The sequence below is a fragment of the Paraburkholderia sprentiae WSM5005 genome (assembly GCF_001865575.2).
Taxonomy (GTDB): domain Bacteria; phylum Pseudomonadota; class Gammaproteobacteria; order Burkholderiales; family Burkholderiaceae; genus Paraburkholderia; species Paraburkholderia sprentiae.
Window position 1 is genome coordinate 1 of record NZ_CP017565.2, and the last position, 56776, is coordinate 56776.

A 56776-nucleotide genomic window follows, 5' to 3' on the forward strand; every position below is an offset into this window, starting at 1 on the left:
ATGACGACAGCAGGGCAGGTAGCCACATCGCGGCAGCTGGCCTTAGCTTTGTTCGACGATGCAACCGGGCAGGACCTTCCGGTCGACACGGCGCGGTCCGACATTGGCTTCGCACGAAAGAACGTTCTCATCCGCATTATCGATTTGGGTGTTGCAGCGCGACGTCTGATCGATGCGGCGTATTTCGTCGTCGCTCAGGACGAACAGGTTCGTGATCTCTATGACGTTGAACTGGACTACTTCAAATGGCTCATGCGTTACTCGAGTCGCAACAACGCGCACCTCGAGCAGGTGATCACCGAAGCTCAACGGGCCTTGATCCAGGCGACCACCGCGCCGGACGCCGACGGGGAAAAGCCGTTTGGCTCAGTGCAACTGATTGGACGCATCTCCTACTCAGGCGGCCGTTTCCAGTTTCGAGTACCCCCCGATCTGATTGGCATCATACGCGGCCCAGGAAAGTCGCATTGGCTGAGCCTGCGCATCACTTCTCTCTTCACGCTCAGCTACGCGCGTGTCATGTACGACCACCTTCTTCCCTACGCGGATGACGGAGAAACAGATTGGCTTACTCTCGATGAATTGCGTTTGTGGCAAGGTGCAATGGGTGCCAAGGCAAACGAGTTCAAATATTTCAAACGAGACTGGTTAGTACCTGCCATTGAACAGATCAACGAGGTTTCTGACCTGAGACTCTCGTATGAGACGCGCAATGAGCAGGGGTCTCGGAAAATCGGCCGCCTGAAGTTTCGCATTGAGCGCAAAGAGATGGCCGAGCGCATCCTTCATACCCACGAGCAGGCGCAAGCGATTTATCAAACGTTGAAGCAGGAGTTCGGGTTGTCCAGCGCCCAACTAAACCAGATTGCCGCGTCGCGCGACACATACAATGATGAACGATTGGAACAGGCGATCGAGCGGACGCGTTTCAGCCTGAAATTGGGCAAGGTGTCGAAGAGCCCAGCCGGATTTTTTATGAAGGCATTGAAGGAACAGTGGATCGTCTCCGACGCCGAGCGCCAGATGGTCGAGATTCAGAAAGACCTCGCCCTGACAGAGCAACGGGAATCGGAAGCGAAAGAGCAGATCCAGAGTAGGATGGCCCTGCAGATAGCCGCCCAGAACGTGCACGCTCAGGACCGCATGGTCGACGAAATCCGGCGCGGCTGGGGAGCATACGAAGCCGCTACATCCAAGCAGCGGGAGGACTGGCGACGGACCTACAAAGGGACACCGGCTGGCAAGCTCACGCTACGCCGGCTGGGCATTGATCCTATGATCGACTTGGCCGAGGCAACGATCCAGAAGTACCCCGACTTGAAAGACGGATTCGCGGGCTATGTATTCAATAGGTCGAGGCCGGGCAAGTCTCGTTAGGTCGAGTTCGATGCTGGCTTGCCGGAGGTTGCGCAGCGAACATCGTGAATTCCAGCAGGCGTCTTTCCTGTGCAGAAACTTGCCGAAAGTTGGGGCACATGGCTTTTTCTAGGAGCATCGCATTGCGGCCGTCAAGTAACCATAGATCGGAAAGCGCCACTCAAAGGTGACGCGTTCCGATCTGGTTACGAAAACGCTGAGACTTAACAGGCGCGCGGTTCTCAACCGGCGGCTCTCAAATCAGATCAGTTGCAAGACTCCCTCCAAAACAGCGTTGATTGCTTTCTCCAGACGAGGAAGATCCGCGGACATGCGGCTCAACTGTGCGGAGTATAGCCTGATATAACCTTCCTCCTTATGGCGTGCGAGCCTCACGACTTGTTCGCGGATCGGCGCCACGAACCCGGTAGCCAGGGCCGCTAGGATCTCGTGCACCTTGAGGTCGGAACGGGCGCCAAAACTCACTGCGCGAGCGATCAAAAGCATGCGTCCAATCCGGTTTTCAATCTTCGCGAGAGCCTCCACGGTTTCAAACGAAATGCGCTGCACGTCACCAAACGTATAGATGACTTCGTCCGGTACCTTTGCTGCGCGCAGCAACCGGCTGACGTGTGGTTTCGAAATGCCCAAGGCTGAGGCCATTTCAGATTGCGATTCCCACATTTGCCGATTCAGAAACGAGCCGCAAAGCCGCCCCAGCATGATCATCGATGCCTTCCGCTGACGCAGGCTGCTGTATTGAGCGAGAGCCTCTTGCTGACGTAGCGTAAGTGAATCTGTTTTCATAAATGGCTGTTTGCAAAATGAGTTCATGCTAACCCGGTTGCTCAGATGTCAAGGAAGCTCAAGAATTGCCAGAGTCGCGTGCGTCTCGAAGAACTTGGCATGTCGTGTGATGTCGCCGAAACTTCCGTCAGCCGGCTGACGCAAAAAGCTCAACATTTTGTTTTTAAATCAACGACGTGATTAAGCGCTTCCATGTAAACCATGTAACAGTCTGGATCCTATTCGCATACACTCGCAGTCGTTGCCCCGAAAGCTGCCCCAAAATCGTCATCATTTCGGGTTAAGCCCGTTAGCCGGCTGACGCGATGCATCGCCGAAGTTCTCAGCCCCGAAAGCGCCCAAAAATCGCATCTCTTTTGCATGATCCGGTTCCCGCGCGGGCTGATTCAATGGAGTCGGCCCAAATGGATCGACCGTCATGCCTCTTTTCCGCAGCAAGAAACAGATCGCGCTGTCCACCGCCCCCGGCGGTTACTCCGAAGACGACCCCGAGAAGATCATCTTCGACAACGGCGCACGTCTGCGTGTCGAAGCAAATCACTGGAAGACGTTCTGCTTCATCCTGGCGTTCATCGCGGGCGGGGCCATCTACACGCGCAATCCTGCGCCGTCGGAGGTCAAGTCCTATGGTGTGTCGGCCGATGTGAACGGCCATGCTGTCGTTACGCAACTGACGGCGTACAAGCCGGACGATCAGGCTATCCGCACCTCACTTCGTGAAACTGTGGAGCGCTGGTTCACGATCGAGCCGGTGCTTACCGATGACATCCAGACTTCTCGCATGGCCCGCAACATCAATGGCGTAAAGGCCATGATGGTCGGCAATGCCCGCAACCAGTTCGGCGACTGGATCAAGAGCGATGCGCCGTTCCAGTCGATCACGCTCAACCCGAAGCTCGTGCGGGAAGTACGCGTGACTAACGTTGCGATGCTCGAAGACTCCACCGCGGTGGTGGAATTCACGACAAGCACGACGCAATCACCGACCGATAAGCCGGTGGTGCAGAAGTACGCGCTGACGTTCCGCTACCAGATCAATCCGCCCACATCAGAAGACGCGCTCGGTGCGAATCCGTTCGGCCTCTTCTATCCGTTGTTCTCCATCCAGAAGACCCAATGATGATCCACTCACGCACGCTTGCCTCGTGGGTCGCGGCTTTTGCCTGCGTCACGGTGGTCTGCACGCCCGTGCTTGCTGCCAGGAAGAGCAGCGCGGTGTCGTCCACATCCTTCGATATCGCCAATGCGATGAGCGATCCGATGAGCCCGGTGAATCCCTATAACGCCGGTACCGATCCGATCACCATGCCCGGTGACGCGCGCATGGCGGTGTTCCCGTATAGCCGCGACCAGATCTACCGCATCATGACGGCGCCGCTCAAGACGACAACGATCGAGCTGGCGCGCGGTGAGGTGCTGGCGACCGAGCCCGCGCTTGGCGATTCCGTCCAGTGGATCGTGGATACCGACGGATCGAATCACGTCTTTATCAAGCCCGTCAAGCCGGGCCTCGTCAACACGCTGCACCTGACGACGAACCAGCGTGAATACGACATGACGCTGGTCTCATCGCCGATGGGCGGGCTTTTCTACCAGACCGTGCGGTTCAACTATCCCGGTTCGCTGATGGCCAAGGTTCGCGCGCGCGAGGATGGGAACGCAGGCGCGGCTGACGCGGGGCAGGGAGGGCCGAATGCGAACGATTCGGGCCCGCTCGGGGTATCGCCCGACAAGCTGAATTTCGACTACACCGTGTCGGGTTCGGCGCCGTTCCGGCCGGAGACCGTATTCGATGACGGCAAATCAGTCTGGCTGCGCCTGCCGTTGGACGCGCCTTTCGCGGTGCCGATCGTCAAGGATCACGGCGATATCGTCAGCCCCAACTTCATCCGTCGTGGGCCGTACATCGTCGTGCAGGAAATGGCCAATGAGATTGTCCTGCGCGCTGCCAACGACCAGGTCACGATCAAACGTGGCCGGCCCGGCATCTTCGGTTTCTGAGAGCGCTCGACATGACAGGGCAAAACGGACAGCCGACGGGCGCGCAGGCGCAGATTGTGAAAGGGAAGTCGCCCCGCAACGCGCTGATCAGCGCGGGTGTCGTTGCGGCCGTCGTGATTGCGGCGCTGGGCTTCTACTACCAGATCAAGGAAAGCGCGCAGGCTGACGACGAGGCCAAACTGGCGAAGAAGGCCAAACAGGCGGAAGTGGTCGACAGGTCGAACAGCACCCAGGACGTCGACAAGATCATTCAGGACCAGCAATCGGCCGCACGCAGGATTGCTGCGTCCGAGGCACGAGCTGCCGCGTTGCCTCGCGCTGCATCGGCGTCGGGGGCATCACCCATCCTCGCGCCCGGTCTGACCGCGGATAACTTCGCCGCCGACGAGCACACGCGCGAAATCAAGGCCCAGTCGGATAACGATGCGATCTACGCGTCGGCGATCTTCCGTCCCGGCGTCAAGGTGAAGGATTCTGGACCTGTGCAGGCGATGCTTCCGGCGGGCATCCTCACGCCGCAGCAGGTTGCGACGCAACAGGCATCGGCCCAACAGGCGGCCGCAGGTTCAGCCGGTGCACAGGTCGCCGCGGCGTTGGCGGCGGTGGGCGTCGGCCCGCAGGCGGGGCGGGGCGCGGTGTCAACGACGCAGGATCGCGATGCGGCGTTCATGAAGACGGCAGCCGCGCAATCAGGCAACGGAGAGGACTTTTCCCGCGGCGGTTTTGTGGGTCAGGCGCACGGCTGCGTGCTTTCTCCTCCGCACCATATTCCCGTGCTCACCATCGAAGGGCTGAATTCCGACCGTCCCGGCACCGCAGCGCTGATGGTCGAAAAGAACGTCTACGACAGCATTCGTGGCGACTGCCTGATGATCCCGAAAGGCACGATGATCACCGCGCCCTACAGTTCGGATATCCAGCCGGGCCAGCAGAGCATCCTTGTCGCGGCAACCGAGATGCGTCTGCCCAATGGCAAGCATGTGCCGCTCTACGGCGGGCAGGGCGCGGATGCCGATGGCGCGGCAGGCTTCTCGGGGGACGTCAACAATCACTTCCTGAAGATCTTCGGCACGTCGTTTCTCGTTGCGATCCTTCTGCGCAAGTACGACGGCGGCGAAACGTCCACGACCACGGGGCCGCTTGGTGTGACGCAGGTGGGTAGCACGGCCGGACAGGTCGCAGCGCAAACCTCGCAGTCCGTGCTTGACCGTTATAAGAACATCCCGCCCACGATCACGACGGGCCCGGGCGAGCGCCGCTTCATGATCAAGGTCAATCGCGACATCTGCATGGAGCCATACCGCGGTGACTAGGCGAATTGTCCTGATCCTCTCGCTGGCGGCCCTGTCGTTGGGAAGTCACGCGGCGACCATCGAGAACGTCATCAGCCCGACGAGCGTCGTGCTGACGCAGGCGGGCGCGCGTTCTGTCGCACGCTTCGATGGCAAACCCGTTTTCTACTGCGGGCTGGACGCGTTCGAATCGTGGGCTGCACCGCTCGTTGGTCAGACGGTCGGCAGCAATCCCGATACGGGGATCACGGTGTCTGTTGATGCGCGCGAGGTTTCGCTCGAGCGCCTGCTGGTGAGCAAGGGCTGGCTGCAACCAGTCGTGCTTGATGACGATGCACAGGCTGCGATCGTGGAAGGTCGTGGCGGCTGGGCGTGTGCAAGTGCGACAGCGCCGTTCGAGCTGATGCACACGAGCGTGGATCCGAAGGTGCTCGCAGGCATCGCGCTGAATGAATCGGGCTTCAATGGCCGCGCATGGCCATGGACTCTGAACGTCGCAGGGCAGGGCTATTTCTTCAGGTCGCGCGAGGACGCATACCGCGTCATCCAGTCACTGATTGCGCACGGGCGGTGCGACTTCGACGTAGGCCTTCTCCAGATCAATTGGTGCTACCACGCGCGGCGCTTTGCTTCGCCGTGGGAAGCCCTGGCACCTGCGACCAGCATCCGCGTTGCTGAGGACATTCTCAACGAGAACTACAGCAAAACGCGGTCGGTCGCGAAGGCGATCGCTTACTACCACAGCGCCAATCCGGTTCCGGGCAACGCGTATCTCGCGCGTTTTGCGCGGCACCTTAACCAGATCCAGGCCGGCCTATGAAGTTCCACGTTTCCCGAATCGCTCTCGCCTGTATCGCGCTGCTCGTTGCGATCACGGCGCATGCCGCGAACACTGACCCATTCGATTTCGATTACGAAATTGCGGGCGGTATCGCCGAGCGTCCTGCGCTCATCTTCAACGACGGATCGAAGACCTATATCCAGCCTCGCGCCGGGCAGGTCATTTCCGCAGTCGGTGGCCATACGGAAGGCCCCTATGTCGTTGTCGATGGCACGCCCGAAACGATCACGTACTCGGTGGCCGGCCGCACTGCGAGTGCTCGCTGGACGAAGGCGAACGCGTTCATCGGCGGCGGGGCGAGTGGCGCGCTCGCCGCGTTGCGCGACGATCAGCCCGCTGGTTTTGATGGCTTCACCAATCGCCTTGTCCTCATCGGCACGCATGGTGCGCTCGAGCCGGTCCGCGCGCTCAAGGCGAGCATGCCCGTGGCCAGCTTCGTCAAGGCTTTGGCCCCGCAGGGCTGGACGGGGTCTGCACAGAAGGACGTAGACATCACGGATGCAAGCGCGTTTGCCACGCGTGCGGGCGAGAACTGGATGCAGGCGCTCGATCGCCTGATGACGCAAAGCGGACTGTACGCGGACGTCGATTTCACGTCGCGCCACATCCGCCTGCATCGCGACGCGCCGAAGTCCGGCGCGCTCAACTACGCGGCAGGTGAAAAGTCGCAGCCTGACACCATCGCACAAACCGTGGTCGCTAACGGGGACGCAGCGAAGCCAGACGCACCGACGGCGAGCGCATCGCTGCTGGCCGAAAATTTTGGTGCGCAGGCGATCCGCGATGGCGACGACACACACACCCAGATCCGCTTTGCATCGAAGCCTGCCCACGAGCTGACGTTCAAGACACCTGACGGGCGTTCGCTGCATCCGAAATGGAACGGCGACACGAACGTCATGACTGTCGAGCGTGCGCAGCGCATCGTCGTCTCCGATGGTTCGAAGTCGGTCGAGGTCGGCCGATCGGCAGGGACAGTCTACGACTTCGATCAGGCGAACGCCGCCCATCTGCTCGCGGTGTTCGACAACGACGGTCACACCTATTTCAAGTTCGCGGATTCGGTTATCCAGATCCATGTGGCGGACGTCAGACACCTCGGGTCGGGTGAGCAGAAGGGCCGCTACTACATGTTCAACGGCACGTCCGAACAGTTCATCGTCACCGCGGACGGCAATACCGTGAACGTCATGCGCCGTCACGACGTGAAGTACTTCGAGCGTCTCGCGCCGGGCGCTCCTGTCGCGCCGACGACCACTGCAACAGCGGTGGCGAAATCGTGATGAAGGGCGCGCTTCATCTGTTCGCTGTGTTCGCGTCACTCGGATGCGCGGCCGTCGCACAGGCCGACTGCCTCGACGACGCGGCTGCCTACCGCCACATCAGTGCGCAACTGGTTCGGGCGATCGCGCAGCACGAATCAGGCATGCGCTCGAGCGCGGTGAACGTGAACAGCAACGGGACCGAAGACATCGGCCTCATGCAGATCAACTCGTCATGGCTGCCGAGACTCGCCCAGTACGGAATCCGGCGTGAGCACCTCTTCAATGCCTGTGTGAACGCCTACGTCGGAACGTGGATTCTTGCTTCGAACATCAGACAGTTCGGGCCGACCTGGAGGGCCGTGGGTGCATACAACGCGGTTTCGACGCAGAAGCAACTGATCTACGCCAACGCAATCTATCGCCGCCTGCAGCGGCAGGGGCAATAACCAATGAATGTGACCATTGAACGCAATGAACGGGTGCGCGTGATCGCGCGTGTGCTGGCCGCACTGTCGCTGGTGGGTGTATCGGGCTGGAGCCAGGCCGCAATCGACCCCGACCAGTCGCACGTCGCTCCTCCCGCCGGTGACGGATGGCAGATCCTGTCGGCCGCCCCGTCGTCCCGCGCGACGGCAGCGAACGCGGCGCCGGCGGTCACTCCGGCCGCATCGGGCGCGGTGGCAGGACCGACCGCGTCTGGTGTTGCATCGGTGGTTCTGCCTGGCACGCCGACGACGCCAGGTGGCGTGCTAACGCTTTCCATCGCGCCGCAGGACCTCAATCTGCGCAATGCACTCGATCGCTGGTTGCAGACACAGGGATGGCAGCTCGCGTGGAAGGTCGATGACGATCTGCCGCTCGAATTCAACGCGACCTTCTCCGGTGACTTCACGTCGGTACTCACGCAGGTCATGAAAGCGACCAATCACATGCGCGTGCCCACGCGCATCTGCCGTCACACCAACAACGTCATCCGCGTGATCGCGCGCGCGGCCAACTGCCAGGACTAACACCATGCGTCACGCTTCCATTCTCACAACTGGCCTTGCCGCTGCGTGCTCGCTGATGATCGCGGGTTGCGCGGTCTACCAGAGCGACGTCAACTCGGCTTACGACGGTGTTCATCGCACCGCGAGCGATGCGATGGCCAACCTGCCTGGCTCGATGGCGCTCGTTGAAGACGTGCCGACGGCCTTCCTCGGCGACCGGCTCGTCCCGGTCGCGTACGAAGCCAAGCTGCCCGCCACGTTCCGCGAGAAGAAGGTGACGATGCCCGCGAACATCGGTATCAAACAGATCTCGACGCTCATCTCGGGCGCAACCGGTTATGCGGTCCATCTGAGCCCTGACGTGTTCGTGCCGCGTAGTTCCCTGGTGCCGCGCGAGGCAGCGGGTTCGTCGGGTGGCAAAGGCGCAACTGTAGGGTCGAACGGTTCCAGCAGCGCGAACTTCGAAGAGCCGGTCTACGGCCAGGTCTTCACGGGCTATGCAGGCGAGTATCTGACCCGCATGGCCGAAGACCTTGGTCTCGACTGGTCGTTCGATGGAACGACCATCAACATCACGCGATTTGTCACGCGCATGTACCAGATCGCCGCGATCCCGGGCAAGGTATCGATCAAGTCGACCATGTCGAAGGGCATGGACACCTCGACGGGCAACCAGGCGAACGGCACCGGCGGATCGGGCGGCAATACGGGTTCGTTCGCGGCACAGACCTCAACGGGCCGGGAAGGCGACTTCGACCAGATCCAGTCGATCAGGGATGCGCTCGAGAAGCTTCGCTCGCCGATGGGCCGCGTGACCGTGAACCCACAGAGCCGTCTCGTCGTAGTGTATGACACGCGTGAGGCGGCAGACCGGATGGGCAAGCTGCTCGCGCAGGAAAACGCGGTCTCGACGCGTCAGGTGATGCTGCGTGTGCGCACGCTGCAGATCGCGCTGAAGAAGGGCACTCAGGCGGGTGCGAACGCAGATGTCGTGTTCAACTATATCCAGGGCGGCCTCGCCAAGTATGCGGTCAGCTTCACGTCGCCCACGTCGCTCTCCTCGGGAGGGGCTACGGTCGGCCTGTCGGTGCTGCAACCGAATGCGCCGTTCTCCGGTACCAACGCCGTCATCAATGCTCTGAACCAGTATGGCCGCACCGTGCAGGACAGCACGCAGACGAAGATGACGCTCAACGGCCTGCCGGTTTCCATCGCCTCGTTCCAGAGCGACGACTATCTGCGATCGACCACGCCCTCCGCAGGGAGCCTGACGGCCACGTCAGGCGGTGTGCCCGGTCTCACGCCGGGAACAGTGACGACGGGCGACTTCGTCAATATCCTGCCGGCGGTCAACGACCACAACCAGATCATCCTCTCGTACTGGGCCGACAGTTCGAAGCTCAATGGTCCGTTCACGTCGGCGTCGGTTGGCTCTGGCCAGACGCTGCAACAGATCCAGCTGGCGCACACGACCGGCAGCAAGGAGGACCAGACAATCGCGCTGTCTGACGGCCAGACGGTGGTGCTCTACGGCCAGATGACGGACTTCGCGGACAGCACGACGAATGGCGGTATCGCCGGTATCACGGGTCTCTGGGACAAGTCGAAGACCTTCCAGGTGATCATGCTGACGGCTACGGTCGTCCCGTCGATGTGAGCGCAGGCATGCTGCACACTACCGATCCGCTGCCGCGAGAAAAGAACGCGCGCCTGGTCTTCGGACTGGACTGGCGTGCGTATCCGGCCAGACAGATGCGCGCCGAGCGCCGCCGTTATGCCGACGACTTCGGTGCGACGCACTACGTTGAATACCGGAGCGGCAAGGACGTCATCGGCGGCTTTTGCACACCAGACGCTGGCGAGATCAAGGGCGCCAGGCTCTACTCGGGCGCGGCGCGCATTGCGCAGCATGAACGTGTGAAGGGCAGGGCTGCCGCACTGGTCCTGCTGCAGGACGACCAGCGCGTACATGTCGTCTTCGTGGTGCGCGGTGTCGTGCGCAGCGACGAAGTCCTGACCACCCCGAAGGCGCACGAAAGGCGTCTGGCGATCGAGCAGGAATGCCTGCGCCTTAACCTGACGCTGACGACGCTCGGTTCCGGCCAGGCTGTCGGAGACGTGGACGAGAGCTTCGGCGCTGCGGCACTGCTTGACGATCGCAAGACTGGCCGCGTCGCGAAGGTGCCCGTCAACCTGCCGACACTCGTGCCGGTGCTGGTGATATTCACGGCCGTCGTATTCGGTGGCATCCAGTTGCTCGACCTGCTGAATCCACCCGCACCGCCTGCGTCGAAAGAGCCGTCGCTCGAAGACAGATATGCAGCGCTTGTGCGTCAGACCTTCGCCGCAAAGATGCCGCGCGCCAGTCAACTGGCGCCAGCGCTTCTTTCCACCCTTGGAAATAGCGAATCCGTCGTGGCGGGCTGGGTCTTCGAGAAGGCGGTATGCGCAACGCAGGGCTATTGCGCGCTGACCCTTCGCCGGTATGGCGGCAGTTTTGAGGACCTCCGCCAGGCAGCGGCTGAGACCATGCGTCCGCTGCACTTTGACGCGGATGGCCTGCATGCCGGAGCGCGGGGTCCGCAGGTTCCAGACGTCGCGTTCGTGACAGCCGATGACCAGAAAGCGTGGCCTACCGAGCAGGGACTGATCGACGCCCTGCAGACGCCACCGCAGAAGCTTTCGACCAAACCGTTCGAGCTGATCAGCTACGGCTACACGGTCCAAATCGAACCGGCCATACCCTTACTCGCGATCCCGCCGGGGACCACCGGCTCGCGGCCTGCGCAGATGATTCGCGTGGGTACCTGGGAGATCAACGGCTTTCGCTGGCAATCGCCGTTGCTCGCGAAGCTGCCATCCAACATGACGCTCGACTCCATGACCGTGGAGCTGAAGCTGAACGACCAGGGCGCAACCGGGAAGGCGAACAGCGGCGCAGGCGACCAGGGCGGAATCCATTTCACAGCGAAGGGCAAATACTATGTTCTCGACTAAACGGCTGACAGCGATTGCCAGTGCATTGACGCTGGTGACCGGCGCTGCGCAGGCGCAACAGACAAAGCCGGCTGCGCCGCACATGGAGACGGCCAGCGTGCGCAGACCTTCAGCCAGTCTCGACATGGGCACGCCCGTGTCAGCAGGCGCTGCACCGGCAAGCGGAGCGGCGACAGGCGGTTCGCTTGCCAGGTCGACTCCAGTGGACTCGCAGGCGGCGGCCTCTCAACAGGTCTCGCAACCGGTAGCGCAGACGTTACCGGCCGGAACTACGCCGCACCTGTCGATCGACGAGATCGACCAGATCACCCGCTCGAAAATCGCACGCCAGCTTGCGGGCGATGGCGGGCCTCAGGGTCCTGCAGTCTCGCTGACCGCGCCCGCCCCGGCAACCGTGCCCGCACCCGCGCCGGTCATCAGGGCGATACCGCCGGCTCCCCGCAAGGAACCGGTGCGCTTCGTTGGCGCTTTCAGCGATATGAGCGGGCAGTCGGTGCTGTATGAGTACCGCAGCGCCTCCTATCCCGCGCACGTCGGCGCGAAGCTGCTCAATGGCTGGACCGTGAAGCGTGTTGATGGATTCGTCGTCACCGTCGCGGATGGCAGGCGCACATGGACGGAAACCATCAGCGGTGGCACGGCCAATACGTCGGACAGCACGCAGCAAACCGGCAGTCCAACGCGAACGCTGGGTGATCTCGGTGGGCCGCTGCCTTCTTCCTTTCCTCTGGGTCAATAACGATGAGCCTGTTCAACGGTATTGAAAACGGTAAGCCGTCTTCGCGCGGCATTCTTGGACGGTTCCGTGCGTTGCGCGCCGGGTTCACTGACGACTCACCGGCGTCGATGCCTATCGCCGGCGCCGAAGGCAAGGAGAACACGGATCGCGAGCCGCGCTTCGTGCGCAAGGGCAAGCCGGTCAAGGCAGAGCCTGTGGACACCAGGCCCGGCCAGACGATGACGCTGGGCATGAGGCTGAGGATGGCCGACGTCACCGACGTCGACGCCAATGAAAGCGACACGCATGCGGCGGCCGGCGCTGATCCGGCGCAGCCGGAAGCCAACGGGCACCCGGCGCGAGTTGAGCCGGCGATTCATCACACGGCTGAAGTGCAAGGGACCGCAGAGAGCGCCGCTGAAACGGCCCCGGACGGTGGTGCTGAATCAGCGATGAAGGCCCACTTCACAACGATGGAATACCCAACGGCTGAATCTGGGCTAAAAGCGCGCGATGTCGCACCGGAGCCAGTGCCGCCGACAGCGGCCGCTGACGAGACACATGACGTGCACGAGCTCCATGCGCAGGCAGACGTGGTCCCGCAGCAGTCGGAGTTCCTGCCGTCAGGCCTGCCGCAACTGGTTGCCGCCGATGCACTGGGTTTCAAACGCATTCTGAGTGAGCGCGGCCAGGATGCGGCGCTGCGCATCACGGATTCCGCACGACGTGAGTTCGTGGCCGTCGAAGTGCACGCCGGGATGGCAATCGTCGTTACGACGCGGACATTTCATGAGTCCGCGCTTTACCCGACCTACGTGAAGGATCTCGAGCGCGCCGACATCAAGGTACATGAGGAGATGATCGCGACGGACGCGGTGATTGCGGCGATCTACGCACGCGAGCGCAACCGCTCGGCGGCGATCATCCCGGAGAGTTCGCGCGCCATCGGCACGTTCCGTGACGTGACCGAAGCCGCTCACGCCTACGGCGCGGGCGATATCCACTACGAGTACCGCGATTTCAACGACGATGTTGAAGTCCGGTTCCGTGTGAACGGCGACCTCTACACGTACCGCAAGCTGCCCAAGGCGCTGGTGCGTCGCGCGCTGTCGGCCTCCTATCAGGATCTCGTCGCGCGCAACACGAATTCGGGCGAGACGTTCCAGCCCACTGCGTCGCAGTCGGCGATGATCCCGCTCGTCGTGCAGTCAGACATTGTCAACATCCGCTGGCAGAGCTCACCGCTGGTTGGCGGCTTCGACGTCGGGCTGCGCCTGCTCGACGGCAACTTCCGGAATCTCAAGGTGCTGATGCCGGAACAGATGGGATTGCAGACGTCCCAGTTACGCATCATCCAGGCGCTGGGCAACGTCAGCGGCGGGGTCACGGTCTTCACGGGCGAAACAGGGTCGGCAAAATCCACGCTGCTGCGCGCGATGTCGTTCACATTCGCGTCGCGCGACCTGCGCAAGCAGTTCGCGGTCAACGAGCCGTCCGAGTATCCGCAGCCGTGGCTCTCGGATATCTCGATTCCGCGCCGTCCCGACGAGACGGACGAAGAAGCCAACCGCAAGTGCGCCGAGGTCATCCGTACGTTGATGCGTATGGACCCGGATGATGTGACGGTGGGCGAAATCCGCGATCGCGTCGTCGCCGGCCTCGTTGCCGAACTGGCGCTCACTGGACACCCGGTACGCACGACGTTACATGCAGACAGCGCAATCGGTGCATTCATGCGCCTTGCCGGTGGGCGTCTGCAGTTGCCGATGGACGAAGTGTCCTCCGAGAAGTTCATCAATGCTGTTGCGAACCAGAAACTGATCCCCTTGCTGTGCCCGCACTGCAAGGTCCCGGCACGTGACGTGATGTCCGCAGCGCAGATCGAAACGCTGGAACACAAGTTCGGGCTGGACACCTCGAAGATGGCGTGCCGCGATGAAGCCGGTTGCGAACACTGCCGCCTGAAGGGACTCTTCACGCGGGCAGGCAAGGTGGCGGCCGGCACGAAGGGGCAGACGCTTGCAATGGAAATCTTCCGGCCAACCATGGAGTTTCTCGACCGCGTTGCCGAACGCGACTGGCGCGGCGCTGAGAACGTGTGGCGATCGGCGCGCTCGACCGGCTTTGACAGCGACGACATGACGGGCAAGACGATCTACGAGCACGCGCTCTATAAGGCGTCGCAAGGCATCATCGATCCGCGCTTCATCGACACGGCGATGCGTCCGTTTGACGAATACCGGATCTTCGCCGACCGCGACGGGAGGATGCCCTCGTGATCCGCGGACTGATTCATACGCTCTTCATGGCGTTGCCGCAGAAGGAGCGGCTACGCATCGCCCGTTGGCGCTTCCAGAAAATGCGCGAGACGTTCTATCGCGAGACACGTCTGGACGTGGCGGCCAAGGGGCTGCGCAATCGCGAGACGCTGCTCGAGCGGCTGACGACCCTCGAAAAGCGTCATCGCTCGCGCAAGTGGCTGGCGTGGCCCGTGTTCAATGCGGTTGCGAAGCGCATGGTCGCGGGCGACGACTTTGCCACGGCGCTCAAGCCGTTCATTCCGGGCCAGGAACACGCGCTCCTTGACATTGCCGGTACGTCGACGCGCGCAGACGCTGCGGTGCGCGGGCTGGAGCTGGCAGAAATGGCGGCGCACGCGGAGGGTGTGCTCGCGTCGACGACGTCGCTGGAGATGGCCTATCCGGCGTTTCTGATCGTCTACCTTTACATGTTCTGCATGCTGTTCGGCGGGGAGATCTTCCCGGCTGTCGCGGACACGAAGCCGGTCGATCAATGGTTGCCAATAGGCCAGACGCTCCATGCGATCGACACGTTCTGCTACGACTACTGGTGGCTGAGCGCTGCGATCACCGCGAGTCTCGTGTCGTTGTACTTCTGGACGCTCAGGCGCTGGACCGGACACTTTCGTAACCGGGTGGATGCGTTGCCGCTCATGTGGCGCAACCGGCGCGACCTGCGTGCGGCCTTGCTGATCGTGTCGCTTGCCGGTCTCTTCGATTCGAATCTCGTTTTGCGGGCGGCGCTCGACCGTCTTGCGAAGACCGCCGACCCGTGGCTCAGGTGGCACATCGACCGGATGAGCCGGCGGCTCACGCAGCGCCCGGACGAACCGATGCGAGCGCTCGACACCGGCATCTTCTCCGAGGTGGTGATCGACACGATCGCCGACGCCGCGGGGCGCGACCAGTTCGTACAGGCCATCAAGAGTCTTGGCCGGACTTCGCTGGACCGCGTTGTCGCCACCGTGCGCCGCAATGCACGCATCACGCATTACGTGCTGCTCGGCTTCGCCATCACGCTGTTTTTCGTGCTGGGCATCGGATCGTACGCTGCGACCGGCGCCGCGAGCTTCGATTCTTCCCCGACTACATCCGCTGTATCCAATTGACTGAGGCAAGAAAAATGAACAACAACCCGATCCAGAATCAGACCCAGATTCAGACCCAGGCGCAACGTAAGGCAGCGATCCTGCGCATGGGCCGCCGGCGCAAACAGTCCGGCGAACTTTCGATCATCGAAGGCGCAGCCGTCATGGCGGGTGCCGCGCTGCTCGCACTCATCGTCTATGAGGGCCGTAGCTTCGTGATGGATCGCATTCACGCGCACCAGTTCAAAAGCGAGGCCCAGCTCTTTCGTAGTGGTATTCAGGACGCGACGTCGAGCGACACTGATTTTTCGGGCGAATCGCTGCTCACGCTCGCGCAGAATCACGCCTTCGATTCGGCGGGTAGCCGGGTGAACAAGACGTCCGGCGCGCTGACCGGTATCTTCGGTGGCTCGGTGACAGCCGCGGTCGCCACCATTGCCACGACCAACGATGCGATGGCGCTGACCTACCCGGTGCCGGCGACGGTCTGTTCGCTCTCGGTGAGCGCTGTGGCGGGCGCCTATACAAAGGTGACCGTCAATGGGACGACCGTTTCTGATCCCAACACGACCTTTAGCCAGACGACTGCGGGGACGGCGTGCAGTTCGGCGGGTGCGACTGCGAGCATCGCAATGTACGCGACGCACAACAACTAAGGATCGCCGCCCATGCTCAGCCTCGTCGAGATGGTGGCCGTGATGGTGGCCGCCGCGCTGCTGGTCGTCGTTGGTATCAAGGAAGACGCAGCGAAGCAGCGCAAGCAGGTGATGACGGCCGAAGGCCAGAACGAGGCGGTGATCAACTCGGCGCTCTCCGACTGGGTGACGAACAACTACGCGACGCTGATCGCTGGCGGGCCCGGCCCGGTCACTGCGCCGACCATCGATGACCTGTTCACACAGGGGAATCTGAAACAGCCCCACGCAGCGGGGCCGTTCTGGGGGGGCTCCTATGTGACCAGCATGAGTGTCGGGCCTGCAACCTGTACGGTCAGCGCGGGTGACTGCCACGTCAGGTACGTCATGTATCCGTCGAAGCCGATCACGCGTGGCGGACAGCCTGATGTCGTCGGCGCCTCAGAGATTGTGCAGGCTGGCGGCAATTCGTTCGGGTACTCGAAAGCGCAGAACGCGGGAACGATCACCGGCCTCTACGGTGCATGGACCGCGAACAATCCATTGGGCAATGTCCCGGCCGCAATTCTCGCGACCAACGGGCCAACCTCGGACGGTAACTCGGTCTATATCCGGCGCGATGGTTCGCTTACGTGGACGGGCGACCAGAACGTGAATCACGTGAGCCTGCACAACGTTCACGATCTGGATGCAGAGGGGACGGTCAGCGCCGCGAATGTTGGCGCAACGGGTGCTGTGGCCGCCAGCGGTGCGGTAGCCGCGGGCACGAGCGTCACCGCCGGTACGACGGTTGGGATGGGCAGCTTTGGCTGGCCACGAACCGCTTGCCCGACGGTCAATGCAATGGCGGGCGCAAGTGACGGTTCGGGACTGGTGCTGTCGTGCCAGAAGCTGTCGGGCGTTCTGCAGTGGATGCCCATTGGCGGGCCGAAGCTGTGGTACGGCTACACCGCTATCCCCGACGGGAACGGCACCTTTGTGCCAAATCCAGTGTGTCCGGCGGGGGGGACGCCGGGGATCGTCGTGTCCGGGCAGAGCACCTATACCGACCCGACCGCTTCGATCCACTACCGGGTCGATGGTACGGGCCCGTGGACAGTCTATATCGTGGATGGAAGCCCGGGCGACAGCACTGTTATCCCCGGCACCGCCGTTGCGACGACGTATTGTTCCTACTGAGAACAGAGAAAATGACAAAACTGATAATAAGGATTGCGCTGGCCGTCTGTGCGGTGCTTGGGAGCCATGCTGCAATGGCAGGGCCGGTGAGATGTTCGGTCAACAACCAAGATTCGACCTGCGTAGGTCATATCACAACTGTCTGGCAGACTGCACCGACGTGTCCGACAGATGCCGGATGGACGACCGTAGCTGCGGCGCAGTGGATTGGATCGCAATACTCGGCGCCACAGTGCAACTATCAGGCACCCGCGGCCTGTCCAACGGGCTTTACCCAAACAAGTGCGCCTAGCTGGAACGGTTCAAGTTGGTCTGCGCCAGGCTGTACGGCTCCCAACGACCCGACAACTAAGCCTACTATCGTATCGACTACGGGATTCTATGTATGGGAGGATTGCGGAGCCTGGAATGGCGGAAATAAGAGCGGTCAGATTCCCATAGGCGTCTATAAGCAGCAGTGGTCGGACGGCTCTACTTCGTACTACCAATATTACTTCGGCCAGCGATACCCGGTATCGCCAGACAGTGCAGGTAATTACTTCCTGACAGCAACAGGTGATGTCTGGCCCAACGCAGCACTGTATGAGGTGGCCTTAGGCGACCCCAGCGTGTCAGCGCCAGCACAACCGGTCTATGCGTGCAGCGGTTTCAACCACTAGGCGCGGACAAAATAAAAATGCCCCATCGTCTGGGGCATTTTTTGATTTGGCTCAAGTCATTCCGTTAAGAGCCAGTCGTAAAGTTCCACGTCCTGCTTACCGGCTTGCCGTCACGCTGACCCGAGAACGTCGCCGTGTAGGTCGTGTTGGCAGCGAGCGGGGCGAGCGGGAGGAGGACAACAACGCCAACGAAAAGCGCGTTGTTTACGTCGGCCGTCGCGCCCGTCGATCCGGTCATTGCTGCCGAGGGGACAATGATGCGGGCCGGCACCGCCGACCCGTTGGCGGTCAGAGTGAAACTCGTAACCGTCAGTACATCGCCCGCGTTTGCGGCGTTGACTCGGAACATCACCGGCCGCCCAGGCGAAGCGAGATCCGGCGCAGGGTTCGGGCTTTCGGCGTGCATCGTGAGTGCGACGTTCGTTTCGTTCGGATACGGCGACACCGCGTTTGCACTCGTCGCCATCTGCTGACCACCGGCGGCATAGAACCCGTTATCGACCGGTGCACCCGTCACGTTCGTCGTTTCACCGAAGTCAAGCACGCAACCGTAAGTTCCTTGGCTGGCATTCACCTGGAAGCCGACGCCCACTGTTTCCTGAATGTCCGTTGCACCCTGAAGGTGATATACGGTGTCCAGATACTGGCCGACGCAACTTGTGGCGTTCGCATCGACGGTCGTGAGGTTCAGCCCGACTCCCGCATTTTCGCCGACCCACTCCGTCGCCGGAACGCCGGCCTTGCGCGCGCGGCTCAGCGGGGTCGCCTCATAGTAGTCCGCGAGCGTGGAAACTTCATTGTGCGTGACGCTGGTGATGTTGCCGTTCGCAAAGTTGTCAACGAGATACAGCGCATGCGCCGACGCAGACGTGTCGAGCATCGTATCCTGCTTCAGCAGGCCCACACCCATTCCCGAACGGTAAGCGTTCAGTTGCGTGAAGATCGACGCCTCAGCCGTGCCGCTCGTATAGGTCGCCGTCGGAACTGAAGTTTGCAGATTTCCTGCACTCGACGACGTTGCAGCCGGGGTGCTCGAGCTGCCGGTGTTGGTGCCACCACTGTCGCTACCGCCGCCACCACCGCCGCACGCCGAGAGGGCGAGAGCAGCTGCAATAGAAAAGGCGGTCATTGCTGAGATTTTCTTCTTCATTATTGAAAAACCTTGGGTTTGTTGTTGGTCGCGCCCCTTGCACGTCCTTGATTCCATCTTATCGACGCCGCGCCAAAGTCAAGTCGCCGCGCCACTGCGGCGTTTCCTGCCTGGATTCCGCATAAATGCACCTGTCTAACGCGTCGGCATTCTAGATTTAACGGAAATCATTTGTAAGTCTTGAGCCGGGGCGGTTCAGAAAACGAAAAACCCGTCTCGCGACGGGCCCAGGCTGCGCTTCCCGTTGCCGGTGGCTATTTTTTTCTGCTTCGCCGCCGGTGGAACATGCGCAGGCCGATGAATACGACCAGAAGCATTCCACCCGTGGCCTCCGGCATCGCCTTTGCGAGCCCCGGAACCAGGTGGCATCCCATATAGAGGCAGAAAAAGACGACGGCGACCCGGCCGAACCACGGTGCACTGAGCGAGGAGAGAAGGCGCGAAGGCTGGCGACTCGCCCATTCCCTGTATCCCTCGTTGGTCGTCTCAAGATCGAAGCCAGCGGTGTCGATGGCACGCTCGCTCTGATAGAAGCGCTCGTAGCGTTCGAAACGACCGTCGCCGCGGCCGTCGAGCCACGCAGCATTGCTCTCCGGTACGAGGTAGTCGAAGTCTTCCATGGCCTTCTTCATCAGTGAGCGCGCCCGGCATGCAGGCAATGGCGCCGACAGCATCGATGATGACGTTGCCGTCGGTCTCGGAATGGAACGTACCGGTCTCGGGATTCTGCCAGCCGAACTGGGCCTTGCCGTCTGCGCTGAAGACGACGAGCCCGGCTGGCAGTTCCGTTTGTCGCGCGGGTTCAGGCGTCATCTGTTTTCTTCCTGCGCACGGCACGCTTTTTCCCGGTGAGCTGCTGCAGGCATGCCGGGCAGGCGAAGCGGTTATGCACCTCGATCTTCGTGTCGTTGTTCGAGACGACATAGTGCGTGGTACAAGAACGGCAGTGCGCGACGGTCAGTCGGGTGTCGGCGGCCATCGAGCGGGTCAGGTTCCAGCCGCGATCAGCGGAGATCAGGCGGTTTTCGAACAGCCGTGAATAGATATCGTTGGTCGCAATGAGCGCCTCGGGCGCGTTGGCATCCATCGCAATCGCCGAGCGGTACAGCCACATATAGGTCGTGGCGTGCAGGCGGTGAGCGGGGCTCTCGACGAACCATGGCAGCGACGTCGCCACGTTGCCGCATGGCGAGCTTTTGCCGTGGATCTTCTGATACAGCGTTCGCATCTGATGCTGGTTCAACTGGAAGAGCGTCGAGGCCGTCGACGCGCGCAGGCCGTACGCGATCATGGCGGCCGCGAAAATTTCATTGGTGGCCCGTCCGAGCCGCAATCCACTCCAGTCGGCCCGCAGCGGCAGGTCGCCCGCGCGGGCGGGCGATGTACGCATGATCAGATGCGCAATCATTTCGTCGGTTAGACTGCTGGCCGCAAACTCGTACCAGAATGTGGGGCTATTGAAGCGCCACCGGAACAGAGGCAACCCCTGCATGCCGCCCAGCGCGAGATTGAGCTTGTATTGGGGCACCGAGCGCAGATAGTTCGCCAGCTCTGTCGTGATCCCGAGCAACGGCGCACACAACACGCTCATGTTCAGAACCTGAGTGATCAGGTTCAGAAACGCGACGTTCTGATGGTTGACCGCATACAGGGACAGGTGATCGAGCGGCGGTGTCTTGCGACGCAGGATGTCGACGGCCACGGTCGTCGGCGTCTGGTCGACAAAGCAGCGCCAGTCCTCGACGGTCTGCAGCGTCGGTTCGACCATCAGGAAGGGGGTGTGCAGCAGATTGCGTAACGAGGCCTGGTTGAGTTTGAGCTGGTCGATTTCGTCGCGCGCAATGTTGAGAACTTCGCTGAAGCGACTGTCATGCCGCAACATCAGCTTCATGTGATCGACCAGGTTGAAGTTCGTCACCTGAATAACTTCGTTCAGCCAGTCGGGAACGTAGAGCCGCTCGACGGCGCGGTAGTTGTCTTTGTTTTCCATCGTTTATTTCTTCTTTTCTCTCTTATGCGGCCGGCGGGTCAGGCTGCGCGTGCAGCGGCGAGCAGTTCGCCATGAAATTTGCCCACAAGATCGGCGAGGGCGGTGAACAGTCCGCTGAAAGCCTTGTGCGCCCCGTCTGCCGTGACGAGAAGCTGGGCGCTGTGATAGTCCTGCATGAAATCGCCGAACTTCTGTAGCAGCCCCTTCACCTTCTTCTCAAGCACCTCCTGTGCTTCGATGCGTGCGGCTTCTGCATCACGTCGTTGCTCGAGCGCGGCAAGCTCAGCGCGCATTGCATCGACCTTGGCGCTGGCTTCGTTGAAATCGTCCATGGCGTTCTCCGTCGCTTCCTGGAGGTTCTTGATGTGATCCGGCAGCGTCGGCACGGGGACTTCCCTCGTTTGCACCTTCTCCGACGCTTCACGCAGTTCGTTGGTCCGGGCGGTCAGTTCGCGCTCGGTGTTGGCAAGCTGGTTCTGCAGGACACTCATCATCCGCTGTGCTTCCGCGAGTTCAACGAGCGTGCCGTTAGCGTTCTTTTTCTCCTGCTCGATCTGTTGTTGCAGGCGCTTCGCCTGCTCGGTCAGGCGATCCCTGTCCGATTTCGTATCGTCAAGCTCGCCGGCGATATCGGACAGCTGGTTGGTCACGAGCTCGAGCCGGGTGTTTTTTTCCGCAATCTGACCGCGAAAATCGCTGATGAGCTTCCTGATTTCGCGTTTGCTCAGCTCGGGGTTATCCTTCCTCGCCTCGATGACCATCTCGACGATGTCGTCACCGATGTCATTACTGATCAGGGCCTGCATGTCGGTGAGCTCAAGGTATTGCACGGCACCGGCATTTGAACTGAACTTCTCGTACGCGCGGATGTAGAGGTCCACCCATGATCGGGAGCGCCGGAAAGCATGCTGCAGGTAGCGGTAGACGAGTTCCTTTGCCAGGCTTCGGGACTTCGGCGTATCCCCGAGGCGCCTTACAAAATCGTTCTGCACGGCAATCATGATATGGGCGAAGTTGCCGCCGATCCGCATGTGCTCCCCAAAGATCTTGCGGGTCGAGTGCGCGACTTCTTCGCTTTCGGCCACGATGGAGGCAATCAGTGCTTCATCCAGTTGGCCGCCAAAGAACTGCCGTGCGGCCTGACTGAGTTCGGTCTGATTGGGGATGTGCACGAAGGTGGGGGGCAACGATTCCTCCAGCGCATCAGGTCCGTCAGCGCCGGCTGACTCGAGGCGGGTCGGATCGAACTCGTCGTTGTTGACTTTCTTCAGGTCCTTGCTGTTGCTCATGATGTTTCCGTGTCCTTGCTGTTTGCGTGTGGCGTGACGCTGTACCCTGACCTTCGTGATCACACACCCCGTGGCCAGAATACGCTTCGTTTCTCACCCCACTTGCCCGAAAGGCGCACAAATACATGCAGCTTTCGTGACAAATGCGGGTCTTTTTTGCCTAAGCAGTGTTTCAATCGGCATAAGATTCCGTAATCTTTAGCAATTGGCGCTATTTTTGTTAGCGGTACCTCTCGGTTTATGCGACTCGCATCAAACGTATGCGGTGCGCATCGATCGCCCGCGCTTCCGTGTCTGCAACAGCCTGAACCGCACGCCACGCGTGATGCACATTCACGGGCAGATCGCCATTCGCGTCGTGGCGAGCCTTGCGCGCACGCAGCCATTGATGCAGGTCAGCGCGACGGATCAGATTGGCAGGCAGGGCAGAAGAGATTTCGCAGTGGTCACTGGCGAACACGCCTAGCCCTTCGACTGGCCACACGCCGGGCAGCACGCTGCGGAGGAAGCCGACCTTGGACCGGTTCTGACGAAGCGGCGAGCGGCGCGTTTCCTGTTGACCATCGGCGCCGACGCGCACAACGGTGTCGGCGTCATGGCCCGGGAGAATGCTGCCTGCCCAGTTCTTTGTCTCGACGACGAAGATGCCGAAAGGCGTGATCGCAAGATGATCCACTTCGGCCGTCGGAAAAGCTGTCCCCGGCGCATGGTTGAGTAGCACGGCGCCCGGATGCAGATAGAAGTTCTCGCCGCACAGCCATTGCAGCGTGCTGCGAAGTTCCGCCTGCACACGAGCCTCGCCCTCATCGCCGCTTTTCTGGCTGCGGGTAACGGGCGACCGGCTGGAAGCCGGTTTGCGTCGCCGGGTGACCGCGCGGTATGCGAAGACGCAACCAGAGACGAGAAGGATGTAACTGAGCATCGTGGAATTTCCTGAAGTGGGGATAAGTCCAGTCTGCCGCGCAAAAAATGAAGTCAAGTCCTCGCAGAATCGACGCAGATGCTTCGAAGCTTTCTTCCCGCCTTCATCCAATCCCGGAAAGCTATATGGTTTTGTCGAGCTTTCCGGATTAAGCCCGTTAGCCGGCTGACGGAACGTGTTGTCGACCAATAACTGGGACGTCACGCTGCCTCTTTAAGCTGCACGACTTTCGCGAGCATTCAGATATCTATTGAGGATCGCTCGCGCTAATCTGGTCCCATCCCCGCGTCGTCCACGACGCATCGACATGCGCGACGGTAGTCGCGCGTCTGTACTACCCCTCCTTCATCCTTTCCTGCGTGGTGGTGTTTCCGTATGGGCCTTCTGCGGGCCCGTACGAAAGCGCCTCGCGCCGAGTTTCCTTGCTCATCGAGCATCGAAGCCACCGGACTTGTCCGGACATTCCCTTGTGCGTGAAATTTTTGAGAGAAAAATGCTGAAAGTCATGTTTAAAGACGCCCTGAAGACGCCGGGCAAGCTGCTCGCCCTCTGTCTGGTCGTCTATCTCGCCACGATCTCGATTGTGGTCGCTGGATTCCTCATTCTCCTTGCTGTCAGTTGGGTGAAGGTCGAGATGAAGAAGAAGGCGAAGGCAATTGAAGCTGCCGAAGCCGAAGCTGAGGCCGCACGCATCGAGACCGAAAAGCTCGCTGCTGCCGCCAGAGCTGCTGACGCCGCGAAGGTTCGAACCGCCGATGTTGCACATGCAACCGAGGCTGCGAACGACGCGGCTGCCCAACCGGCACCGACGAAGCAATACGCAAAGTCGGCTGTCGTTGTTCCGTTCAGAACCGGCACCCAATAACCGGGTGCTCTAACTACACCGTCGCCCTGGGCTGATGCCCTCGGTGACGGCACTTCAACCTCTGCCGGGAATCCATTCCCGGCTACGGGGCATGTGATTGCCGGCACGACACCGGAGCAATCCATGGAAACGCATGTGGCTGCCTGGCAGCTGGACATCTTCGGCGAGTCATCGCCGGTTCTCGTCACTACCCCCCGACCCGAGCCACTTCCCGATCCGCAGTTCTGGAGCGATACGGTTCGCGACAGGATGATCGACGCCCTGATCTCGCTCGCGAGCGACAGCCGGCGCGGCGACAGCATGCCCGAGTCGCTGATGGACTGCGCGGATCTGCTCTCCGAGCGATTGCGTAACCGGAAGCTGGATGTCGACGACTACCGCGCCACGCTTGGCTGGATCATGGGCTACTGGGATGGCGCGCTGCCTTACGTCTACGTGTGCAAGGTCAACGGTATTGATCCCGAGGCACTGCAGGACGTCATCATGAGCACGCCTCTTCTGGCCCGCGACCTGCGCGAGCTGCAACGCATGTGCTTCGGCACTTTGCTGTAGGAGGCGAGATGACAAACGCTGCATCATTGTTCACTCGCGTACTTGCGGACCTGTTCCCCGGCAAATCCGCCGCGCGTTCGTTCACACCATCGTCCACACCATCCCCCTCACCATCATCCGGGCCCAGCGCATGGCCCGCACCTGACCACACGCCTGCGCCTCGCGCGAACAGTCGCGTCGGTGCACAGCATGAAGTAGGGCAGGGCGCGCCAAACGAAACGCTCGTGACGATCGGCGACACGCCGCATCTGTTCGTCGACGAAGGCGATCACATCGTTGAGTTCGTCCCCGCGTTCGATGACCACACCGAGGAAACCGAGTTCGGGGTGAAGATCGTCCCCGATCTTGCGCCACACTGGGCACAGGTGAGCGTCCATCGCTGCGGGTTGAAGGTAGCGATCGCCGCTGCAATCCGTCAGGGAAACAGCCCTGTGCCGAAAGCTGCTGTTGAGCCGACTCAGGAAGCGCCGGGCGAACGCTCGCAAACGCATCGGGTTGGGCACGAAGAACCTGTCGAAACGGCTGCTTCGGGCCACGTGCGCCGGCGTCGTCCGCAAGCGGCGGACGCCTCGATGGTGACCGGTCGCATCGCATCATGGGGCGAAGAAAGTTTTCCGGACCGCAACAAACCGGGGCGCTTTTACAAATCCTTCGCGATGCATATCGATACGAGCGCCGGCGAGCGGACGCTGCAGGGTGAAGGCCTGAAGGAAGCCATCGCCGAATGTCGTTGTGTCGTTGGTGATGTCGTTTCCGTGCGGCGCCTGCGCAAAGTCAAGGTTCCCGCAATCCGCGGCGACGGCAGTCCGATCATGGTCGAAGGCAAACAGCTCATGTGGGACAAGTGGCTGTGGTCCATTACTAAATAAAGGAAATCAGAATGGCATCTGTCAACAAGGTGATTCTCGTCGGCAACCTGGGCGCAGACCCTGAAGTCCGATACCTTCCAAGCGGCGACGCAGTGGCGAACATCCGTCTTGCGACGACCGATCGTTACAAGGACAAGGCGTCCGGCGAAATGAAGGAAGCCACGGAATGGCACCGGATCGTCTTCTTCGGCCGACTGGCGGAAATCGTTTCAGAATATCTGAAGAAGGCCTCGTCGGTGTACCTGGAAGCGCGCATCCGCACCCGCAAGTGGCAGGCGCAGGATGGCACTGACCGCTACTCCACGGAAATCGTTGCCGAGCAGATGCAGATGCTCGGCGGCCGCAGCAGGGACGATGGCGGTGACTTCGAAGAGCGTGGCAATTCGCGCTCCAGCCGACCCGCGTCGGTCTCGCGTTCCAGCGATTCGCATGCGCCGGGGAACGTCGGCACACGTGCGCAACCTCCGCAGCCGTCTCATGGCGGCGGTGGCGCTCCGCGTGGTGGTGGCTTCGACGACATGGATGACGACATTCCCTTCGGGCCGGCCTATCCACGCGCGGCCTGGTCGTTGATCTGATCCCGCAAAGGCTCACCGTTATCTGATTCTTCTCCCGTAACACCTCACCATCGCTACGGCACGCATGCGGGCGTGTCGTGCGACGGACCTTCTGCCCAGGCCGTTCACGCCTGTCTTCTTTGTCCATCCAGCTATCACGTCTGCTGAAAAAAGCCGCCCCGTCGCGCGCGGACCGCTTTTTTGAGCACGCGTTCTTGCGCCTGTCTCAGGCACCGACCTAACCCACTCAACGCAAAGGAGAGTGATCTATGACTGTAAGAGGAAGAGGGCTGTCGCCCGAGCAGTACGAGTGGCTTCAGCGAAAGCTCGCCGGATTCCAGCTTTCTGCCGAGCAATGGATCTCGCTCCTTGTGAGCTATGGCGTGCCTGCGGACCGTCTCACCGGCAACGCATGCGCATGCCCTGTATGTGGCGGAACCGACCGCTTCACCTATGACAACAAACGTGGGCGGGGCGACTGGGTATGCCGTCATTGCGACAACGGTGATGTGATGGCGGGCGACGGCCTTCAGTTGATCACACGCCTCAACCGGATCGGACTGTACCGGCTGATGCGTGAGATTGACGGCGGTCCCGCGCCGCGGGCGACCCGGCTTCCCGGCGTTGCCGAAGTACCCAGGCCGAAGCGCAAGGCAAGCCCGCAGTTCATTGCGAGGCGTCTCACCTCAATGTGGGATGCCGCGAAACCCTTGGCCGCAGGTGACCTGGTGATGCGTTATCTGGGCGCTCGCGTGCCCGGCTTGCGCGTTGCACCGTCGCCGGCGCTGCGGCTCGGCATGCTGGAGTACCGGCACGAGAAGAAGGTAATCGGCAGCTGGCCAGGCATTCTCGCGCGCTTCGAATTGCCCGATGGACGCCTCGGTACGCTGCACCGGACATTCCTTGAACGATCGGCACCGTCAAAGGCGCGGATCGTTTCGTCCGACGGCGAGATCCTCGACGCGAAGCTCAACGACATGACACTGAATCAGCTTGGCGGGGGAGCCGTGCGTCTGATGGAGCCAGTCAATGGCGAAATCGGTGTCGCGGAGGGTCTCGAGACGGCCTGTGCCGCTCACATGCTGTTCGATGTGCCGATGTGGTATTGCCTGAACGTCGTGCTGCTGCGCCAGTTCGTGGTGCCCGAAGGTCTGGGCATTCGCGTCGTGCACATCTTCGTTGACTACGATGCGGTCGGTCCAAAGACCGGCAAGTCGGTCGGTGTAGCGGGTGGCGTCAAACTGGCGAAGCGCCTGAGGGCCGAAGGGTTCACCGCCATCGTTCACCGGCCGCGCGTGCGCGGAACCGACTTCGCTGATGAGTGGCTTGCATGGTGCGCGAACAGGGTGCCGTCGCTGGAGGCGCGTCGCGGCATCGGGGAAGCTGCCCGGCTTGCCGCTGCCGTCTGAAGCATCACAGCAGTTTTTAACGCGGCGTCAGCCGCAATCTTTTACCTTGCCCGGTGGGGATATTCCCCACCGGGGAATGTCACGTCGGGCTATTTTTCTGGAGAAGAAAATGCGCCCGTTCAAGGTTCTCGTGGGTGGTTTTGCGATCGTTGCGACCAACGGTGCGGAAGGTGGCCGTCAGCCGGTAGGCAAGTCGGATGCTGTCGCCTTTGACGTAATAGACCGCAAGGCCGCAGGCAATACGAAATACGCCAGCCGCGATCAGACGTTTACCGATGCGTGGGACTTTTGCACACGCCGTCTTGCTATCGTTGCAGCCAGCCGGCCGCATTGATAACCCCTGAAACAACAGCGGCTCCCAAAAGGGAGCCGCTTTTTTTTTGTCTGTAGCCTGTGGTCATTCAGGATTTCAAGATCGCCAGGCATACCACCGTAACGATGGCGAAGACTTTCCACAGCCTCCACACCTCGCTCGCCCACACCGCTCCGCCCGCACCAGTGAGCAGCACCACGACGCACAGGTCCATGTTGACGTGCATGTGGGCGAGCCATGCGCCGAAGACCCATAGTGCGACGCTGGCGATGAAGATGACTACGCGCCGCAAGAAGAACGGCAGCGCCATGAAATTCGTGTAGCAGACCGACAGTCGATCCATAGCTCACTCCTCCGAGAACTACTTCAACAGGTGCTGCACGAGATCCAGGCTGTTCCAGCCCGCGATACCAGAAGCAACCAGCGTTGCGATAAAGAGCCACGTGCGCAGTTCGTTGAGCGGCAGGCCGCCCCGTACGATTTCGATCAGTTCGAGCATACAACCTCCAGTTGGTGTTGCACCGGTGCAAGGCGCGTCGCGCCATGAACACCGATGCGATGACCCATCTTCGCACCACCACGCCAAACTCAAGTCGCCACGCTCAGATGAACGAGCTGAACGCATCGGCTATTTCATTGATGTCGTAACTGCGCACAGGGCCGCCATCGTTGGATTGAACCTGACTCTGTTGCGTGTCGACCGTGGCTTCTGGCACAACGTTTGGTGCCTTTTCCGGTTGACGCAGGCGCGCGGCCGCGGGCCGCGCCTCCGTGGTAACGGTGACAGCGCCAGCAAAGGAAGGCGCTGCTTCCATGCCTGCCAATCCTTGCCCGCGTAGGGCAGCCTCCGCAAGAGAACGAAGTAGGGCGGCACGCTCCCTGTATGACGATGTCCGGCTCAGTCGTGCATGCAGAAGCGGCGTGGTCACCGCGTCGATGACCAGCTTCATGTCGAACTTCTCGCTCATGCTTTTGCAGCAGCGCGCTCGCGCGTGAGGCCAGCTTCGCCGACGATCAGAAAGCCCTTTACGTTCGCCATGCAGGGCGACTCGATGACTTCCAGCATGACGCGCGGGAATGCCTTCCGGATGGCGGGCACATACAGGGGACCGGCGCCCCCCGACAGGATGATCGATCGCGCATTCGTCAGTTGCCCGACGTTGTTCTGCATTTCCTTCACGATACCGGCGATGACCGGTTGTGACTGTTCCAGGTATGGGTCAAGGTCGATGTCGTTGCCATAGAAAAAGAATGGCTTGCGCTCGCGCAACGCCTTGTCAATGCGTTCGATGTCCTCGACCTGTTCGTCCTGGTCGCGGGAAATGAGTGCCGCGATGCGCTGATAAATCTGCGATGCGCCGCCCGGAATACCGTCGCTTCGCTTGTCGTCCATCGTGAAGCCATTTGCATAGACCCAGTCGGTCGTGAAATAGCCAACGTCGATGACGAGATGTGCGCTGTCCCGACCGAACTCGCTCTGGCGGTTGGCCGACGCAGCGACGAGCGAGCCCAGCGGCTGGGGGATGACCACGACCTTGTCGACGGTAACCCGTCCTGCGCCGAAATCAAATGTGCCTGTGAAGCGGTCACGCAAGGCGCTTGAATATTTCTTCATGTTGTGGACCGGCAGGCCGAGCACCAGGCGTTCGATATGTGTCACGCCTGCGAAGTGAACAGCGCCGGCGAGCAGGGCCGCGTAGTTGTCGGAAAAAACGAAATCATTCGACAGGGCGCGGCCGGTATTGCCGTAAGCGGCAGTCAGGGACACGTCGGGGCCGACCTCATACTCGATCTGGTCGATAACAATGGTCACGACCTTGCGCGACGCGAGCACGCTGTCGCCGTAGCCGGACAGCGCGCGGCTTGCAGCGAGCGGCGCGAGGGAGGGGAACATCCCCGTCGCGATGCTGCCGCTGGCCGCGCGGTGAGCGTACTTGGTGTTGCCATAGCCGACGTCGACTGCGAAGACGGAAGTTTTCAAGGTGACTCCATTCGATATGAGTGGTCCGGGCCAAAGTGACAGAAAACTGACAGATAAGTATCAGTTTGAGTTGCCGCATCGACTTGGGGGCCGACGAACTATCCGATATCTGACAGACAAGTGTCAGTTTGGATGGCTCGACGGGGTTTGCTGGTCAAACTGACACTTTTCTGTCAGTTCTGCCTGGTTTCAGTCTATCGAGCGCCCGTCAAAGTCAAGTCAGCAAAGCCAGCGGGTTCTGCGCAGCTTTCGGGCGACGCAGGCGCTCATATCGTCGCTATGCTTGGCTCACCTACCGCGTCGATGACGCATCGAAACAGAGTGCAAGGCACTCGCACGTCCATACCTTCGGGCCCGCAATGGGCCAAAACACAGTAACTGACCGGGCCGCACAATGAAGCGGCCTTTTTCTGAATCAGATCAAGTCCACAGTGGTCCACCATGAGGACCACCGGACAGTGCGATATCCATACGATTGGCGGCGGTTTGCCGCGATGTGACGCAATGAGGACATGTGGAGAGACCGGACACCGGACACTTTTCGCATGCTCATCGGCGTCTTCACACGCCCTTACAGCGATGGCTGGGTGCGCTCACGAAGCCCGATACACCGCGGTGGAGATGAGCGACTTGGGGGCGGGGGAAGTCTTGCGGGGCGGCACAGACCGGAGCACCGCGATTCCCTGACGGAAGAGGACACGGCGCGCGCGGCCGTACACAAACGCGTATCAGGTATTGCCCGGCCCGTAGCGAGGGGGCGTCACCGCGAAGCGGCGAACGAACCCGACGCGCGAAGCGTCACGCTGGCAGGGTAGCCACGAAGCTGCATCAGGCGGGATGACCCGCGCAGCGCGACGGCAGGGATGCCTCGCGAATACGTCGGTGGCGTTTCGCGCGAAGCGCAATGCACGCCGGCAGGCAGCAGGTTGGACAGTCGGACGGCATGCTCTTCCCATGCATCTGGCTGATCGGATGGAATCGCTAAAGGAACGGAAGGCAGGACCCCGACGCCGGGGAAACGGCGAAGCCGCACAGGCGGCGAAGAAAGGACAGCCCGCTGGTTCGGGTCACGGCATCAGGTAGGGGTGCTGCGAACCAGCGGGCGCGGGGCAACGATACTGCGGCGGGGTCGCCGCGCGGAGCGTCATGATGGCCGCCATTCTCAACGTGCGCGCAGTGGTGAAAAAATACAGATTCGCTCCCGAGTTCAGGGATGCGCTGCTCGCTCTCCTCGATACTCACGTCACGCAAATCCACAGCACCACCCGAATCAGTCACAAAGCTCTGTCGGTGAAGACGCAGGAACGGCGGGCGAGCGCGCTGTGCAAGTCATTCAGGGAGTTGCGCAATCACGGCTATACGTTGCAGACGCCGTGGTCTCTGAAGCACAAGCACGTCGAATTTCTCGTCACGTACTGGGTCGCGGATGGCCAGAGCGGCGGGACGATCGAGAACAAGCTGACGTACCTGCGGGCGATCGCGCAATGGATGGGCAAGCCGAAACTGGTGCGAACGCTGGCGGACTATGTTGACCGGCGCGAGCATGGTCTTGTGCGCAGCTATGTCGCCACAGAGGACAAGTCATGGGAGGCGCACGGCATTGATGCAGCAGCGAAGATCGAGGAGATTGCCAGGACGTGCCCCTATACGGCGGTGCAACTGAAACTGCAGGCGGCGTTCGGTGTGCGCGTCGAGGAGAGTTTCATGTTGCGGCCGGTTGAGGCCGTGCGCAATCCACAGATGCTTGCGGTCGTACGCGGCACGAAGGGCGGTCTGCCGCGCGAGGTGCCGATCGAGTCGAAGATGGCGATTCTTGAAGAAGCGGCGCGTCTCAGCAACGGAGTCACGGGCTCGACCGTGCCCGCTGACCGGACGCTCAAGCAATGGCGTGACTGGTATTACTACGTGCTGGAAAAGCACGGGGTGACGAAGGCGGGTCTGGGGATCACGAGCCACGGCTTGCGCCACGCCTACCTGCAATCACTCTATGAGCGGACAGCAGGAACGCCGGCGCCGATCAAACGGGCGGGTGAGCGCCCCGATCCGCAGTTGCATCAGCAGGCGATGCGCCGAGTCGTTCAGGCGGCCGGCCACAGCCGTGTGACTAAGGCGAACGCGTACCTGTCGACGTTCGCGAGACAGGAGCGGCTACAGAAGAAGTTGCCCACGGTGGAGGAAGTGCGCGAGGCGCTCATGAGTGCCGACGGCAACAAGAGCCACGCGGCCGCGGCTCTTGGTATATCGCGTCAGGCGCTCTATCGCATACTTGGGGGCGGGAGCAGGCGTGATTGAGCCGGTGCAGTCGGGCAATGAAACGGAAATAGAGCTGTCATACGCCTGCTCCTGAGTGCTGCGCGTGACGCACAATGGAATTTCTCTCGGCTTCTGGCCGCGGCCTTCCGAAAGCGCCAGAGCACTTTGACAACCGGCTCCCGAGCCGGTTTCCCCCCCCCGGCTACCAGCGATCGCGGTCCGGCATTGCGTCGACAGCCAGTGCGATGCGGTCCTCAAACAGACACTGGTCATGCTCGCTGGGCGAAGGGATCTTCGGAAACTGCACGTATCGTTCTCCGTCAATATCGACCCACTTCGCCAGTTGCACCAGCTTCCGGTAGCGCGCAGCGTCCTTCAGCACAGGGTCGATCGGCCAGCTGTCGATCGTTGAGACCGTGGCGTCGACGAGCCTCCGGGCGAGCATCGCGAACAGGGGACCACGCGTTTCCCAGTCTTCGTCATTGGCGGCGAGCATGTTAATCACCATCTGCGAATCACAGGCGCCAAGCTCTTTCTCGATCAGGTCGCGAAGATCACCCTCGTTGATCCTCGGGCGGGTCAACCGGCGATTCCAGATATGGCCGCACCGGGTCATCGCGGCCTTCTCGTCCTTGCCCACCGGCAACCACGGGGTCGACATGCCGCAGTCATTGCAGTAGATGCAGACCAATTTTTCAGTTTGTGGAGCAAACGCGGGGCGGGGCATCACATCGCCGATGACGGGCGGGCCGGCGTGACGGCCGTATTTTCCATAGTCAAAGGAAGAGGCACTGGTTTCCGCGACAACCCGTTGCGAAAACCCAAGGGTGCCGCGGCCGCCGCAGTGGTCGCAGGGATAAAGTTGTTCGTACATTGTCCGGATCTTCGCGCCATTGGCTGGAGATGTTTCCAGGCATTATCGTTGGTCATGGGTCGCGCGAAAAGCCGATTTACAAACGGTAAGGCGCCGCTTCAGGTATGAAGAATTGGTTCAGGGAAAGCATCGTGCACCCGGCCGTCGAGTTCGCGACCGGCGGCCTTTTTGCCGATCCGGCCCACCGGCTGTTCCGAGGGCCTCGAGCCGTGAGCCCATTCGCCCCATTGCTTGAAGAAGAACGGGACCTCCGCGGCAGCGCACTGATCGCGCAGCGAGCGTGCCCAATCGAGATGCATCGGCCGGGCGCCACGTCCGCTTTCGCCACCACCAATCACCCAGTCCAGCGCCTCGAGGGCGTTGGTGTGATCCCGCCAGTCACTGCTCGCGAACATGCCTTCGAAGCTCACGGGGCCCAGAAGAGGCTCCATCGAGAGGAAGCGGACATGGGCGGGCACCGCAAGCAGCTTGGGGATGTCACGGTCGGCTTCCGCCTGATTGACGATCGTTGCGCCGAGCCAGACGTTGTCACGGCCCGCAAGCCAATCGCGCGATCGCGCGCGAGCGACCATGTCGGACACATTGCCGATGCGCTTCGTAAGCAACAGCCAGTTCAGGTTCGGCGTGCGCTCGATCAGCTCGAACAGATCGTGGCGCCATAGCGGATCAACCTCGTTGTCGAACACGTCGGCGAGCGAGGCGCAGAACACGCGCTGCCGGCGACCGTGCTGCGCGAAGAACTCATCATGCCGCGCATTCCACTGCAGCGGCTTGCGCCAGTTCGCGGCGGAGGTGCGGCGGCGTGGCGCGCCCGGGCCCCAGTTAATCGGCGTGCCGCCGGCAAAGCGCGCGTTGCGCGTCTCTGCGTAGCAGTGGTCGCAACCCGGGCCGACCTTCTGGCAGCCTTCCCAGGAATTGAACGAATGGTCGGTCCATTCGATCCTGCTGTTCTGGCTCATGTCGTCTCCCGCTCAGACACATTCGGTATCGTGGGACAGTAACGCGAGCGTTCCGCACCGGCGGGCGCTCTTTTCGATGGCGTCGAGCCACGGCAGGAAGACATCATCGCCGAGATCGCGCGGCGCGGCTGCCGGGACGATCAGATGGTCCATCTGCGTGCCTGTCGAACTGATCGCGGCGCGTGTATTCGCGTCGGGCACCGCCCAGAAGTACCAGCGCTGGACAAAGTACCACCAGGTCTTTGCGCGCTCGAGCTCCGTCCACGTCGCGCTGAAGTCGAGAACGGATCCGATGCTGCTGAAGAACACACAGCGCACACCAGTCGAGCTCGCAGCAGCGACGACTATGTGGCGGCCCGACGAGAGGGATGCGGGATCGTGGCAGGCGCAGGCCAGGGCGGGGTATCGCCCGAGCCAGTCGAGCGAGCGCGAGATCGCGCGTTCAAGAAAAAAGGTTTTCCCAAGCATGGATGACTCCGGTAGTTGGATAGCCCGATCGGAGACCGGGCGTGCAGTTCCATCTTGCCCTTCGCAGCGCGAAGTCAAGCTTCCCCGTTCGTGATGGCGAGCCGGTCTGCTACCGGGCGCGCAGTCGTTGTCCGTCGACCCACGCCTTGCGAAGCGCCGCCCTGATTGTTTCTGGCTCGTTGGGAAAGTTGAGCTGCACCCATTCGTTGCTGAGCAGGCGCTCATCATCTGTCCAGTCGTTGCCGTCACCATCCCTCTGTTCCTCGAATGACGCGAGCGCGTTGTCGACCCGGAGCCGGATGGCGCCCAGGCGTTCCTGCAGCACGATCAGCCACTGGCGCACAGAATCTCGGCGACCGGTGAGAACGAACGGCGACGCCGCATAGCGCGTCAGGTTCAGGATGTCCTGGATTACCTCGGATATCTGTAGCACGTGCACTCCTGTTCGGTGGATAGAGCGGCTGGAAGTCCAGAGTTTTCAGTAGGAGGAACGGAAGTCGAAGCCGTGATCCCAGCGCGCCTCTTCAGTCCGCAGCGCCATAGCGATACCGGCCAAGCAAGGAGTCGTACCGCTTGTATGCGTCGATCCAGTTCGTCGCAAAGGCGCGACGCGCTTCTTCGAGACTTACATCGCCGTGGCACACCCCCATATAGAGGGCGAATTCCAGCTCGTCCTTGCGATCGGCGTCCCATACGGATTTGCGAGGTTCCGGCCACAGGTTGCGGGGATCAGTGGGATGGCCACCAAGGCTCAGCGGGATCAGGTGGTCTTCCTCGTAGTCGCGAGGGCTCGTGTCCGCGTATCCGTACTGCCTGATCTGAATTTTCTTTAGCTGGTTCGTATAGAACGCTGGCGGGCGAACCGTCTTTGTCCACCCCCTCGAACAGACAGTGCTGCGGATGTTGCGCTGCGTGAGGTCCGGGTTAATGGCGCCTGGCGTCAAGACTGGATCAGGCACATCACCGGCAAGACATCGAACCGCTGTCACCATCAACGTTGACGCAACCAGTGCTTTCATCTTCATGCCGGGTTTCCTGTTTGTGTGGTTGATCTGCGTGCCGGGCGCGGGGCGCCCCGGCAGCCACGTACGTCCAGGTTAGCGCGACTGCTGCGAAGTCAAGTCTCGCGCGGCGGCCGGCGGCGGAATGCGCACGCGCGAGAGCGGATCGCGATCGACGTCCCATTCGACCGCTGGAATGCCGCGCGCGAGCCTGAGCGCCCGTTTCTTCTCCTTGCGCGCTTCGTACGACTCAGGGCCGTTCCTCCCGTAGACCTCGATATGCGTCTGCGTGCTGGTGTCGCGCAACACGAAGTCGGGCAGCATGTCGTCGTCTGCGGACAGTCGAATGGGTTTCACAAAGTCGCGTCTCTCAGTGACAAGCCTGTTGGCCATCGCCACTTCGTGAATTGAATCGCACGGTATGAACGCGGATGAGCAGAGCATCGCAGCGAGATCGGCGAGCTTGAGGTGAGCTTTCGGCGTGCGTTCAACGAGCAGAAGACCGACGACCCGCGCGGACCGGTCGCCGATAGCTCGCCACGCGTGCGACCAGGTACGCGAGGCGTGTTCGATCAGGCTCGAGGTTGCGTAATACCTGCGCGCGCTCTGCCTCAGGCTGATTGAGTGGCCGTACTGGGTGTCCGCGAGTTCGTTCACTTCTCCGATTACAAGGCCCCGCCGCGTGCTTTTGCCGTCGGTGCCGAGTCGCGCGAGGAATGCATCAAACTCTGCGTTGATGGCGGTCCGGTCGGCTTCGTCGTAGCGCCGCATGATGTGAAGGACGTTCTGTGCATCGGCCCCGTTGATGGTTGCAGTTCCCACCTTGGCAAGCAGTTGCGCGTTGCATTCGCCCCAGTGTCGAGCAGGCTTTCGCCCTGACCACTGGTTCAGGCCTGCCTCACACCAGACTGTTTGGAGGAAGGCGAGCAGGGTCGCCGAACGTCGGCTGGTGCGACCGGATTATTGAGCCGGCGTGCCGCGCGAACCAGACGTTACTTCGCGCACAGTAAGCGATGCGTTGAGTCGCACGTTCAGGCCGGCGGGCGTCGCGATAATCGCTGCCTTGCTGTCGCTACGGCCGGCGGGCTTCGCGGTGCTCGGATCCTTGTGGAACGCGCATCCGGTTGCGTGCCGATGGCCGTCATCCGGCCAGCCCGCCAGGTGAAGAAGCGTGCCGTAGCGCCGGATCACGAGCTGCAATGGATGGTTTGCACAGAGGCAGACCGCATGCCCGGGGGAGATCTTCGCGCGCTCAAGGCGTTTTACATAGCGCGCCGGGTTTTCCTGAACGTCCGCAAGTGGGAACGTACCACCATCGAAAGACACATTTTGCATGGCTGTCCACCATAGAAAATGGCCGGGTCGTGGCGGCCATGTTGATCACTGGGCAATGGGCTTCGCACTCATGGTTGTCCATGAAGGGAACGGGGCCACGAGGCCTGAGACATGCCGGCTGCGGGATGGTATTCGCGGCCTGTCGCGCGGTCGGTCAGGAACCAGTTGCCGTTGGACAGCCGCACGACGTGACAGCCGGGGAAGCGTTGCTCCATGACCGCCTGTTCACGCCGCATGCGCATCGTGCGGATTTCGCCAACAAGTGCGGCGACGGCCGCGGCGATCGCGAGCGCCAGGATGCCGCCTGCGATGCAGGCAGCCGGAACCCACGAGGCCCAGTGACGGGCAATGGAGACCGTCTGCAGGACGCGGTAGAGCGCGAGGAAAAACAGGCATGCGACAGCCGGGACGAAAGCGAATTCGATCATGTTGTTGGCCGAGAGGGCGCTGGTGACAGGGCGCCCGAAGCGAGTTCGCACCTGCAACTGGACGCCTCAGCGGTGCGTGCTTTCGCGCATAGGAACTATTGTCAGACCTCACGTCACAGCCAACAGGCGCAAAAGCAAACGCGTTCAGGGCGGCTTTCGGAATCAGCTGGACGGTCAATTCCGGCGAAAGCTGTATGGTTTGGTCGAGCTTTCCGGATTAAGGCCGTCAGCCGGCTGACGACGGGGCTAACGTCCGGTTGCGCATGCCTGCGGATTGGACAGACGCGCGACCGCCTTCAGGGGCCGCACACGCCATGGGAAATCCACAGGTTTATCCAGAGAAACTGTGGATATCTTTGCGCGAACGACGTGCGGCTCTTGTCCGAAAGCCGTATGCATTCCACGGTCATTCCGGCTTGAACGTAGCGCCATTGCAGCTACCATCGACTCATCAACCGCGTCACTGACGCATCGATCGAATGCCCGCGACTCGCGGGTCATTCTTCGTTTACCCAGACGGGAACACTCCCGTCCGGGCGTGCTCTCCCGTCGTTCTTGAAAGGGAAGCACCATGTACACAGCACTTGTTCAGCAGTTCAAGGACGCACAGGCCAAAGCGGCGGCTGCCTATCTGGAGGTCAGTGCAGCAGAGACAGCGCTCTTTCCGGGCGACGGTCAGTATTGCTACCGCGCTGCAGAATCCCGATCCGACTACAAGACGGAGCGGGAACTGAGCGATTTCTGCAATCGGCTCGCCCATGTGCTCGTGCGAGAAGCTGTTCGACGGTTCTCGCCCGGGGGGGGGGCGGCTGGAGATCGATGACCGCAAGGAACTCGACAATGCGTCAATGGACATTTCCGGCGCGCTGCGAGCTGGCAAGTGTCCTGACTTCGACGCCTTCTGGACTCATCTCGAACGCACTTACAGCGGTGACGCCGGCAAGCGGATCGGACTGATCCAGGCCGCAAAGCTGATCATCGACGGGTTCTACATTCGCCCGAACTCCGAGATCAAGCGGACGTCCAGCGCGATCGTGCTCGACGCTCGCATCTGGAGCGAGACCTCTTTCCGCTCCAGCGCCCGCAAGCCGACCTACCAGTCGAGTCAAAACGTGGCAAGTCTGACGCGAGGCCTGAGTGCGTTCGCGGCGCATGCTGGCTTTGACTTTCTTTCAATAGGCCTCAAGCACGCCCGGCTGCCCGACTACGAATTCGACACTCGCGAGAAGGTCAGCTTCCGTGGTCTGGATATCGTGATGTACAACGAGAAATGGCAGTTCAAGTTCTCGCATGAGGTCGGAGACGCGCTCTCGCTGTTCATCAGCGAGTTTGGCGCCGACTACCTCGTCTCCCGTGACCGTTACTGATCCCGGGGGACGGTATGTCTCGTCAACGCATCTATCTGTTCTCGCGCTACGTCGCCCGGACCTACGTCGAGCCTCTCGAACATCTCATCACCATCGTGCGTGCGCGTGAATGCTATTCACCGATGTTTCGCGCCGCGGCGTTGCGTCACCTTGTGCTGCGGGCACCGTTGCACGTGACGGGCGGCCAGCCGTTCGCCGCACGCCGGCGAGCTGTGCGCAGGTTCTATCAGCTGTAGTTCTCATCCCGCCGCGCAGTACCCCGGCGTTCTTTCTTCGGCCCGCTTTGACGCGGGCCTTTTTCTTTTTATGGATGCCAATCATGCAGAGAGATCTGTTTTTTTTTTTGAGCCCGACTGGTACGAGCCGCTGCGCTCGCTCATCAGCCTCGGCTCACAGGCTGCACCGGTCGCTCACCAGGGCGAGCTGGCCGCGGCGCGCCGTCAGCACCTCGGGCAGTTTTTCACGCCCGACGCGATCGCCGCCTTTATGTGGAGCTTCATCAGTGGCTGGCGCGTGAATCGGCGCATCCGCCTGCTCGATAACTCGGTTGGCTCGGGTCGGCTGTTTCAGTACGCCGACCCTGAGCGGTATGCGGTGTATGGCGTCGACGTGCACGCGGACGTCATCACGCAATGCCAGAAAGTGTTTGAAGAGGCGGGTTTCGATTGTGAGTTCAGGCACGCGGGTATGGAGGACATCCGGCCCACGAACTTCGACATCGCGATCATCAATCCGCCGTTTTCGGTGCATCTGGAGTCGCCCCATCTGAAGCCTTTCCCCTGCACTACGTGGGGCAGATACGGGGCCAACACCAGCGCACTTGCTGACAGGTTCTCCGATTCCGAACTATCCGCGTGACGCCTTCGGGCTGCTCGCGTTTTCGGGTGGAGACGGAACGGCGGCGCAGCCTTACGGCTACCGGCTCGGCTATCTGGAGGAAAACTGGATCAACACCGTCGAGTATGCAATGCGCGGCGTCGACCGGTTCCGGGATGACTTTGTGGTGCTGGAATGGGTCACGTGGCAGTTCGCTGAAAGCCTGCAGGAAGGGGCCAAACGCGAAGTGCCAAAGATCGGAAACCTGCACGGCTATCGCGCGATGCTTGCGCCGCATATCAAGCGGCGGCTGGTGGCAGAGCCGGAAGTCGCGAAGTACATCCAGATCGAGCCGCCAGAGTTCGAAATCGAGACCGTGGACTGGGACCGTGGCCATCTGGCTACCTACCTGCGCGCGGCCGACGAGTTCGCAGACTGGTATCGCTCATCACGGGATGACAGCAAGGCATGCAACCTCATCACGATCCTCGCGCGTATTCGCGCAGTGCATTTCGCCGCCAACTTTCCGCAGTACGGGATGGAAGGTGTCGATCGCATTGGTGGCCTGACGAGCAAGCAGCGCGTGGTGATCGCACGCATGCGGGAAATCGCTGCTGAAGGAAAGCAGGCGATCGTGTTCGCGGAAAACCCGGGCGTGCTCGATCTTCTTGCGCGGGAACTCGAATCGCACGGCGTGCAGTCGGTGCCGTTCCATGGCGAGATACCGATCAAGCGCCGCGTGTCCGACAAGGATAATCGGTTTCTGACGGGGCTGGCGACCGGACTTCTCGCAACGAAGGCTTCGGGGCGTGCAGGCTACAACCTGCCGAACGCCGACTACATCCTGTTCTAGGACCGGTCGTGGACGTGGCGCATTGAGTATCAGGCGATGCGGCGCGCGCTGCGGTGGAACCGGAAGGGGACGTTGAAGGTGGTGTATTTCCATCTGCCGGGCAGCATCGACGAGTATCAGGATCAGATGGTCGCACACAAGCGCGATGCAACGCAGGCTGGCCTGGACTGGGTGACGCCCGAGCTCGAAGACGAAACGTTCCTGCACATGGATTTGCTGCTGGACCGTTTTGTACATCACCTTGCATTGATTGCCGATCGCGAGAGCGGCGACATGCGCAAACTGTTGAAGGAGGCAGCATGAAGGAAGCAAAGGTGTCAGTGCTGGTCGGCGAAGGGGTCGTTACTGTGAAGCGCGAGGGGTCAAACCGCGCGCTTCAGGCAAACATTCTCGGTACGGTCGAAGCAGACGGTGTGGAGGTGTTATGTCTTGACCGGCTGGTGCATGCGAGCCACGAGCAGCAGTTCGGCGAGTGGACGTTGGCGGGTGCGGTGACGACGATGCTTTCCCGCGCGATCGAGGTGTCACCTGCCTGATAGTGCTGGTTTGGTTGTCTATAGAGAAGCCCGGCGTTATGCCGGGCTTTTTTTTTTGGGGCTCATCGAGGTTACCGAGGACGGCTGTCGACCCTGAGCGGACGTTTGACACAACACGGCATCAACGGCTCTTCCCGGGGTGAAGCAGACGTTCTATTGGGAAAAACTTGCAGCGAAGCGACGGGGGCGGTCCATTGACGGGTACGGTTGGCGCAGGAAACGACTTCGCTTTCGACGGTCAGAGGCAGTTCCTCGGGTTGCCCTTCTTCCAGTTCTAGCACGCTTGGGCACCCGCCTTGGGTCTGAAGCACCTGAACCATCCGCTCGTCGCAGCGCTCAACGTCTCCACGCGATTGCACCACGATCTTACCCGTTCGTTGCGAAGGTCGTGCCACGCGTTGTTGCGATCCCAAGCCGCGCTTCGCGATGGAACAATCAACGTTCGCCGCCTTTGGGACAACCTTCGAGCCCCCAAATGGCTTGCATACCGTGACGCTTGACGCTCGCGTAGAAGCGACACCGGAGCGCAGGCAGTTATCATTCTGGTTAACTTTTCAACATTCTGCTTGTGTTAATGAATCAGTGGATCGACTATGCGCTTGTTTCTGTGGATGACCAGCATCTAGAATTACAACGCGTTGTATTCGGGCAGGCCGGATGCGGTATCGTCTATGAAGACACGCCGGCCGCAAGATTTCAGGCAGGCCAGAGCTTGAGCAGTGCCGCAAAGCCTCGCGGAACGGCGACACGTTGGTCGCGTGGAGGACGGCTCTTCCGCTCTGTCGTGTCCAATACGGCTTATCGCCACGGACGGCCGTTGCTGTCGATTTTGTCGATATGCCTAAAAAAATGCCGTAGTTTGGAGGTTCAACCCAGTGAAATTGAGGATACACTCGGGAATGGAAAGCAGTGACGAGGCTGACTATATAGTCAATCCCGCTTTCTGGCTGAACGGCCAGGCGCTCGGATTTCCAGTGCAGTTTGACCTTGTGCTGAAGCATCTCCGCCAAGATATGCGGGACGACTGGTATTTCGATTGTCTGCAGTACGACGATCTCTTCAAGCATCCAGCCGAGGCGAAGCGGATCATTATCTCGCTCCTGCAGGAATGGAATGGCGTATATCGAGGCACTCGCAGCGTCGTCCGGAACATACCGAAGAAAGGATACGGGGAGCGTTACGGGCTGGAGACCGACTTCTTCGATCGCTTCGTCTATCAGGCGATTTGCAGCTTCCTAATCCCGTACTACGACCCTCTCCTCGGCCATCGAGTGCTGAGCTACCGGTACGACCCGGCACCGTTGGACGCGAAATACCTTTTCAAAAACAAGATCGACCGCTGGTTCACGTTTGAGGGCGTGACGCTGACCTTCCGCAGATCAGGACGCCATCTGCTGGTCACCGATCTGAGCAATTTCTTTGAGAACGTGTCACGCGCGCAAATCGTAGGCGCACTCGAGAACGCGGTCCCCAACCTCGTCGCGACCGGCCCCGAGAAACTGCAGATCCGTAACGCGATCGCCACTCTCGACCGACTACTCACCCAATGGACGTTCAGCCGGGACCACGGCCTCCCGCAGAACCGCGACGCCTCGTCTTTCTTGTCCAACATTCTGCTGTCGTCAGTGGACAGAGAGATGACGAGGAGGGGCTACGACTACTACCGCTACGTGGACGACATTCGTATCATCGCAGACTCCGAGCTCCACGCTCGACGCGCGCTGCAGGATCTAATCAGACAGCTGCGGACAGTTGGTCTCAACATCAACGCAAACAAAACTGAGATTCTCGCCCCGGATGTTCCCAGCGTCAAAATTGCGGAGTACTTCCCCTCACAAGACAGCTCCACGATCGCAATCAACCAGATGTGGCAGTCCCGCAGTCGCCGCATCGTGACTAGGTCGGTGACTTATATCTTCGACATTCTAAGCCGATGCATCGCAGCCGGAGACTCGCAGACGCGGACCTTCCGCTTCGCAGTGAACCGTGTGGGAAAGATCGTCGAATCCGGACTCTTCGACGTAGGCGAAGCACTGTCGATCAACCTGCTCAACACCCTGTCGCGCTCGCTGTCCGAGCACGCGGTCACAACCGACCAATACTGTCGGCTGATAGCCACCCTGGACCGCGCCGGTCGCTGCCTGCCAGCGTTAGAGGCGTTCCTGCTTGAAGAAGACGGGGCCATTCACGACTGGCAGAACTACAACATCTGGATGCTGCTCGCGGTGCGGAGGCACCGATCCGACCAGTTGGTGGCACTGGCCGACCGTAAGTTGCGTGAGGACGTGAAGTCCGGGGAGGCGGCGGCTATCTTTATCTGGCTCCGCTGCGTGGAAGAACGGGCTCTCATTGAGAGATGCGTTGCAGAGTTCAGCACCCTGCCTTACCAGAACGCCCGCTACCTCTTGATCGCCTCCTCGGTGCTTGACAAAGAGGCGTTGCGTCCCCTCTATGGCCATGTGCCGACCTCTCTGCAGGAAACTAGCCGTAGGGCCGAGCGTCACTGCAACGAGGACGGCCTGCCGTTCGCTGTACGCGAGAGCACGGATCTGCTGAACCTTGTCGACGAGGTCAGCGGCTATGATTGACTTGGCCTTCAGGCTAATGCTCTTCGTGAAGGACTTCACCGGCAGGGGAGCTGATTCCTTCTACTGGTTCCAAGATGGCCAGGTCCAGGAAACCGACGTCGCAAGCATCGTGGGGTTCGAGGGAATCGTGGTATGTCACGACTTCTGGATGATTCGGGACGCGCTATTCGACAAGACGAAGAGTCTGCCCGGCGCGATCGTTGACATTGACGAATTCCGCATCTCTATCAGCGGTGTCCCCGAGGACCGGCTCCTCCGCGAGAAGCGCGACGTGACGACACACTTGGAGCAGTATGGGACGGAAAAGGAAGTCTGCGACGCTTATCAGAAGATGATCAACAAGGGCGCAGCATTCGATGTCGCCATCGCGGCCAAGGCCGCGATGGCGATGGAGGCGATGTATCTCCACCTCTGCAGGCAAGCATCTACCGACAGCGAGCTTGAGCGCTTTTTCACCGTCGAGGTGCCCGCATACCGTTTGCTGCAGCTTTCTATGTCAGCCGGAATCTCAATCGACGAAGCCGGACTCTCGGAAAAGCGGTCACAGGCAGAGCACGACTACTTCCTGATGCTCAAGAACTATTCCGCGAAGCACGACATGCCGCTCGAGACACCGAGCAGGCGCGCCATAGAGGACAAGCTGCTCTTGGAAGGCTTTGAACTTGACGAGGTCTCGGTCGAATACCTTCTCGACTTCGTGCCACACGATCGCGACTTCGGCGGGGACACCAAGGCACTCCTCGCCCTCGACACGGCGCGGCGCGTACTCGGCTCTCTGACGTTGACCACCAACAGCACTCGACCGGTCGTGGATGTGTTCGGCTCGCGCACGTCGCGCGTCCAACTGCGCAGTCCCAGCCTCCAGAATATTCCGAAACGATACCGCTCTATCATCCGCGCGCGCGCTGGTGCCCAACTTAGCTACGTCGACTTTGATCAGTTCGAGGTCGGCATAATGGCGGCCCTCTCCGGCGACGAGGAGCTTAAGCGTCTGTACGCTGCAGGCGATATGTACGATCTCTTTGCGAACACGCATTTGGGTCTCGTCGGCAACCGGAAAGCCGCCAAACAACTCTTCCTTTCCTACGCGTACGGAATGAGTAGGAAGGCTCTAGTCGACGCGGCCTCCTCGCTCGGAGTGGATCGACAGAAGGCGAAGGAGGCATTCCGGTTATTTCAGCGCTACGAGGAATGGAAAAAGTCCGTATGGGCCGAGTATCAGAGCACCGGTCGCGTAGCCACACTCTTCGGCAACCACTACCGACGGGCCAGCGGGGGGCCGCTCACGGGCAAAGAACAGCGTTCGGCTGTCAGCCAAGTAGTCCAAGGAACGGCGTCCTTGATATTCAAGCGGGCGCTGTTGGCGGTCGCTTCCATCGGCGACGTGGCGGTGGTCTTGCCCATGCACGACGCGCTGTTGTTCGAACACACTCTTGCAGAAACGCCGACCAGGGTCGTCGACGCCTTCGGGCGAACCATGACCGATGTGCTCAACTCACGGGTCGCCGGGAAGGCGTCAATCAGCGACTTTGCTGAACGTGAGCAAGCCATTCGGCCTCAGGAACCTGAAGTCCGAAGCGTTAAGATGACTTACTAGCGGTAAGCCGATGGAAAGCCCCGCTCCCCCGAGCGCTGAGCCGACAATTGCGCAGATTGGGGGTTCTTCGTCAGCAATGTGGCGCGAAAGAGACGTTCGAGCGTCACCACCTGCAAGGAAGTGAACGTCGACTCATGGCCGTGTGTCGCCTTCGGCGAGTGGCTCCGCCGGGGCGCCGGCTGGCGCGAGCGAAAGCTGCATGGTTTTTCTGGCCTTTTCGCCTGTTACCGGCTTTGGTCCAGCGCTATCGTTGTCCCATCTACCGCGTCCCTGACGCATCGAACCGCCGGCTAGCACGGCACCATCTTTGACCCCATCGGGAACCACTCCCGACAGGGGGCAGGTTCCCCTTTCCGGAGAACCTGCAATGCAACAACTTACTGCACCCCTGAAGCGCATCAAGCTCGGTCGTAACCCGCGCACGTACTTCGATCCGAAGGCGATGGCGGAACTGACCGAGTCGATCCGCGCGCATGGCGTCGACACGCCGATTATTGTCCGTCCCGTAGCCGAAGACGATTTCGACTACGAGGTGATCGCCGGCGGCCGTCGCTACCGCGGCGCACTGGATGCTCGCGGTGACGACTACCCGATGCCCATCGTTGTAAAGGACGTCGATGAAGTCGAAGCGCGCCGCATTGCGCTCACCGAAAACATCCAGCGGGACAACCTCTCGCCTTCTGAAGAAGCTGTCGATGCCGCAGAGCTGCTCGGTCTGCACGGCGGCGATCGCGACGTGACCGCAAAGATTCTTGGCTGGTCGCGCTCGACACTGGACAGCCGTCTTGCGCTGCTGAACTGCTCGAAGTCGGTGCTCGACGCACTCAGCGAGCGGAAAATCAACATCGCTCATGCGGAGCTGCTGGCGGCGCTGTCCAAGGAAAACCAGGACAAGGTACTGCCTGTCGTGGTCTCGGAAAAGCGCACGGTCGCCGACGTGAAGAAGCTGGTCGAGCAGGCGTCCTGTGCGCTCGCTTCGGCCATCTTCGACAAAACGGAGTGTGCCGCCTGTCCGCACAATTCGTCGACGCAGGCGCAGATGTTTGGCGAAGCGATCGGAACCGGCAACTGTACGAACCGGAGCTGCTTCATCGCAAAAACGGAGAAGCAGCTTGAGGTGACGGCCGCAGGCCTGCGCGATGAGTTCCAGACCGTGCGCATCGTGCGGGCTGGCGACAACAACACGCGCGTGCAGCTTGCTGTTGACGGGCCGAAAGGCGTCGGGCTTGAACAGGCGAAAGCCTGCCATGCCTGCGCGAACTACGGCGCGGCCGTGAGCGGCCTGCCGGATTCGGTCGGCAAGGCCTATCGCGGCCAGTGCTTCGACACCGTCTGCAACATGAAGAAGGTGGCGGCTCGCATCCAGGCGGAAAAGGCTGCGACGCAGCCCGAGAAAGCCGACGGAGCGAAGTCCGCACCGGCGGCCAAAAGCGCTAGCGGCGCGGGCAGCAAGTCAGCCAGCGCTCCGGCATCGACGACCCCCCCGATCACGGTCATTACCGAGTCCGAGAAGGTGAAGGCCTATCGCGTGAAGCTGTGGCGCAAGGCCTTGCGGGCCGATATCGGCATGAATCATGAACTGGCTCGCCAGTACCTCATTGCTGTTGTGCTGAGCGGCCATGCACGTCAGGTCGACGACGCCGCGTTCCGCAAGTTCTTCGAGCGGATCGTTGGCAACGAGGCGCCAGTGTCCAATCTGCCCAAGGCCATCGAGGCCGTGCAGGTAGCGAAGGAAAGCTCGCAGGCCGATCTGATGATTGCAATGCTGTTCGCCGCAATCGAAGGTCTGGATGTGACGCATCTCACGCAACTGTGCAAGTCGCATAAGCTGGACCTCAAGAAGCACTGGAAGCTCGACAAGGAGTTTCTGGAGCTGATCACGAAGTCCGAGATGATGGTGCTGGCCGACGAAATCGGCATTCGCGCCGCGCTTGGCGACAGCTTCAGGAAGGTCTTCGCGAAATCGAAGCCGGAGGTCATCGAGGCGCTGCTCAAGGTCGAAGGATTCGACTACGAGGGCAAGCTGCCGAAGGTGCTGAAGTTCTGAGATCGCGGGGCGCGTTCTGCGTCCCGTTTCCCCTCTATATGTATACGCCGCCACCGCGCGGCGTTTCTTTTTTATGGAGTTTTTCATGTTCCAACAACTGGAAGCGCTGGTGCAAGCCAGCGGCAAGCTGCAACTGACGTTGAAGATGGACAATGACCGCATGGCGGTGGTCGTCGTGCCGCAAGGCGAGGGCAAGGACGCCGCGCTGCGGCAGCCGCTGGTCCTCACCGGTACGGCGGCGGAGCTCGATGAGGGCTTTGCCGCGGCAATCAGTTCGTACTCGACGGCTCATGCGTCGCTGTCCGAACAGGTGGCGGCAACTACCGCGATCCTGCAGGAAGCGGAGAAAAACCAGGCTTCGAAGGCGCAGAAGTCGCTCGCGAAAGGCGGCAGGGCGGTACCGGCTAAAGCCGGTCCGTCAGCCACCAGCAGCGGCGATGAGGGGGAGGGCGAAGACGACAACGATGATGACTACACGTCACCCTCTGCGTCGGCCGCGCCCGCTGCGTCGGCGTCGCCCGCCAGTTCCGGGACGTCGTCCGGTACTGACCTTCTTTCCCTGCTCGCCTGAGGTCTGCCATGTCCATTGCCATTGCCCGTCTGGTGCGCGAGTTCGTCTACAACGGCGTGAACTTCGTCGACCCCGGTCCGACCTTTTCTCCCGAGGAGGTGCGCGACCTGTATTCCGCCCAGTACCCCGAACTGACCACGGCCGCAATCGAGGGTCCGGTCTATGAAGGCGAAACCGCCCGCTACACGTTCATGCGTGCAGCAGGCGCAAAGGGCAGCGATGCGTAAGCGCCCGCTCCTGCAATGCATCGCCGGTGAGGCGAAGCAATCTTCCACTGAACCGCCCGAAAGGGCGGTTTTTTTTCATGACAAGGAGATCGAGCAATGTTCTTCGATCCTCGGCCAGCTGATGCGGGCGTCACTGTCGACGGCCTCGGCTGGCAATCGCCGCGGCATGCCGTTGCCCGACGTCGACCTGCCCATGATTTTCTGACGCTTCCCGACGTATCGCGTGCCGTTGCGGCGCGTGCGTCGATGAAGTGGCCAGCCGATCGTAAGCTCGCGAAGCTGGTCGACGAGCACTTCAAGTCGGGCCCGCTCAGGGCCGCAGACGTGAAGGCCTTTTCGGGATCTGGCGACGCAATGGCTCAGGCGTTGTTTGCGTGGATACGCCGCCAGTGTGGCGCGATGAAGCGGCTCTGCTTCCGGCCGTATCTCCTGGATACCAATGGCGTCCAGGACCAGATCATGTATCAGACGGATGCATCCGGTTTCGAACCCGACTCGCCGTTGTATCTGGGTATCGAGACGCCTGAGGATCACGTGTACGTGATCGGGGAGCGCGCCACTCCGCTTGGTAAGGCGCACCCGCGGCTGCTGGCTACGGCGCTGGTCCTGATCAACCGCGCAGCGTTCCGCACGCTCCTCATGCGTACGCCCGATGACTTCCTGTCCATGTTCGCCCAGTGGAACTGGGACGGAGATCCGTGGTGTGACGACGAAGATGCAATCGACCACCTGAAGGACAGGTTTGGCGATGACCCTGAGGAGTTCCAGCATTACCTCCCCTCGGTGGTTCGCGAAGAGCTTTGCCCGTCCAGCATGGAGATCGGTCGCTACAGCACGAAACATCATGCGTGGCGGCCATATCCCGCGCTTGGCATCGAAGCGCTGCGGCGTCTTGTCTGGACACAGAGCGGCCGGGTCCGGGCGCTTTGCGCGGAGCTGGAACGTCTGACGGTGCTGCTCAGCCGTGCCGGCCGTCGCGCACTGTTCGACTGGTCTTTCCGGCCGGAGGTGATTTACGCGGCCACGTCGATCGCAGCGTGCGACGACGTGTACACCGGCGACATCCTCGACACCCACTACGAGTACTTCAACAGCGGCGGCGATGGATCCCTGTTTCACGGATTCATTGCACTTGCCCAGTCGCCCGATGACATCCGCAGGCAGTACGCGGATCTGTCGTTGGGCTTTTCCATTCTTCGACAGGTCGACCGCGTGGTGGCTTTGATCACACGCGACGACTCAGGAGCCTAACGATGAACAATCTGATCCTTTCGACAGGACATGCCAAAGAGCTGGTGATGAGTGGAGCAATCCTGCTCTATTCGTACGCGCGCGAGACCGCTAGCCCGGTATTCGCCACGGCGCACCAGGTATCGGTGTCCGGCAAACGTCCGGTCATCGATGCCGGTCGACCGGTGGACCGCGACGCTCTGTTCACGGCGCTCGACTCGCTTTCTGAACGCTGCGCGGCGAAAGCCGAGTTTCTGCCGGAGACGGTGCTGGCGATTGACCGGACCGCTGTGACGTGGTGGTGCCGACCGACAACGCGACGGGTGTTTTTCGACTGCCCCCAGCTTGGCAACGTCACCGCGGTGGTGCCACATCCGGGTCTGATCTTCCAGGCCCGCAATAGCGGCTTCTACGTGTATGCGGTGGACGGCGCTGCACGACCAACACCTGACACACCACTGTTCGAGCCGCCGTACTTCAACACATGGGATCACGGTTCCATCTGTATCGGCTCCGCACGTGTTCCCGACCGCATCGACATCGCGTCGATTGACGGCTGGGAAAGCGGCTTTTTCGAATCCGCGTTCACCCATCCCAATGCGGGCGGAAAACGCGTCAATCACCCACGAGGCGAATTTGCGTTCTGGAAGGAAATGCTGGCCGGCAAATACGGCGAGCAGTTCCCCCTGCAATGTCTCGTGCCCATGAACCGGACGCTCGGCGATCTCATCGCGCGGGGCCCCAAAGGTTAGAAATGAACATTCATGATTTGACATTGCAACGGTCGTTTCCGACCGTCATGGTCCCCCGAAACGAAACGGTCGCAGAGATGGACGCGCCGGGTGAGCGGTTGCTGGTCGCCGAAAACGGCGTGTTCCTCGAGATCCGGCGGCCCTGGCTTTCGCTGGTGCGCCAGATCGCCGGGTTCACTGTTCGCACGGCGATACCGTATGGACGGGTCACGCCGTCGACGCGGCTGCTGTGCAACACCATTCCGGCAGACCTGGGGGGTGTGTTCGCTGGGATGGCCCGCGAGGTGCATCCCCTGGAGACAGGGGCGTGGATTGTGTGGAGTCCATCGACGCGCGCGTTCCGGCTCGCGCCCGTGGGCATCGTCACGCATACCGGCGGTTCGCTTAAGTATCAGCCCCCGGCGCTCGCTGGCGACGAAGTGCTCGTGATGGACTGCCATTCGCATGGCAGGCATCCGGCGTACTTCTCGTCGACCGACAACGACGATGACCGGCATGACGTGAAGATGGCGCTTGTCATTGGCAACTGTGACCGTGCAACCCCGAGTATCGCCGTGCGCCTGTGCGCCAAGGGCATCTTCGAGGAAACGGAGCGCGCGCCGGCGTCGTGGTATCAGGCTGCACGTGTATCGGAGGCCGTATGACGGACGCGATCAGCCATGAAATCCCGGCGCACATGATCCAGCGCCCCTGGAAAGTGCTTGCCGTTGGCGCGGGCGGGACGGGCAGTGCTGTCCTGCCTGCTCTCGCACGCCTGCACCACGCGATGATCGAACTGGGGCACCCCGGGGGGATCGAGTGCACGGTGTACGACGACGACACAGTGAGCCCCACCAACGTTGGACGGCAGGGGTTCTATCCGAACGACGTGGGCAGCTTCAAGGCCCCGCTGGTCGTCAACCGGCTGAACCTGCTGATGGGTACCAACTGGCGTGCGGTCACGCAGCGCCTGAATGGCCGCACGGCACTGTTCGATGTTGATGTCGTGATTGGTTGCGTTGATACGCGTGCCGCCCGAAAGGCGATTCTCGACACCGTCGGGGAGACCCACGCGTATTACCTCGACTGCGGCAATGACACGGACCGCGGGCAGGTGGTGCTTGGACAGACGATGCCAAAAAGCCGAAGGAAGACCAGTCGGGAGCGCTTGCCGCATGTGGGCGACCTGTTCCCGGACCTGATCGACCCCTCGAAAGACGCGGACGACGATACGCCGTCCTGCTCGATGGCTGACGCGCTGCGAAAGCAGTCGCTGGTCATCAATTCCGCGATCGCGGTGCAGGCGTTCAATCTTTTGTGGACGCTGTTTCGCACCGGGTCGCTCAAGTATTCGGGGGTGTTCGTGAACCTGACAACAGGGCGCACGAACCCGATCCCGATTGACCCTGCTGTGTGGGCGCGCTTCGGGTATGAAGCGCCCAGGCCGAAGGAAAAGAAGGCTCGAAAGAGCCGGAAATCCGCAGCAGCACACTGACCTGCCGGTTCCTTCGGGGAGCGGTTTTTTTATGGAGGATCCTCTGCGCTATACGTGAGAGCAGCGCCTGTCGCTGCGTTTCCAGGCTTCATCCGTCAAACATTTTTCAGAGCACAAGAATGCTGAAAAATTTCTTCTCAAAAACTGCGCTCGCGCGCACTGCAAGCACGGCGCATTCACATGCGACCGCCTTCATCCTCGCGCTGATGGCGCTCGTTCTGGCGGCATTTTACCGCTACGAGGGTTTTGCCGAGCCGTATCAGGTGTGGTTCCGTCTGGACGAAGTCCACTACCTCGGACGGTGGGCACCGGGTGCCATCGAGCATCTGTTCGGGGCGTTCGCGCTCTGTTCGCTGCTTACGCTCTTCTGGGGCTTCTTCGTGAAGCCGACCTCGCGCAATCGCGCGTTGCTCGCCGGTACGTTTGTCGCCGTGTACTTCGTCGGTTCCACGCTGATGCACGACGGGAGCCAATACCTTGCCAGTCACGACCCGAGCCAGCTGGCTCAGATGCTGGCTGACACGCTTGGGCTCGGTTTCGCGTTCGTCTGGCTGAGCTGGCCAGAAGCGACCGACGACGGTGACCTGAAGTTCGCCTGAGTCGGTCAAAACGTCGCTCCTCCACGGAGCGGCAGGGCACGCCAGAAATCTGCAACAGCGCTGGTCCCTCGGGGCCAGCGCTTTTTTTTCGCTGGCGCTCACGTGGGATCCGTCAGAACCTGGAAAGCCAGGGCGTTTTCTCGATGTTTCCAGGCGGCGCACGGTACGGACTGCCCTAGACTCGCAACATCACCCGCGCTTTTGCGCATCGACAGAACACTCTGGCTTGCCGGAGTGCTCTTACCTTGGCCCGGCAAATGCCGGTCGTCCACGACGGGCCAAACCCGTCTGTCACCCTGTTGGGAGCCATCCCAACGGGACCGGCTCCCATTTTTTTGGAGCCGCTATGCAGCAGCAGATCACTTTCTCGCCGGAACTCGCCAAGGCTTTGGCAATTTCTGGCAGTCCTCTCAAGGTCCCGGAACAGTGGGGCTAAGATGGAACGGCAACTGTGAAGTTCGACTTTCAAATCCCGTTCGCCGCCGAGCGTGAGCTCGTCAAATGCGGTCGCGTCGACCTGCATTACCTCACTCGCATTTCGTCGTAAGCGGGGCGGTTCACTGTTCGCGCTCGAAGCATGAGCCTGACGCCTCGTCTTGCCGCAGTTCGCTCAAACAGATCTTTTTTCATTCCCGTCAGGGCGACATCCCTGACGGGACGGTTGCCCTTCTTGTTCTTCTTCGTTGAGGCAATCACATGTTCAAGATCATCGTCAGTCTCGTTCTCGCATCCATGCTATCGGCTTGCGCCGGTGTCGATTTCGGTTCGCCGAACACGTATCAGCGCGGCGACGTGCGGCACGCGGGCACGATGGAAGAAGCGACCGTTGTTCGCACTCGCGTGATCACGATTGAAGCCGGCTCGGACAATTCCGGGCTGACTTCGCTGATCAGCGCGGGCGTCGGCGCGTTCCTCGGTAGCCGGACGATCGGCAACGGTACCGGCCGCTACATCGCGGGTGCGTTGACCGGTGCTGCGTCGGGCATCGTTTCGCAGAAGGTCTCGCAGGTCCTGTCGCATCACGCCGGCCTCGAAATCATCGTGCGTACCAACGCTGGACGCACGCTCGTCGTCACTCAACCGGACGATCAGCAGTTCGCACCGGGCGACCACGTCCTTCTCGTTTCCTCCAACTCGGGTCTGCGCGTCACGCACTGACCTTTTCCAGAAAGCCGGTCCTGCCGGCTCCCTGCTGCATCGCGAGGTGTTCCCGAAAGGGCACCTCGCTTTTTCTTTTTTCAGAGGCTCAAATGCTCAAGGTTCCCAAGCTGTTCTATGCCGACCGCCGCAGTGCGGGCGCGGCAGCAGACGCCGCCATTACCCACCACGCGACGCAGATGCTGCGTCGTGTCGCGCGCGATCTGCGTCTGCGTTCAGGCGAGCACGAAATTGTCACCGAGCGGGCTCGCCGCAATCGCGGTTGCCGCGTCACCCTCCGTACTCCCGCCGTCATGCTTGAAGTTACCGACACCCCGACCCGCCAGAAGGTCGCCGTGTCGTTCCGCACGCGTCGCGGTCGTGCCGACCTGTCGGGCGGTGGCGACAACGCGGTTTCGCTCGAGCAGCTGTCGTCCCGCGAGGGTTACGACGCGCTGCTTGGCGGTCTGCGGCTTGCAGGCGGCCTCGGTGGCGAACGTCGGTAGGAGGCCCGATGGAAATCGTCGACATTGTCGTTGAGTACCCATCCGGCTTGACCGTGACCGATCGGGCGACGTTTATCGTTGATCTGGATCAGGTCTGCATATCGGAAAGACTCGCATTCGTCATACGGCACCTTTCCCAGTCGGAGTCTCCGCCCAAGGTTTCCGCGCGAGGCGCCGATTGCTCCCTGCAACTTGAGGCCAGGACCGACGGAACGTTTCATGTGGCGTCAAAGCTGGCAGATCGACCGGAGAGAAACGGCCTTTGGCCAAAGCTTGTCGGTATGGTGAAATCGCCGACCAGGGACCAACGTCAGCAATTCGGCCGATTCATGCACACCCTCTCTGCGGCAGCCGTGATCGGTGCGATCGGCTTCTGGCACTCAACGTCTAACTGGTCGGTTTTCAACATCCTGTCAGAGGTCAATCTGGTTCTGGCCTTTGTGCTAACCTTGTACGTAGGCATGGTTTCCATGAACGGAGAATGAGTATGGGCTTCAGTTTCTTTGCGCTGGGCGTGGCTGTGGCCTTGTCTGTACTTGGCCTGGTCATGGACCGCAACGGTCGTAAGGCGGATCGCGCCCGTCGACGCATGTCGTAACGACATCTGACTATCAACGCTGACCGGCGACGTCGCCGGTCGTTAATTCATTAAAAGGCTGCACCTTCGGGTGTGGCCTTTTTTCTTTTCAGACTCGCATGTCCACACTTCTTGAACCACCGGTCGTGCACGCCAGCACGCCGTTTGATCCTGCTGGAAAAACCGTCAGCCAGGTTGTCAGTCACATCGGCCGGACCCTGCGCCAGTCCGAGATCGAGCCGGAATGGATCGTTGCGGCGAATTTCATCGATGACCCGAACGAGGACTGCTACGGGCTGTCGGCCTCGCGCGACTGGCCGGCCGGATCGGCAGCGCGCCGGCGGCTCGCGCTGTCGGTGGCGCGCGGGAACTCCGAAGGCTGGACCATCCAGATCGACTTCGTCCAGTTCATCGCACTCGGCGAAGCTGGCCACTGGAAGAGCCAGCCGGTGCTGCGCATCAAAACGTTGTCGCGCACGCAGGCGTGGGCGATCGCCGCGGTTGTCTCACGGATGCTCGACATCGACTGACTGACCTGACACTTCAACCCTGAGGGGGCCAACGTCCCCGGATGGGGAGTTGGCCCCAACTTTTTTGTGGAGCCAACTCTCATGTACACACTGACGATCCCCGGTGAATTCTTCAAGGTCGCAACCCTCGCCGGCGTGCTGGGCTTGTTCCGCGACGAACGCGTGCAGGCGACCGAAACCGCGCTGATTTCTCTCGATTGCGATCACGTAGAGGCGAGTGCGACAACCATTACTCGATACAACGGCAAGCTGGCGATTCGCCGTGCTGGCACGGCAGCCGAGGTGGTGGCGTCGCTCTTCGACGAGGTGCGCGAAGACTGGCTGTCCAGGTATGGCGTCGATCCGAAGCCGTGGCAGATCCGCCCGGCGCATTGGGAGGAGCTGTTCGGCCTGTTCGAACTCGCACGCTCGCCGGAATGCTTCCTGTCCAGCAGCCAGATAGATGCGGAAAGGGTCGCAGCCCGCGATTCGCGCCGGTTTTTCAACCTGTCTTCGTTGCTGCACGACGCTGCAATCGAGCGCTTCGGCTTTGGCGCAGGCGGCCCGCCCGCGCCCAGCGGTGGTACGAACGGCAGGCACGAAGTGCACGTCGCATACGCGCTTCTGTGCAACGAGCCTTTGCCGGAGGCCGTGCTGGACGACTATCGGACGATGGATCGCTCGTTTCGCTACGATCTCGAATGGGCCGAGCCGTTGCTCAACGTGCTGGAATTGCGCGGGCGCCTGCCAGCCGAAAAGCATCGCTGGGTTGCCTCCGTCATGCGCGCGGCAAAACAGCCGATCACGGCTGGGAACGTCGATGCGATCGTGGCCGCCGTCAGCGGGCTGCCCAGCGCGTGCAGCTTCGTCGAGGTAGACGACGCGCTGTTCGAGGCGGGCATCCTGTCGGTGGACGCGCTTCCGCCGATGTTCAACGAACCTGCGTCGTTGGGCACCCCGGTGAACGCCTTTGCCGCGCGGCTGCGCCAGATTCTGGCCGACTCCAGGCGGGACAGAGCGTTGGACCACGCTGACATGGAGCGTACGCAGGGGCGAACGACTGCGCGCCGGCACAGGCTGGAGCGCGAAATGGCGTTGCTTTCGCACGGTCGCGAGACCTTCGAATGGGCCAACAGGATGGCCGTCGCGCTCGAACAGCGTGACCTGTCGCTACTGCTTGAGGTGCTTGACACTCCTGACACGCGTAACCGCAGCAGCAAGCGCGCGATCGAAGAGCACTACGGCGTGAAGTTGCGCTCAATGAACGCGAAGGATCGCCGTCGCGCGATTTTTGCGTTGTGCGGAATGGACGCCACGGCGCAGGCTGCATGGGAGGCTGCCGACGCAGAACGCAAGGCGGCAGCACGCAAGGCCGAGGACACGCAGTATGCGAAGCAGGCCGCGCAGCGTGCACAGTACCAGCGTGCCGATGGCGTCGTCATCGATGGCGCCACGCATGTCGAGGACGCGATCGCGTCTGGCTTCCGGGAAATCCGCGATTGGCGCAAGGGCGCGAGCCGGCAGTACGTGCTCGTCAACCCCGAGCTCGGCCAGGCTCGCACGCTGCGGGCGAAGGATGGCACGCTCGACTACGCGCGCGCGATGCTCGAACGGCTTGCCGCCTGAGGGAGACGATCATGCGCTTCGATCGTACTCCCAAGGCGGAAGGTCTTCGGTGGACGCCGCGGATGGAAGCCTTGCATCTGAGTCGCCAGGAGCGGGCTCGCGAAAACATCGAGCGTGCCTACCCGCTCTTCAGCGATCAGATCGAAGCGCCCCAGGCGCTTTCGGTCGACGAAGAGAGGGAACGGCGCGAACGGTTGCTGTTCCAGAGCGAGCAACGCATGCGCGATCTGTACGCCCAACAGTGGCGTCGCCTGCGTCGCGAGTACTTCGCATGCACGCCCGACGTGCGCGCGCGGATCATGGAGGCCTGGACGGCGTGGCGTGGTCCGGCCAATCCTGTCTGTTTCGCCTACGTGGTCGAGCAGCACAACGGCGTCGGCGAAGAGAAGTCCCGGCGGCACCGTGAGCACGAAGCGGCGATG

60 protein-coding genes and 2 pseudogenes (1 of these 62 cut by a window edge) are annotated in these 56776 nt (G+C 61.2%); 45 read left to right on the forward strand and 17 right to left on the reverse strand.

Going from position 1 to position 56776, the window contains the following annotated elements:
* Positions 1–1377, forward strand: coding sequence for a replication initiation protein (locus tag BJG93_RS33475; protein ID WP_027196627.1), 1377 nt, complete (start codon positions 1–3; stop codon positions 1375–1377).
* A 240-nt stretch (positions 1378–1617) separates the two neighbouring features.
* Here the strand turns inward: BJG93_RS33475 and BJG93_RS33480 are convergent, their stop codons facing one another.
* Entirely contained in the window at positions 1618–2163 is a 546-nt protein-coding gene (locus tag BJG93_RS33480) for a hypothetical protein (RefSeq protein ID WP_027196628.1), read from the reverse strand.
* A 418-nt stretch (positions 2164–2581) separates the two neighbouring features.
* Between BJG93_RS33480 and BJG93_RS33485 the strand changes: the two genes are divergently transcribed.
* Genes BJG93_RS33485 through BJG93_RS33550 form a run of 14 tightly spaced genes read left to right on the forward strand, consistent with a single transcriptional unit; the run spans position 2582 to position 17468 of the window.
* Positions 2582–3283, forward strand: coding sequence for a type IV secretion system protein (locus BJG93_RS33485; RefSeq protein WP_027196629.1), 702 nt, complete (start codon positions 2582–2584; stop codon positions 3281–3283).
* Positions 3280–4164 (forward strand): TrbG/VirB9 family P-type conjugative transfer protein, encoded by an 885-nt coding sequence (locus tag BJG93_RS33490; RefSeq protein ID WP_034478937.1) that lies wholly within the window; start codon positions 3280–3282, stop codon positions 4162–4164. Before BJG93_RS33485 ends, BJG93_RS33490 begins: the two co-directional genes overlap by 4 nt.
* Positions 4165–4175: 11 nt before the next feature.
* Positions 4176–5477: a TrbI/VirB10 family protein gene (locus BJG93_RS33495; RefSeq protein ID WP_027196631.1), complete on the forward strand. Its 1302-nt coding sequence runs from the start codon at positions 4176–4178 to the stop codon at positions 5475–5477.
* Positions 5470–6276 carry a transglycosylase SLT domain-containing protein gene (locus BJG93_RS33500; protein ID WP_027196632.1) on the forward strand — a complete coding sequence of 269 codons (807 nt, stop codon included), beginning with the start codon at positions 5470–5472 and terminating at the stop codon, positions 6274–6276. The genes BJG93_RS33495 and BJG93_RS33500 overlap by 8 nt, the downstream gene beginning before the upstream one ends.
* A complete protein-coding gene (locus BJG93_RS33505; protein WP_027196633.1) occupies positions 6273–7580 on the forward strand; it encodes a TrbG/VirB9 family P-type conjugative transfer protein in 1308 nt (435 codons plus the stop codon). Before BJG93_RS33500 ends, BJG93_RS33505 begins: the two co-directional genes overlap by 4 nt.
* Positions 7580–8008: a lytic transglycosylase domain-containing protein gene (locus BJG93_RS33510; RefSeq protein WP_082194597.1), complete on the forward strand. Its 429-nt coding sequence runs from the start codon at positions 7580–7582 to the stop codon at positions 8006–8008. The genes BJG93_RS33505 and BJG93_RS33510 overlap by 1 nt, the downstream gene beginning before the upstream one ends.
* Before the next feature lie 3 nt (positions 8009–8011).
* Positions 8012–8572 carry a toxin co-regulated pilus biosynthesis Q family protein gene (locus BJG93_RS33515; RefSeq protein WP_027196635.1) on the forward strand — a complete coding sequence of 187 codons (561 nt, stop codon included), beginning with the start codon at positions 8012–8014 and terminating at the stop codon, positions 8570–8572.
* Between the two features lie 4 nt (positions 8573–8576).
* The gene (locus BJG93_RS33520) at positions 8577–10208 is read left to right on the forward strand and encodes a type II secretory pathway protein (protein ID WP_027196636.1); all 1632 of its coding nucleotides are present in this window, start codon (positions 8577–8579) and stop codon (positions 10206–10208) included.
* Positions 10209–10219: 11 nt separating this feature from the next.
* The gene (locus BJG93_RS33525; RefSeq protein WP_027196637.1) at positions 10220–11548 is read left to right on the forward strand and encodes a type 4b pilus protein PilO2; all 1329 of its coding nucleotides are present in this window, start codon (positions 10220–10222) and stop codon (positions 11546–11548) included.
* Positions 11549–11582: 34 nt separating this feature from the next.
* A complete protein-coding gene (locus BJG93_RS33530; protein ID WP_231337737.1) occupies positions 11583–12287 on the forward strand; it encodes a hypothetical protein in 705 nt (234 codons plus the stop codon).
* A 2-nt stretch (positions 12288–12289) separates the two neighbouring features.
* Positions 12290–14545, forward strand: a complete 2256-nt coding sequence (locus BJG93_RS33535; RefSeq protein ID WP_027196639.1) for an ATPase, T2SS/T4P/T4SS family — start codon at positions 12290–12292, stop codon at positions 14543–14545.
* Positions 14542–15675, forward strand: a complete 1134-nt coding sequence (locus BJG93_RS33540; protein ID WP_027196640.1) for a type II secretion system F family protein — start codon at positions 14542–14544, stop codon at positions 15673–15675. Before BJG93_RS33535 ends, BJG93_RS33540 begins: the two co-directional genes overlap by 4 nt.
* A gap of 14 nt (positions 15676–15689) precedes the next feature.
* Positions 15690–16310 carry a type 4 pilus major pilin gene (locus BJG93_RS33545; protein WP_027196641.1) on the forward strand — a complete coding sequence of 207 codons (621 nt, stop codon included), beginning with the start codon at positions 15690–15692 and terminating at the stop codon, positions 16308–16310.
* Positions 16311–16322: 12 nt separating this feature from the next.
* On the forward strand, positions 16323–17468 hold the full coding sequence (locus BJG93_RS33550) for a hypothetical protein (protein ID WP_027196642.1): 1146 nt from the start codon (positions 16323–16325) through the stop codon (positions 17466–17468).
* A 723-nt stretch (positions 17469–18191) separates the two neighbouring features.
* Here the strand turns inward: BJG93_RS33550 and BJG93_RS33555 are convergent.
* Together BJG93_RS33555 and BJG93_RS33560 are read right to left on the reverse strand one after the other, a co-directional pair.
* Positions 18192–19277, reverse strand: a complete 1086-nt coding sequence (locus BJG93_RS33555; protein ID WP_034478947.1) for a CAP domain-containing protein — start codon at positions 19275–19277, stop codon at positions 18192–18194.
* Positions 19278–19531: 254 nt separating this feature from the next.
* On the reverse strand, positions 19532–19897 hold the full coding sequence (locus tag BJG93_RS33560) for a hypothetical protein (RefSeq protein WP_027196644.1): 366 nt from the start codon (positions 19895–19897) through the stop codon (positions 19532–19534).
* Here BJG93_RS33560 and BJG93_RS33565 point away from each other — a divergent pair.
* Positions 19896–20129: a hypothetical protein gene (locus tag BJG93_RS33565; RefSeq protein WP_154671793.1), complete on the forward strand. Its 234-nt coding sequence runs from the start codon at positions 19896–19898 to the stop codon at positions 20127–20129. The two genes, BJG93_RS33560 and BJG93_RS33565, sit on opposite strands and share 2 nt — an antisense overlap.
* Here BJG93_RS33565 and BJG93_RS33570 read toward each other — a convergent pair.
* The 3 genes from BJG93_RS33570 to BJG93_RS33580 form a co-directional block, all read right to left on the reverse strand.
* Entirely contained in the window at positions 20080–21267 is a 1188-nt protein-coding gene (locus tag BJG93_RS33570) for a FlhC family transcriptional regulator (RefSeq protein WP_027196645.1), read from the reverse strand. The two genes, BJG93_RS33565 and BJG93_RS33570, sit on opposite strands and share 50 nt — an antisense overlap.
* A gap of 38 nt (positions 21268–21305) precedes the next feature.
* Entirely contained in the window at positions 21306–22556 is a 1251-nt protein-coding gene (locus BJG93_RS33575; RefSeq protein ID WP_027196646.1) for a hypothetical protein, read from the reverse strand.
* A 238-nt stretch (positions 22557–22794) separates the two neighbouring features.
* On the reverse strand, positions 22795–23682 hold the full coding sequence (locus BJG93_RS33580; protein WP_231337701.1) for a nuclease-related domain-containing protein: 888 nt from the start codon (positions 23680–23682) through the stop codon (positions 22795–22797).
* Positions 23683–23971: 289 nt separating this feature from the next.
* Here BJG93_RS33580 and BJG93_RS33585 point away from each other — a divergent pair, with 289 nt between their 5' ends.
* The 6 genes from BJG93_RS33585 to BJG93_RS33610 all read left to right on the forward strand — a co-directional run bounded on the left by BJG93_RS33585 (position 23972) and on the right by BJG93_RS33610 (position 28064).
* Entirely contained in the window at positions 23972–24343 is a 372-nt protein-coding gene (locus tag BJG93_RS33585) for a hypothetical protein (protein WP_027196648.1), read from the forward strand.
* 123 nt (positions 24344–24466) lie between these two features.
* Positions 24467–24895 (forward strand): hypothetical protein, encoded by a 429-nt coding sequence (locus BJG93_RS33590; RefSeq protein ID WP_027196649.1) that lies wholly within the window; start codon positions 24467–24469, stop codon positions 24893–24895.
* A gap of 224 nt (positions 24896–25119) precedes the next feature.
* Positions 25120–25764 (forward strand): hypothetical protein, encoded by a 645-nt coding sequence (locus BJG93_RS33595; protein WP_231337702.1) that lies wholly within the window; start codon positions 25120–25122, stop codon positions 25762–25764.
* Positions 25765–25775: 11 nt separating this feature from the next.
* On the forward strand, positions 25776–26342 hold the full coding sequence (locus BJG93_RS33600) for a single-stranded DNA-binding protein (RefSeq protein WP_027196651.1): 567 nt from the start codon (positions 25776–25778) through the stop codon (positions 26340–26342).
* A 248-nt stretch (positions 26343–26590) separates the two neighbouring features.
* On the forward strand, positions 26591–27730 hold the full coding sequence (locus BJG93_RS33605) for a primase-helicase zinc-binding domain-containing protein (RefSeq protein ID WP_027196652.1): 1140 nt from the start codon (positions 26591–26593) through the stop codon (positions 27728–27730).
* The gene (locus tag BJG93_RS33610; protein ID WP_231337703.1) at positions 27714–28064 is read left to right on the forward strand and encodes a hypothetical protein; all 351 of its coding nucleotides are present in this window, start codon (positions 27714–27716) and stop codon (positions 28062–28064) included. The genes BJG93_RS33605 and BJG93_RS33610 overlap by 17 nt, the downstream gene beginning before the upstream one ends.
* Before the next feature lie 67 nt (positions 28065–28131).
* On the opposite strand, the gene BJG93_RS33615 is transcribed toward BJG93_RS33610, so the two are convergent.
* The 4 genes from BJG93_RS33615 to BJG93_RS33630 all read right to left on the reverse strand — a co-directional run bounded on the left by BJG93_RS33615 (position 28132) and on the right by BJG93_RS33630 (position 30024).
* A complete protein-coding gene (locus tag BJG93_RS33615; RefSeq protein ID WP_027196654.1) occupies positions 28132–28386 on the reverse strand; it encodes a hypothetical protein in 255 nt (84 codons plus the stop codon).
* An 18-nt stretch (positions 28387–28404) separates the two neighbouring features.
* Positions 28405–28542 (reverse strand): hypothetical protein, encoded by a 138-nt coding sequence (locus BJG93_RS33620; protein WP_167544180.1) that lies wholly within the window; start codon positions 28540–28542, stop codon positions 28405–28407.
* 103 nt (positions 28543–28645) lie between these two features.
* On the reverse strand, positions 28646–29011 hold the full coding sequence (locus tag BJG93_RS33625; protein ID WP_051374357.1) for a hypothetical protein: 366 nt from the start codon (positions 29009–29011) through the stop codon (positions 28646–28648).
* Positions 29008–30024: a PRTRC system protein D gene (locus BJG93_RS33630; RefSeq protein WP_027196655.1), complete on the reverse strand. Its 1017-nt coding sequence runs from the start codon at positions 30022–30024 to the stop codon at positions 29008–29010. The genes BJG93_RS33625 and BJG93_RS33630 overlap by 4 nt, the downstream gene beginning before the upstream one ends.
* 1149 nt (positions 30025–31173) lie before the next feature.
* Here BJG93_RS33630 and BJG93_RS33635 point away from each other — a divergent pair.
* Entirely contained in the window at positions 31174–32316 is a 1143-nt protein-coding gene (locus tag BJG93_RS33635) for a phage integrase N-terminal domain-containing protein (protein WP_027196656.1), read from the forward strand.
* 163 nt (positions 32317–32479) lie between these two features.
* Here BJG93_RS33635 and BJG93_RS33640 read toward each other — a convergent pair whose 3' ends face one another.
* The 7 genes and pseudogenes from BJG93_RS33640 to BJG93_RS33670 all read right to left on the reverse strand — a co-directional run bounded on the left by BJG93_RS33640 (position 32480) and on the right by BJG93_RS33670 (position 37342).
* Entirely contained in the window at positions 32480–33151 is a 672-nt protein-coding gene (locus BJG93_RS33640) for a Lar family restriction alleviation protein (RefSeq protein ID WP_027196657.1), read from the reverse strand.
* A 98-nt stretch (positions 33152–33249) separates the two neighbouring features.
* Positions 33250–34110, reverse strand: a complete 861-nt coding sequence (locus BJG93_RS33645; RefSeq protein ID WP_027196658.1) for a phage Gp37/Gp68 family protein — start codon at positions 34108–34110, stop codon at positions 33250–33252.
* Between the two features lie 12 nt (positions 34111–34122).
* On the reverse strand, positions 34123–34656 hold the full coding sequence (locus BJG93_RS33650; protein ID WP_231337704.1) for a hypothetical protein: 534 nt from the start codon (positions 34654–34656) through the stop codon (positions 34123–34125).
* A 31-nt stretch (positions 34657–34687) separates the two neighbouring features.
* Entirely contained in the window at positions 34688–35011 is a 324-nt protein-coding gene (locus BJG93_RS33655) for a hypothetical protein (RefSeq protein ID WP_027196660.1), read from the reverse strand.
* Positions 35012–35102: 91 nt separating this feature from the next.
* Complete coding sequence (locus BJG93_RS33660; RefSeq protein ID WP_051374358.1) at positions 35103–35603, reverse strand: hypothetical protein; 501 nt, start codon at positions 35601–35603, stop codon at positions 35103–35105.
* Between the two features lie 72 nt (positions 35604–35675).
* A pseudogene (locus tag BJG93_RS33665) lies at positions 35676–36914 on the reverse strand (DUF1173 family protein).
* A 68-nt stretch (positions 36915–36982) separates the two neighbouring features.
* A complete protein-coding gene (locus tag BJG93_RS33670) occupies positions 36983–37342 on the reverse strand; it encodes a hypothetical protein (protein WP_034478954.1) in 360 nt (119 codons plus the stop codon).
* Positions 37343–37913: 571 nt separating this feature from the next.
* Here BJG93_RS33670 and BJG93_RS33675 point away from each other — a divergent pair.
* The 22 genes and pseudogenes from BJG93_RS33675 to BJG93_RS33790 all read left to right on the forward strand — a co-directional run.
* A complete protein-coding gene (locus BJG93_RS33675) occupies positions 37914–38165 on the forward strand; it encodes a hypothetical protein (protein ID WP_231337705.1) in 252 nt (83 codons plus the stop codon).
* 25 nt (positions 38166–38190) lie between these two features.
* Positions 38191–38709: a hypothetical protein gene (locus BJG93_RS33680; protein WP_231337706.1), complete on the forward strand. Its 519-nt coding sequence runs from the start codon at positions 38191–38193 to the stop codon at positions 38707–38709.
* A 14-nt stretch (positions 38710–38723) separates the two neighbouring features.
* On the forward strand, positions 38724–38945 hold the full coding sequence (locus BJG93_RS33685; protein ID WP_034478959.1) for a hypothetical protein: 222 nt from the start codon (positions 38724–38726) through the stop codon (positions 38943–38945).
* Between the two features lie 250 nt (positions 38946–39195).
* On the forward strand, positions 39196–39567 hold the full coding sequence (locus tag BJG93_RS33690) for a class I SAM-dependent methyltransferase (RefSeq protein WP_407675377.1): 372 nt from the start codon (positions 39196–39198) through the stop codon (positions 39565–39567).
* Positions 39527–40681 (forward strand): annotated as a pseudogene (locus tag BJG93_RS36610) (helicase-related protein); the annotation flags it as partial. The gene BJG93_RS33690 and the pseudogene BJG93_RS36610, both read left to right, overlap by 41 nt.
* Complete coding sequence (locus tag BJG93_RS33705; RefSeq protein ID WP_027196665.1) at positions 40678–40914, forward strand: hypothetical protein; 237 nt, start codon at positions 40678–40680, stop codon at positions 40912–40914. The pseudogene BJG93_RS36610 and the gene BJG93_RS33705, both read left to right, overlap by 4 nt.
* Before the next feature lie 899 nt (positions 40915–41813).
* Positions 41814–43502 carry an RNA-directed DNA polymerase gene (locus tag BJG93_RS33715; RefSeq protein ID WP_027196666.1) on the forward strand — a complete coding sequence of 563 codons (1689 nt, stop codon included), beginning with the start codon at positions 41814–41816 and terminating at the stop codon, positions 43500–43502.
* Positions 43495–45099, forward strand: coding sequence for a DNA polymerase (locus BJG93_RS33720; protein ID WP_051374359.1), 1605 nt, complete (start codon positions 43495–43497; stop codon positions 45097–45099). The genes BJG93_RS33715 and BJG93_RS33720 overlap by 8 nt, the downstream gene beginning before the upstream one ends.
* Before the next feature lie 367 nt (positions 45100–45466).
* The gene (locus BJG93_RS33725) at positions 45467–47146 is read left to right on the forward strand and encodes a PRTRC system ParB family protein (RefSeq protein ID WP_027196667.1); all 1680 of its coding nucleotides are present in this window, start codon (positions 45467–45469) and stop codon (positions 47144–47146) included.
* Between the two features lie 85 nt (positions 47147–47231).
* On the forward strand, positions 47232–47717 hold the full coding sequence (locus tag BJG93_RS33730) for a PRTRC system protein E (RefSeq protein ID WP_027196668.1): 486 nt from the start codon (positions 47232–47234) through the stop codon (positions 47715–47717).
* Between the two features lie 8 nt (positions 47718–47725).
* The gene (locus BJG93_RS33735) at positions 47726–47944 is read left to right on the forward strand and encodes a PRTRC system protein C (protein WP_027196669.1); all 219 of its coding nucleotides are present in this window, start codon (positions 47726–47728) and stop codon (positions 47942–47944) included.
* Positions 47945–48040: 96 nt separating this feature from the next.
* Positions 48041–49195 carry a PRTRC system protein F gene (locus BJG93_RS33740; RefSeq protein WP_051374360.1) on the forward strand — a complete coding sequence of 385 codons (1155 nt, stop codon included), beginning with the start codon at positions 48041–48043 and terminating at the stop codon, positions 49193–49195.
* Positions 49196–49197: 2 nt separating this feature from the next.
* Positions 49198–49926: a PRTRC system protein B gene (locus BJG93_RS33745; protein WP_027196672.1), complete on the forward strand. Its 729-nt coding sequence runs from the start codon at positions 49198–49200 to the stop codon at positions 49924–49926.
* Between the two features lie 2 nt (positions 49927–49928).
* A complete protein-coding gene (locus BJG93_RS33750) occupies positions 49929–50570 on the forward strand; it encodes a PRTRC system protein A (protein WP_027196673.1) in 642 nt (213 codons plus the stop codon).
* Positions 50567–51400, forward strand: a complete 834-nt coding sequence (locus BJG93_RS33755; RefSeq protein WP_027196674.1) for a PRTRC system ThiF family protein — start codon at positions 50567–50569, stop codon at positions 51398–51400. Before BJG93_RS33750 ends, BJG93_RS33755 begins: the two co-directional genes overlap by 4 nt.
* Positions 51401–51519: 119 nt before the next feature.
* Complete coding sequence (locus BJG93_RS33760) at positions 51520–51999, forward strand: hypothetical protein (RefSeq protein WP_027196675.1); 480 nt, start codon at positions 51520–51522, stop codon at positions 51997–51999.
* Between the two features lie 696 nt (positions 52000–52695).
* Complete coding sequence (locus BJG93_RS33765; protein WP_027196676.1) at positions 52696–53157, forward strand: outer membrane lipoprotein; 462 nt, start codon at positions 52696–52698, stop codon at positions 53155–53157.
* A gap of 92 nt (positions 53158–53249) precedes the next feature.
* Positions 53250–53642 (forward strand): hypothetical protein, encoded by a 393-nt coding sequence (locus BJG93_RS33770; RefSeq protein WP_027196677.1) that lies wholly within the window; start codon positions 53250–53252, stop codon positions 53640–53642.
* Positions 53643–53650: 8 nt separating this feature from the next.
* Entirely contained in the window at positions 53651–54127 is a 477-nt protein-coding gene (locus BJG93_RS33775) for a hypothetical protein (RefSeq protein ID WP_027196678.1), read from the forward strand.
* Positions 54128–54365: 238 nt separating this feature from the next.
* Positions 54366–54749: a hypothetical protein gene (locus BJG93_RS33780; RefSeq protein WP_231337708.1), complete on the forward strand. Its 384-nt coding sequence runs from the start codon at positions 54366–54368 to the stop codon at positions 54747–54749.
* 81 nt (positions 54750–54830) lie between these two features.
* Positions 54831–56354 carry a hypothetical protein gene (locus tag BJG93_RS33785; RefSeq protein ID WP_027196680.1) on the forward strand — a complete coding sequence of 508 codons (1524 nt, stop codon included), beginning with the start codon at positions 54831–54833 and terminating at the stop codon, positions 56352–56354.
* Positions 56355–56365: 11 nt separating this feature from the next.
* Positions 56366–56776, forward strand: partial view of a hypothetical protein gene (locus tag BJG93_RS33790; protein ID WP_027196681.1) — the 5' portion only. The gene runs 48 nt beyond the window's last position; the window shows 411 of its 459 coding nt (coding positions 1–411); its start codon is at positions 56366–56368; its stop codon lies beyond the right edge, outside the window.

Coding starts and splice junctions, on each gene's coding strand:
- BJG93_RS33475 (WP_027196627.1), top strand. CDS start 1: ATGACGACAGCAGGGCAGGTAGCCACATCGCGGCAGCTGGCCTTAGCT.
- BJG93_RS33480 (WP_027196628.1), bottom strand. CDS start 2,163: ATGAAAACAGATTCACTTACGCTACGTCAGCAAGAGGCTCTCGCTCAA.
- BJG93_RS33485 (WP_027196629.1), top strand. CDS start 2,582: ATGCCTCTTTTCCGCAGCAAGAAACAGATCGCGCTGTCCACCGCCCCC.
- BJG93_RS33490 (WP_034478937.1), top strand. CDS start 3,280: ATGATGATCCACTCACGCACGCTTGCCTCGTGGGTCGCGGCTTTTGCC.
- BJG93_RS33495 (WP_027196631.1), top strand. CDS start 4,176: ATGACAGGGCAAAACGGACAGCCGACGGGCGCGCAGGCGCAGATTGTG.
- BJG93_RS33505 (WP_027196633.1), top strand. CDS start 6,273: ATGAAGTTCCACGTTTCCCGAATCGCTCTCGCCTGTATCGCGCTGCTC.
- BJG93_RS33510 (WP_082194597.1), top strand. CDS start 7,580: ATGAAGGGCGCGCTTCATCTGTTCGCTGTGTTCGCGTCACTCGGATGC.
- BJG93_RS33515 (WP_027196635.1), top strand. CDS start 8,012: ATGAATGTGACCATTGAACGCAATGAACGGGTGCGCGTGATCGCGCGT.
- BJG93_RS33520 (WP_027196636.1), top strand. CDS start 8,577: ATGCGTCACGCTTCCATTCTCACAACTGGCCTTGCCGCTGCGTGCTCG.
- BJG93_RS33535 (WP_027196639.1), top strand. CDS start 12,290: ATGAGCCTGTTCAACGGTATTGAAAACGGTAAGCCGTCTTCGCGCGGC.
- BJG93_RS33545 (WP_027196641.1), top strand. CDS start 15,690: ATGAACAACAACCCGATCCAGAATCAGACCCAGATTCAGACCCAGGCG.
- BJG93_RS33550 (WP_027196642.1), top strand. CDS start 16,323: ATGCTCAGCCTCGTCGAGATGGTGGCCGTGATGGTGGCCGCCGCGCTG.
- BJG93_RS33555 (WP_034478947.1), bottom strand. CDS start 19,277: ATGAAGAAGAAAATCTCAGCAATGACCGCCTTTTCTATTGCAGCTGCT.
- BJG93_RS33565 (WP_154671793.1), top strand. CDS start 19,896: ATGGCCTTCTTCATCAGTGAGCGCGCCCGGCATGCAGGCAATGGCGCC.
- BJG93_RS33560 (WP_027196644.1), bottom strand. CDS start 19,897: ATGGAAGACTTCGACTACCTCGTACCGGAGAGCAATGCTGCGTGGCTC.
- BJG93_RS33570 (WP_027196645.1), bottom strand. CDS start 21,267: ATGGAAAACAAAGACAACTACCGCGCCGTCGAGCGGCTCTACGTTCCC.
- BJG93_RS33575 (WP_027196646.1), bottom strand. CDS start 22,556: ATGAGCAACAGCAAGGACCTGAAGAAAGTCAACAACGACGAGTTCGAT.
- BJG93_RS33585 (WP_027196648.1), top strand. CDS start 23,972: ATGCTGAAAGTCATGTTTAAAGACGCCCTGAAGACGCCGGGCAAGCTG.
- BJG93_RS33590 (WP_027196649.1), top strand. CDS start 24,467: ATGGAAACGCATGTGGCTGCCTGGCAGCTGGACATCTTCGGCGAGTCA.
- BJG93_RS33600 (WP_027196651.1), top strand. CDS start 25,776: ATGGCATCTGTCAACAAGGTGATTCTCGTCGGCAACCTGGGCGCAGAC.
- BJG93_RS33605 (WP_027196652.1), top strand. CDS start 26,591: ATGACTGTAAGAGGAAGAGGGCTGTCGCCCGAGCAGTACGAGTGGCTT.
- BJG93_RS33615 (WP_027196654.1), bottom strand. CDS start 28,386: ATGGATCGACTGTCGGTCTGCTACACGAATTTCATGGCGCTGCCGTTC.
- BJG93_RS33620 (WP_167544180.1), bottom strand. CDS start 28,542: ATGCTCGAACTGATCGAAATCGTACGGGGCGGCCTGCCGCTCAACGAA.
- BJG93_RS33625 (WP_051374357.1), bottom strand. CDS start 29,011: ATGAGCGAGAAGTTCGACATGAAGCTGGTCATCGACGCGGTGACCACG.
- BJG93_RS33635 (WP_027196656.1), top strand. CDS start 31,174: ATGGCCGCCATTCTCAACGTGCGCGCAGTGGTGAAAAAATACAGATTC.
- BJG93_RS33640 (WP_027196657.1), bottom strand. CDS start 33,151: ATGTACGAACAACTTTATCCCTGCGACCACTGCGGCGGCCGCGGCACC.
- BJG93_RS33645 (WP_027196658.1), bottom strand. CDS start 34,110: ATGAGCCAGAACAGCAGGATCGAATGGACCGACCATTCGTTCAATTCC.
- BJG93_RS33660 (WP_051374358.1), bottom strand. CDS start 35,603: ATGAAGATGAAAGCACTGGTTGCGTCAACGTTGATGGTGACAGCGGTT.
- BJG93_RS33670 (WP_034478954.1), bottom strand. CDS start 37,342: ATGATCGAATTCGCTTTCGTCCCGGCTGTCGCATGCCTGTTTTTCCTC.
- BJG93_RS33675 (WP_231337705.1), top strand. CDS start 37,914: ATGTACACAGCACTTGTTCAGCAGTTCAAGGACGCACAGGCCAAAGCG.
- BJG93_RS33680 (WP_231337706.1), top strand. CDS start 38,191: ATGGACATTTCCGGCGCGCTGCGAGCTGGCAAGTGTCCTGACTTCGAC.
- BJG93_RS33685 (WP_034478959.1), top strand. CDS start 38,724: ATGTCTCGTCAACGCATCTATCTGTTCTCGCGCTACGTCGCCCGGACC.
- BJG93_RS33690 (WP_407675377.1), top strand. CDS start 39,196: ATGTGGAGCTTCATCAGTGGCTGGCGCGTGAATCGGCGCATCCGCCTG.
- BJG93_RS33705 (WP_027196665.1), top strand. CDS start 40,678: ATGAAGGAAGCAAAGGTGTCAGTGCTGGTCGGCGAAGGGGTCGTTACT.
- BJG93_RS33715 (WP_027196666.1), top strand. CDS start 41,814: ATGGAAAGCAGTGACGAGGCTGACTATATAGTCAATCCCGCTTTCTGG.
- BJG93_RS33720 (WP_051374359.1), top strand. CDS start 43,495: ATGATTGACTTGGCCTTCAGGCTAATGCTCTTCGTGAAGGACTTCACC.
- BJG93_RS33725 (WP_027196667.1), top strand. CDS start 45,467: ATGCAACAACTTACTGCACCCCTGAAGCGCATCAAGCTCGGTCGTAAC.
- BJG93_RS33730 (WP_027196668.1), top strand. CDS start 47,232: ATGTTCCAACAACTGGAAGCGCTGGTGCAAGCCAGCGGCAAGCTGCAA.
- BJG93_RS33735 (WP_027196669.1), top strand. CDS start 47,726: ATGTCCATTGCCATTGCCCGTCTGGTGCGCGAGTTCGTCTACAACGGC.
- BJG93_RS33740 (WP_051374360.1), top strand. CDS start 48,041: ATGTTCTTCGATCCTCGGCCAGCTGATGCGGGCGTCACTGTCGACGGC.
- BJG93_RS33745 (WP_027196672.1), top strand. CDS start 49,198: ATGAACAATCTGATCCTTTCGACAGGACATGCCAAAGAGCTGGTGATG.
- BJG93_RS33750 (WP_027196673.1), top strand. CDS start 49,929: ATGAACATTCATGATTTGACATTGCAACGGTCGTTTCCGACCGTCATG.
- BJG93_RS33755 (WP_027196674.1), top strand. CDS start 50,567: ATGACGGACGCGATCAGCCATGAAATCCCGGCGCACATGATCCAGCGC.
- BJG93_RS33760 (WP_027196675.1), top strand. CDS start 51,520: ATGCTGAAAAATTTCTTCTCAAAAACTGCGCTCGCGCGCACTGCAAGC.
- BJG93_RS33765 (WP_027196676.1), top strand. CDS start 52,696: ATGTTCAAGATCATCGTCAGTCTCGTTCTCGCATCCATGCTATCGGCT.
- BJG93_RS33770 (WP_027196677.1), top strand. CDS start 53,250: ATGCTCAAGGTTCCCAAGCTGTTCTATGCCGACCGCCGCAGTGCGGGC.
- BJG93_RS33775 (WP_027196678.1), top strand. CDS start 53,651: ATGGAAATCGTCGACATTGTCGTTGAGTACCCATCCGGCTTGACCGTG.
- BJG93_RS33785 (WP_027196680.1), top strand. CDS start 54,831: ATGTACACACTGACGATCCCCGGTGAATTCTTCAAGGTCGCAACCCTC.